Raw genomic sequence first — 57,671 nt, 5'->3', positions numbered from 1 at the left:
TCCCGGCGATCCTCGCCAACAGCGCCCGCGTCTCCCGCTACGCCCGCGACCGCAAACACATGGGCGCCCGCCTTCGCCACTTCGGCATCGAGCTGACCGAGAACCTCGGTCCGGTCCACTTCCTCGACTCCACCACCCTGGCGGCCGAGGACGGCCGTACCTGGACTGCCGACCGGATCATCCTGGCGGTCGGCGGCCACGCGGCAGGCCTTCCCGTCCCCGGCGGAGAGCTGGCCATGACCTACAGCGACCTTCCCACCCTCACGGCCCTGCCCGGCACGGCGGCCGTGATCGGGGGAGCCGACACCGGCTGCCAGATCGCCTCGATCCTGGCCGACCTCGGGTCACGTGTCAGCCTGTTCGAAGCGGGCCCCCACCTGCTGCCCCACGCTGATGCCAGTGTTTCCACGGGTATGCACGACGCCTTCCGCAACCGAGGTATCGAGGTCTTCACCGCCACCCAGGTTCAGTCCCTGGAACGCGCCGACGGCGGCGTACGACTGCGACACGGGGACACTGGGACGACGTTCGACGCGGTGTTCGCCGCCATCGGATGGCCGGCCGACATTCAGAATCTCGGCCTGCCACGAGCCGGTGTCACGGCGGAGCGGCACGCCATTCCCGTCGATGCCCACCTGCGGACCAACGTCGAGCACATCTACGCGGTAGGAGACGCCAACGGCCGCTCCAAACTGGTCCAGACGGCCAGGCTGGAAGGCCGCGTTGCGGCAAAGAACGCGGTCAACGGACCCACCGCCGTCGCCACGTACACGGTGGTACCCACGGGCAGCTTCACGGACCCCGAGTACGGCCAGGTCGGCCTCACCGAAGCACAAGCGGCCGGCCGTCACCGTGCGGTCACAGCGACCGCTCTCTACGAGAACCTGCTGCGGCCCGTCACCGACGGGCGCCCCGAAGGCTTCTGCAAACTCATCGCCGACGCCGACCACCACACCATCCTCGGAGCCCACGTACTCGGTGAGTACTCGGCTGAAATCGTGCAAGTCGTCGCCACCGCCATGGCATCCGGCATGAAAGTCGAACAGCTCGCCGACCTTCAGTTCGCCTTCCCCACCTTTACCGAGGCAGTCGCAATGGCAGCCCAGAAGATCTGCCGCGACATCGGGATCGGCTCCTTCCCAGCCGTATGGAGCGACCTGGAAACCGAGCGGCAGGCGTGAGCCACCCCGCAGGGCACGCCCGTGAACGACTCGGCCCTGTGTCTCCTCGCGGGCTCCACAACCTGCTGCCGCCGGTCGTCGCGTGGCTGATCACGAACCTCGTCAGCTGGCTGGTCGCGAAGGAATCCGTGGCGGGCGACGGATCCGAAGTTGCTTATTGGTCCACAGGTGGCCGCCGTCGCTGGGATTCCGCACATTACCTGTCGATAGCCAAGACAGGCTACGAAATGTTTTGGTGCCGGGATCGCTACCCGAACTTTCGCGATGTCATGTGCGGAAATGTGGCCTGGTTTCCCGGGTACCCCATGTCGGTCCGGGCGGCTTCCGCCACCGGGATTTCCTATGAGGTATCCGCTGTCGTCGTCACCGAAGTGTCCCTGTTCGGCATGTTCGCGATGCTTTGGTGGCTGCTCGGCGCCAGACTCACATGGGCCACAGGCCTGACCCTCGCCATTGGTACGGTATTCCCGGGCGGTATCTATTTCCATGCGATCTTCCCGATCGCCACCGGAACGCTGGCACTGCTCGTCTGTATCGTCGGAGTGAAGCGCAACTCCTGGGCCGTCGCCGCTGCCGGCGGTTTCGTGGCGGCCTCTTGTTATCCTGTCGGCGCTGTCGCCGTCGACATGCTGCTATTGAGCGCGTTCTTCGCATGGCAAAAAGACACATGGCCGATACGGTTCGCGAAGGCCGGGATGTCGGCAGCACTCGCCGGCTGCGGAATCCTCTGGACCAAATGGCTGATGTGGCAGGCGACGGGCCACTGGAACGCGTACGAGATCCTCCAGAAATCCAGCTACACGCAAGGCGACCTCCGGCAGCCCTTCGGCGAGATGAGGAAGGCCTACGCCTTCCCGTTCAGCGATTGGTACCGGCCCGAGGGGCACCTGCCGTGGCTGGTGGAGCACAGTCTCACCGCGCACAGGACCCAGCTCTGGCTGAATACCGCCTTCATTCTTCTCATTCTGGCGACGGCCGCGGTTCTCCTCGTCCGAAACCGTCGGCTCGAAGTCGAGGAGTGGGCCGCCCTGATCTTGACGCTGGCAATCTTCTTCTTGCCTTTCTTCGCCGGGGCGGAAATGTCGTGGTACCGCAATCATGCGCAAATGTTTGTCGGGCTCATCCTGGTCGGACGCATGTCCCGCTGGGTTCAGGTACCCCTGCTGGCCTTTTGCTCGATCCAGTACGCCCTTTTGGGGGCGATGTTCTTCTCCGGAGTGCTGGTGTAGCCGGTCGGACTAGCCGCCGATGCGGGCGACCAGGAGCGCGACGTCGTCGTCGGCCGCCGCCGGAACGAGGTGGGAGATCAGCGAGTCGCACACGTGGTCCAGCTGCCGCTGCGGGTCCGCGAGCAGCTGTGTCAGTTCGGCCAGCCGCTCGTCGAGGTCGCAGCCGCGGGCCTCGATCAGCCCGTCGGTGTAGAGCACGAGCAGGCTCCCGGGAGGCACTGTGATCTCGGTGGGAGTGAAAGCGATGCCCCCGACACCCAGAGGGACTCCGGGCGGCGTGTCCAGGAGCTTGACCGTGCCGTCGGGGAGCGCGAGCGCGGGCGGCGGGTGCCCGGCCCGAGTGACGGTGCAGCGTCCGGTGGCCGGGTCGCAGACGATGTACAGGAAGGTGGCCAGCATCGGTTCGGCGAGGTCGGCGAGGGTGGCTTCCAGCTGGTGCAACAGCCGGACGGGCGAAAGGTCCAGGCGCGCGAGGACCCGTACGGAGGCGGACAGCCGGCCCATGACCGCGGCGGCGGCGATGCCGTGGCCCATGACGTCGCCGATGAGCAGGGCCGCTTTGCCGCCGGCCAGGGGCAGGACGTCGTACCAGTCCCCGCCGACCTCGTTGACGTCGCTCGCGGGGAGGTAGCGGTGACTGACCTCGATGCCGCGCGGCGCGGTGATGTGCTGGGGGAGCATGCTGCGCTGGAGGATGACGGCGGTCTCGTGCTCCCGGTGGTAGAGCCGCGCGTTGTCGATACTGAGCGCGGCCCGGGCCGCGAGTTCTCCGGCGAGGGTCACGTCTTCGGATCCGAAGGGTCCTATCGAGCGGGTGCGGTAGAAGGTGGCCACGCCGAGCACCATGTCCCGGGCCAGCAGGGGCGCCATGACGAACGAGTGCACTCCCACCGCGACCAGTTGCCCGGGCTTGGCCGTGTGCCGGGTGGCGGGGGCGATGGTCTGCTCGTCGAGCCGGGCGATCAGGAAGGGCTGCCGGGCGGCGAGGGCCTGGGTGTAAGGAGCGTTCGCGGGGAAGGTGAGGGTCCTGCCGAGGGGGGCGAGGATGTCGGTCACCTTGGACCCGGACAGCGGAGCCTTGCCCAGCCGCCGCAGGGCGACCCCGCCGGTCAGCCCCATGCCGGGCTCCTCCCCCCGTGCCAGCGCGTCCAGGACGTCGACGGTGACGGCATCGGCGAGGCGCGGCACTGCGAGATCGGCGAGCTCCTGCGCGGTGCGCTCCAGGTCCAGGCTTGAGCCGACGCGCATGCTGGCCTCACTGAGCAGGGCGACCCTGCGCCGTCCCGCTTCGGCTTCCATGTGATCGCGCTGCTGCTCGGTGATGTCGACGAGCGAGGCGATGACACCGATCGGCATGCGGGCGGGATCTTCCACCCGGACGTAGGAGCACGACCACACCCGGTCCTCGTCCGGTTCGGCCGGCGTCCGCCCGACACGGCGACGGTCCAGGACCGGCTGCCCGGTCTCCAAGACCTGCAGCATGGCCTCCTCCATCTCGCGGGCGTTCACCTCCGGGAGTATCTGGGCCAGGCGCCGTCCCACGTGCGCCGACTCCGGCAGGCCGTTCATGGCTTCGAGCGCAGCGTTGACCTGCAGGAACCGCAGCTGCGTGTCGAGGACGGCGATGCCGACGGGAGAGCGGGAGAACAGGCCGTCCCATACGGCCGACGACCCCCGGATGCGCCGTGCCGCGTGGGCATCGGCGGCGAAGACCAGTACCGTCGCGGCGCCGTGCTGGCGGTCGGACACCGGAGAGGCCCAGATCTCCAGCTCCAGCGGGTGGCCTTCCCGGTGCCAGGCGGTCACCGTGCCCATCACACCCCGCCCGGTGGCCGCGGCTTCCCAGAGGGAACGGCCCAGACTGCGGTCGGATCCCGGATGCATGAGGTCGGAAATGTGGTGCCCCAGCATCTGCGGCGGGGTGTAGCCCAGCAGTTCCTGCGCGACCTGGTTCCAGCGCACGATCGTCCCGTCAGCGCTGGTGGCCACCAGTGCGACCGGCAGCGCGCCCAGCCATCCGCCCGCGGCCTGCGCGGCGCTGCTGATCAACTCTTCGACCGGGATGTGCTCGTTCATCTGGCACCGTCACCCAACGCCGCGGCGTCCTCGCACTGCGGTCCGCGGTCCGCGGTCAGGCCCCGAGCCGCTCAGGCGCACGGCCCGGGAACCACGTCTCCACGGATCCATCGTCTGCCGGTCGGCCTGCCGCCGCCTCCCGGCAGGTCTCTCCGACGGCGCTCCTGGGCGTTCCCGGCCGCCCCCGGGCGCCTTCTGGTCACGCGACCGGCACGGCGGCACGCTGACGGGTCCACGGCCCGCACCGGCAGGAATGGGCTGGGGTAGGCGCACGCGGCGTACGGGCTCCGGAGTGGGGGTCAGGGGCAGCTGATGCGGATGTCGCCCGGGTCGGTGGTGCAGGTGTCGGTGCCGTGGCCGCCGTTGGCGGTGTCGTTGCCGAGGACGCCGTCGGTGGTGGTCAGGCGGTCGTTGCCGTAGTAGCCGGTCAGGGTGTCGTTGGCCGGTCCGCCGTTCAGGTCGTCGTCGCCGAAGCCTCCGTCGATGTTGCCGTTGCCGTACCCGCCGTGCACGGTGTCGTTGCCGTAGCTCGCCCGGATGATGTCGTTGCCGCCGAGGCCGCAGATTACGTCGTTGTAGTAGCCGCCGTTCAGGGTGTCCGCGCCGCTGGTGCCGATGATCGTGCAGCCGCGGGCGTTGTTCACCGAAGTGGTCGCGAGCGCCGTGTTGTTGGAGGTCACCGGGTCCTGCTGGGTGGCGGTGACTCCCGCCGTGTTCGTGAGCGTGCCGGTGGTGCGGGGCTCGGCCGTCACCGTCACGGTGACACTCGCGCCCGGGGCCAGGGAGCCGAGGGCGCAGTTGGCCTGCGTCGCGGTGGTGGTGCAGGTTCCCTGGGTGGCGGTGGCCGAGGTGAGGGTCACGCCGGCTCCGGAGAGCGTGTCGGACAGGGTGACGCCCGTGGCAGTGGCCGTGGAGGTCGCGGAGTTGGAGACCGTCACGATGTACGAGGCACGGTCGCCGATGCTGACAGTGGCCGTAGCGGACTTCGTCACCGACAGGTCCGCGGTCGACGGCGGCGGGGGCGGCGGAGTGCCGTCACCGCCCTGGTAACGGGCGACGGCGAAGGCGAAGCCCGCCCCGTAGCCGGCCGCGACGATCTTCCCATCGGGCTGTACGAGCACCCCGCGGGCCTCGTCGAAGTCCCCGCAGCCGGTGACCGCGAAGCCGTCACCGCCGAAGCCGGTGTCCACGGTGCCGTTGGGGTTGAGGCGGGCCAGGCCGAAGTCGTTGGCCTCCGCGCTGTTCGGGTCGTCGGCCCGCCCGGCGAGGACGATCTTGCCGTTCTGCTGGAGCGCCATGCCGTACGCGATTCCGCCGTCGCCGGGGACGTTGACCGAGGTGCGCCCGCCGACGGCGAAGCCGGTGTCGGGGCTGCCGTCGGCGTTGTAGCGCAGGACGGCGAAGCCGGCGCCGCCGGAACCCGCGGCGACGATCTTGCCGTCCGGCTGCACCGCCACGGCGTTGCCGAACTCCGTGCTGCCGAAGTCCGCGGTCACCATGCCGTCACCGCTGAAGGTGGTGTCCAGCGTGCCGTTGGGCAGGTAGCGGGCCACGCCGATATCGAAGGCGGTGTCGCCCACGTATCCGACCGTGAGGACCTTGCCGTCCGGCTGGAGGGCCATGCCGCGGCCGATGCCGCTGCCTTCCTGGGGGAAGATCCCCCTGAAGGCCGTGGCCACCGCGCCGTCGCCGCCGAGGCTCGGGTCCAGGTTTCCGTTGGTGTCGACGCGGACCAGCGCGAAACCGCCGCCACCGGGCTTGCCTGCGGCGATGATCTTGCCGTCGGGCTGTACCGCCACGTCCGCGCCGTCCGCGGACCCGCCGAACTCTTCGACCCGTACCAGGCCGCCGTCGCCGAAGCCTGTGTCCAGACTGCCGTCGGTGTTGTAACGGGCCACGGAGAAGAAGCAGCAGCCGCTGCCCTCCTCCGTGAACCTCTCGGTGGTGCCGGCCACGACGATCTTCCCGTCTGAGGGCTGGATCGCCACCGCGTTGGCCGAGTGGGCGCCGCCGCCGAAGTCGCTGGTCACCGTGCCGTCCCCGCCGAAGCCGGGGTCGAGGCTGCCATGGGTGTCGTAGCGGGCGAGTGCGAAGCCGCCCTCGCCCAGGCCCACCACGACCAGCTTGCCGTCGGCCTGCTGCGCGATGTCGTGGCCTTCCGCGTACCCGCCGAAGGCAGTGGTCACCCGGCCGTCCGGCCCGAAGGTGGGATCCAGATCGCCGGGGGCGGCCAGCGCGGTGCCGGGCAGCGTCAGTACGAGCGCCAGCCCTGCGGCGGCCAGCATCCCGGCCTGGGGAAAACGTCTGCGGAGTCGTTTCGGACGGGGAAGGGGCATGGGCGTACGAACCTCCGGGTCGGGCGGTCAGCGCGCACAGCGCGCACAGCTTCGTACCGCCCAGGACCGCAGGGACCGCGGGAGCCGTGCCGCATTGCGCCCACTGGACCCCCGGGAACCACCCCCGCGAGGGACTGCGTGGGATGGGTGCCCTCACGACTCCAGGTGGCTGAATCCCACCTCGAAGCGTTCGACCGAGACGATCCGCTGGCCTTCCCGTTGTGCGGTTGCCTCACGGATCCGCGTGGCGTGGTTCTCGCTCGCGTGCATCGTCTGCTCGTCATCCCACAAGGTCAGCGACTTGGCCGTCCCCGAAGCCCGGTCGATGAGGTAATAGACGCCCCGGAAGCCGGGAAGCTCTTGAACCTGTTTGACGATCGCTTCCGAATGAGCGATCACGTCTCCCCCAGCGGGAACCGGTGATCCCTGGTAGGTGCTCAGCCTCGCGAACATCGCTGACGATCCTTCCCTCGCCGGGCTGCCGGGCAGGAGACGGGCAGCTCCACGACCAGCGTCCTCCGGCGGCGCGCACGACGCATGCCGACTTGCGAGAGCCGTACACGGGGTTGCGTCGAAGGTAGGTGCGTACAGGGCTTCCGTCTCCCCCGCATGGGGGGTGAGCCACCGTGATGTTCACTGATCGCGTGGACGCCGGACGGCATCTGACCGGCGCGCTCCGTCACCCGCAGGGGGTGGATTCCCGGTGGCCCTCCACAGCTCGCAGCCCCGGACTCGGTACCTACATGACGTACGTGCCGAGATCGTCGGCTTCAACGATTTCTGGGAGCGAGCCGCCCTCCCGCAGAGGCGTGACGTAACGGGTCGCGATCACTTCTGTGAGCATTTCCCCCGGCTATCCGGCCGTTGAGCTGCGCATCCAAGGCATATCCGCTCACCCCTGCAGGCACCATTCGGCGAACCCCGCGATGCTGTCGTCCACGCGGGCGTCCTCGTCCGCCACGGCGGCGGTGCGGAAGAACCGGACCTCCTGGAAGTGCAGCTCCATGGCCTGGACGAGGCTCCGCAGGCCGAGCGCCTCGCAGAGCCAGGTCCTCGCCTCGGCGCCGTCGAAGCCTGCCGGTACCAGGCCGTGCTCGGCGAGCAGGTCCGTCTTGCTGATCGCGACCGCCAGGCGCGAGCGCTCCAGCGGGGCACCCATCGCGGCCACCGCCTGGACCGACCGGGCGAAGACCTCCTCGGGATCGACCGTGGAGCCGAGGGTGCGGTCCAACAGGGGACCCGGCGCCGGGTCCGTCGTGGTCCAGAACTCCTTCACCGCCATCGGGTCGAGGACGAAGACGAAGGTGCGCGCGGCCCGCGCGTAGCGCAGCGCGTCGGTTTCCTCGCGGTCGACGAACCGCTCGCCGGCCGTGTCGAAGAGGTGGACCAGCCGCTGGGAGCGGCCGCCCCCGAGGACGAACGAGTGCGCCCGGGGCAGCGCCTTCTGCGTGGCGCGCGTGTTTCCGCGCATCCGCAGCACCTCGCGCAGCACCTGGTAGTTGGCCTCCGACTCCTCGTCGGCGAGGGTGAGCGCCGGCCCGCCGTTCGCGGCCGCGCGCTCCAGGGACAGCAGCATGGCCGCCATCAGCTGCGTCTTGCCCGCCGCCCGCCCGCCGATCAGCGGTATCACCACCTCGGGCATGTGGCCGGCGTCCGCGTTCATCGGCTTCCCGCAGTGGGGGTGGACGCAGTACGCCTGGAGCCGCGCGTCCCGGCTCATCAGCATCAGCAGGGTCGGCATGCGCTGTCCGCACTGGCAGCGCCGCCGGAAGATGCCGTACGTGCCGGGGCGGATGTCGGCGTGCCGGCGTCGGCAGGTGGGGCGCGGGCAGTCGTACGCGGGATAGGGAACGCGTTCGAAACAGTGCGGGCACAGCATTCCCGTGCGGAGGTGCTTCACCCACAGCACCGCCCGGTCGACGGCCCGCAGCGCGCCGGCGAGGAGCCTGGCCCCGCCCGCCAGCAGGGCCATGACCGACGCGTGCAGGCCCAGCAGCACGGCGAGCGGCGCCAGGGCGACCACCAGGCCCGCGCAGAGTCCCAGGTACAGCGCCAGCCCGTACGGCACGGTGAAGGCCCGGTTGTGTGCCGGAGCGGTGAACTGCCTCGAGGTCACGGCCCGGAAGGAGTCGCCGACCGTGGTGACGTACGACCGGCGCTCCAGCACGAGGATCTGGCGCAGGTCGCGGGAGGCAGGTCCGAAGAAGTAGTTGCGGTACGCCTTCACCTGCTCGTCCTGCGGACGGTAGGGCGCGATGGTCTGGAACTCGGGGGTGCGCCGGTGCACGACGCCGACCACCGTGCGTCCGTACCCGGCGAGCACCTGCATCACCAGGGCGAGGCCCCGCAGGGCGGCGATGACCGGGACGAAGGGCAGGAACGCGCCGAGCCCGATGAGGTACAGGGCGGGAATGAGGACGAAGTAGATGATTTCATACACGGCGGGTCACTGTCCCTTCTTCTTCCGTGACGTGTCGGGACGGGGCGCGCCGGGTGCCGGGGGCTCGGACGCCTTCGCCCCGCGAGGATCCACGGCGGCGGGCGCCGAGCGGCGGCCGAAGGGCGAGTACCAGGGCCGGCGCTGCGGGCTCTGCCGCCGGGCCTCGGCCTCCTCGGCGTATTGGTCGGCGAGTTCGGGATGGTGAGGCCGTACGGCCGCCTCCAGCCGTTCCAGATCCGCCGGGCGCCAGTGTGCGGCGGGATGGGCGCGGATCGCCGTCACGAGCTCCAGTTGGGCCTGGGTGCGCAGAGCCTGCCGCGACAGGGTGGCTGCGGTGGCGACATGGGTGAGCAGTACGTCGCCGATCCCCTCACCGCCCGTGACCTTGCGGTACACGTCCGACAAGTAGCGGTCCAGGTCGCGGTCGCTCAGGTCCGCCAGCCGGCCGCGCAGTCGCGGGGTGTCGGCGGGCAGCCACAGCATGGCGGGCACCAGGCACAGGCCCGTGAGCGCGAGCGTCGCGGTCCATCTGAGCTTCGGCGGGATCGCGAACGCCTCGAGGAGGTCCGTGGCCTCGACGGCCTCACGGAGGGCCCTGTTCAGATCGAGGGCGATCCGTACGCGCTCCCCCACGTCCGAAGGCAGCCAGGCGAAGCGGCCCGGATCGGCGAGCAGCCCGCACAGGCGCAGACAGGCCGCCAGAGACTCCTGGTCCTGGATGTCCTGGCCCAGGGCGCGGCGGAACCATGCGCCGACTGCCTCGTCCACCGGTTCCGAGGCGGGCAGCAGCCTGGCGATCCAGGCCGCTTCCTCGTGGGTCCAGGTCCGCGAGGGCCGCCAGAGGGCGCTCACCAGCTCCTCGTCGGGCGACGTGCGCCCCCGGATCTTCAGGATCTTGAACATGATCGGAACCGTGTCCGAGGGCATGCGTTCGGCCCTCGCCCGCAGGTAGTGCTCCAGGACCAGGGGGCGGTCCGCCAGGTCGGCTTCGCGCAGGAGCTCGGCGGGGAACTGCGACAGCAACTGCTCTTGGCCGGAGCGTCCCTTCAGTACCTCTTCCACCGCCGCGGCCAAGGATTCGCGCATCGCCGGCAGAACGCGCAGGAGTTCGGACACCTCGTGCAGCGGGTGGTCGGTACTCGACGCGAGCAGGGCATGAGCCAGGCCGAGGGTCTCCCGGTCCACGACCTCCGGTGTCAGGGGGAGCCTGGCGCCGACGGCCCAGAGCAGCAGGCGGGTCCGCTCGCGGGGGGTCCGTGCCTCCGCCGCGAGCCGCTGCCACAGCGCGGTGGCCCGCTCGCGTGCCGCCGGGTCGTCGATCGGCACGGGCGGGGCGGCGTCCTCGGCGGCGCGGATGTAGGCCCGCATCCGCGACCCGTGCAGTTTCCCCTCGATCTCCCGGTGCACGCGCATGTCGCCCCCGGCCTTCGCGGCCGCGCTCAGCATGGCCAGCCGGCCGTCGTCGAGGTCCCGGTGCTTGCGGTGGATGTCCTCCGCGACGGTCGCCCGGAGTGCGCCCAGGTGGTCGGCCCCGGCCAGCCAGTGGGTCACCGCGTGGACATCGGCCGTGGTGAGGGGGATGCCGCCCGCGCACGCCGCTGCGGCGACGGGGGCATGCCAGTCGTCCGGCGTCGCCTCGCCGCCCCGTGCGTAGTCGGCCGTCCAGGACCAGACGAGCCGGACGGAATCGACGCCGATCCTGGTGAGGAGGCGGACCAGGTCGCTGACGGGCACCTCGGGAAAGACGCCCCGCGAGAAGTCGAAGACGGTGTAGGCCGCTTCGTCGTCCGTGCCGAAGGCGAGCTGCGCCTCCGGCACGGTGCCGATCAGGTGCAGCCGGCTACGGGCCGGACGGAAGACGTAGGTGGCGAAGGAGAGCCCGCGGGCCAGCGGGGGCGGCAGCAGGTAGGAGACCGCGGCGAACCAGCGCGCGATCCGTTCGGTGTCGCGGTCGACCACCACCACCGAGCCGTGTTCGGTCAGCGCGGCGAACACGGCGGCCAGCAGCTCCGGCAGCCGGGCCGCGTGGGGATGCCCGCGCAGGAACTCGCTCACGGACCGGACACCGAGCGGTCCGGGCGCGGGCGCCGCGAGCACAGGGATCTCCGTGGCCGGGGCCACCGTGCGGGTCCACACGGGCGAGTTCCACAGCTCGATCCCGAGCATCCCGCCCGCGGCCTCCCGGAAGTCCTCGCTGTGCAGGGCGTGGGCGAAGTAATTGCCGAAGCGGCGGGCGGAATCGCGGCCCACGTACCGCACGCACAGCGCGGTGGCGCGGCGCCCGTCCCGGTCGTAGGGCCGGTAGCAGAGGTTGACCGGGCAGCGCTCCAGCAGCTCCGGCGTGTCCGACTCCACCAGGGAGCGGGGCGGCTCGTACCCGGCCAGGGCCTCCACGGCCTGCCGGGTACCCGCGGTGACGCCCGCGCTGACGGCGTTGAACTGGAATCCGGAGAACCCGCTGAGCCCGTGCTCGCAGGAGGTGTAGTAGAGCTGCTGGAAGTGCTTCATCCCCGGCCCGCCCTCGGCACCGAACCGAACTCGCTCAGGAGCCACAGCAGGGGGTCGGCCACCCGGTACGGCTGGATGCCGGTGGCGGCGACCCGGGCGTCCGTGGTGGGGTTGCGACCGAGCGCGGAGACCCCGAAGTACCGGTAGCGGGAGTAGTGGTTGTCCAGCAGGTGGTCGATCGGCACGCCGTCCCAGTCCTTGAGGAGCCGGCGCACCTCCTCGTGGACGTTCAGGCTGTCGCCCACGTCGAAGCGGTCCCGCGCGGGCGCGTGGTCGCGCAGCGGACTGCCGGCATCGAGCAGGTGCCAGAAGGCGTCCATCTTCGAGAAGACGACGGCGATCGGGATGTCTATCTTCTGGGCGGCGGACCGGCCGGAACGGCGGGCGAGTAGCAGGTTGGTCACCCGGGAGAGGACGTTGATGGGAGGGTCGAGCCCCTCGCTGCCCGGCAGCGGGGTGCCGGGCAGGGCGTTGTCGCGGGCGCCCGGCATCTGCAGCGGGTCGAGCAGCAGCACGATGCCGTCGGCGCCGGCCAGATAGCGGGTGTTGAGCTCCACGTTCTCGCGGGAGTTGAAGTCCTCACCGGCCGTGTCGAAGAAGGACAGGACGGTGTGCTGCGGGCGTTCGCCGAGCAGCGTGCGCCGGCGCAGGCCGAAGCGGAAGACCAGCGGGTCCACCCGGTTGAGGTTGGTGGAGGCCGTCTGGGTACCGGGGAACATCTGGTTGTCGCGGTAGAGGCGGTCCTCGTAGTCGGAGCTGAAGCGCCGCATCGTCTCGTCGTCCGAGCCCATCAGGGCCGCTCCGAAGGCCTCTCCGACCCGGTTGCGCATCTCGTGGAGCAGGACCGTCATGTAGACGGTCTTGCCCGACGCCTTCGGTCCGACCATGGCGATCAGACGGTTGTCCATCATGCCGAACTGGACGGGCAGTTCGGAGTGGCAGACCGGGCAGATCCGGTAGGTGGTCTCTCCGTCGCAGTCCGGGCAGACGGCCGTGGGCTTGCGGCCGTCAGCGGCGAAGTCCGGTCCGAGGTCGTGGCTGCGGCGCGGTCCCTTCCGCTGGTCGAGCACTTGGTCGCGGCGTCGCTCGCACTGCTTTCCCGTCCGGCTCAGCCGGCTGTTGCAGCGGAATCGGATCTCGCGCGGGGCGAAGTTCTCGTAGCAGTAGGGGCAGATGAGGCGTTTGGCCATCAGGTGACTCGCAGTCTGTGCAGCGCCGTCGGGCGGATGTCGATACCGAAGTCGGTGCCCGCGTCCGCGTGCGCCGGGAAGCAGACCAGCCACGACGGGCCGCGCGTGGCGGGCAGCGGGAACTCCACGGTCAAGGGGGTGGCTGGGGACAGCCGCTGTGCGGGCACCTCGTGCAGGACGGTGCCCTCGGCCGTACTGGTGGGGCGGAAGCGGCCGAGGCTGTGGACGATGTGGAGACCGGGCAGGTCGCAGCCGTCCTCGGAGGTGAAGGTGACCGAGGCCACCCGGCCCTTGAGGCGGCGGCGCACGCTCGGCTCGTACGAGACGACCGTCGGGGCGGCCGGGACGAGCAACGAGGAGGCTCCTTCGCAGTCATCGCCGAGCTCCGCCACCAGGGCCTCCACGGTGAGCGTGACGGCCCCGTTGCCGACGGCCAGGTCGAAGCCGCCGTCGTGCTCGTACACCCGGCGGCGGCACACGGTGTCCCCCGCGCCCGCGGCGGCCCCGGCGGTGTTCCCCTCCCGGCGCCAGCGCACCCGCGCGCTCAGGGCCCCGTCGGGCCACGCCCACAGCACGAGGAGGTGGTCCCCGCGCCGGACGGCCTGGAGCTGGGGCACCGGGACCGCGAACAGGGTCCGCGGATCGACGGGGGACCTCGGCGGGGTCTCGGCCGTGATGTCGTACGGATCGCTGCCGCCGGGCCGGGCCGCGGAGCTGTACTCGGGCTCGGGGTGGGGCTCGGGCTCGGCCTCGCGGTGGTGAGCGCTCGGCGGGGGCGGTGGCGATGGCTCCGGAGGGCCGGGGGCATCGGTGGACGCGGGTCCGGCCGTCGGGGACTCGGCGTACGAGGCGTGCGGGGGCTCGGTGTACGGCGCGTGCGGGGGCTCGGCGTGCGGCGCGTGCGGGGGCTCGGCGTACGGCGGTGGCGGGGCATCGGTGTGCGGCTGCCCGGCCGCCGCGGGATCGGGGGGTGCGAAGGCGCCCTCCTGCCCGGCCGGCCCGGCGCCCTGCCGCGGGGCGGGTTCGGGGTCCTCCAGCGGGGGACGCCCGGTGCGGGGCTCCGGGTCCGTCAGCGCCCCGGCGGGTTCGGGGTCCAGGAGGGTGTCCACGGACTCGGGACCGCCCGGGTACCGGGTGTCCCCGCCGGGGCGACCGGTCTCCGTACGCGGGTAACCGGAGTCCCGGTCGGTGTAACCGGAGTCCCGGCCGGCGTACCCGGCCTCCGCCCGTCCCGGCCTCCCGGCGGATCCGGTGACGACGCGCAGCAGTCCGAAGTCCCGCAGCTCCAGCAACCCGAGCACGACGGCGAGTTCGGGGCGGTCGCAGCGCACCGTCAGGCCCTGCGCGGCCGGGAGGGCCTCGATCCCGGTCCGCAGGCCGGGCTCGGCGCACATCCCGCCGGCCAGCAGCACCGTGTCCACGGCCGGTTCCGCGGTGCCGAGCTGCTCCGCGACGGCGGCGAGCAGGCGCTCCCGCAGGGGCGTCACCGCCCGCTCGAAGTCGCTCCGCTCCAGGGTCAGCGGATGCCGGCCGCCCGTGGCGTCCTCCACGGCCTCGGTGACCGCGTCCGCGTCGCCGAGCGCCCGTCGCAGAACCTCCGCCGCGCCGAGCGGGTCCACGCCGTCCGGCAGGCGGCCGGCGAGTTCGGCGGCGACCGCCGCGTCCCAGTCGTCGCCGCCGAGCCGGAGGCTGAGACAGCGGACCACGTGGACGGTGAGGTCGGGGGCGACGGCCAGGACGCTCAGGTCCAGCGTGGTCGCCCCCTGGTCGCAGACCAGGACCGTGTGGTCCACGCCCTGAGCGACGGCCCCGTAGTGCAGGGCCACGGCCACGGGCTCCGGGACCGCGCGTCCGACCTCGAGCCCGGAGCGCTCCACCGCGTACCGCAGCTCGTCCTCCCGCCCGCCCGACACGGGGAGTCCGAGAGCGACCGTGCGGTCCGGTTCCGCCCCGTGGACACCCTCTCCCGCCGGGGCGGATCCGATCAGCAAGGGCAGGGCCCCGACCGGGTCGAGGACGCCGTCCACACCGGCGAGCCCCGTCGTGGTCACCTCCGGCAGGCCGTCGGGGCCAACCCGCGCGACCCGCCCGAAGCGGTGCCCCAGGTCGATGGCGATCATGACCGTACGCTCCCTTCGCCCGTGAACGGCCCCGCGAACGGCCCCGCGCCGTCGGCGCTGACCCACGGCCGGCCGTCGGCCCCGAGGCCGACCCGGATCCGGCTGCCCGGCTCCGGACGGTTCACCAGCAGATGGCCGACGACGGCCGAGCGCACCAGTTCCAGTTCGTTGCGGATCTGCCGCCCGCCGTAGGCCTGGTGTCCGGGGTCCGACATCCGCTCCGTGATCCACGGGTGCAGGGTGTCCGTGTCGGGAACCAGCTCCACGCGGTGGCGTTCCCGGACCGACTCGGCGAGCTCTCCGAGCAGCCGGTCGGCGATCCTGGCGACGTGTTCGGGGCGCAGCATGTCGAAGACGACCACACCCGGCTTGAGCCGGCCGTAGATCTCCGGCCGGCCGATCTGCCGGAACTTCTCCTCCACCGCGCGGGTGAAGTGCGCCTCCAGCTGCGGGTACGAGAGCTGGTCACGCTCCTCCAGCAGGCTCCGGACCTGGTCCGCACCCGTGTTGGAGGTGAAGATGATCAGACACTGGGAGAAGTACGCCGTCTGGCCGCGCCCGTCGGTGAGCCGGCCGTCCTCCAGGATCTGCAGGAACTTGTCCAGCACCTTGGGGTGGGCCTTCTCGATCTCGTCGAAGAGCAGCACGCTGAACGGACGTTCCTGGACGCGACGGGTCAGCTCGCCACCCTGTTCGTGGCCGATGTAGCCGGGCGGCGCGCCGGCCAAGCGCTCGGCGGCGTGCTCCTGCTGGTACTCGCTCATGTCGAAGCGCGCGTAGGCGCTCTGGTCGCCGAACATCAACTCGGCCACTGCCTTGGCGAGTTCGGTCTTGCCCACGCCGGTCGGTCCAACGAAGAAGAAGGCGCCCCGGGGACGAGCGGTCCCCGAACTGCCGAAGTCGACGCCCACGAAGGCGGATTGGAGGGCGGATGCCACGGCGTTCACGGCCACGGTCTGGCCGACCACCCGGGAGCCGAGGACCCCGGCAGCGCCCGCCACGGTCTCCCGGTCGAGCTGGGTCCACGGGTCGACGCTCACGTTGAGCCGGTGCATTTCCAGCAGCTTGTCCGGTTTCCGCAAGGGTGCGTTGCGCAGCCACGAGGTCCTGGCGAGGGACTCGATGTCCCAGCCCAGCATGCCGTCGGTGGCTCCGACGAGGGCTTCGAGATCGGCGCGCGAGGACTCGTGCGCCCCGTTGAAGTGGCGGAGCAGCCAGGTGAGCCACAGGCGCCGTTCGCTGGGGTCGGGCGGGCCGATGTGCAGTGCGGCGACCCTCGGATCCTCCAGGTGGAACCAGCCGGGCAGCCGCCCCACGTCACCCACCGCGCACAGGACCGCGTTGCGCGCGTGCGGGGCCGGGCCCGCGGCGGAGCGCGGGGTCACGGCGTCCGTCATCGCGGCGCGCAGCCTCAGATAGCCCAGGTGCGATTCGGGCCGGCCGGGCGGCAGGTGGTGATCGACGTCTTCGAAGACGAAGGCGACGGCCGCGTCGGGCAGGGCCACCAGGCGGTGCACGGTGGCGACGACGTCCTCGAAGGAGCGGGGCCGGCCCGACTGCCGCGGCGCCAGCAGGCGTTCGCGTCCTCGGTCCCGCTCGTCTCCGCGTCGGGCGCGGGCGGTCGCGTCCGGCGCGCCGTCGAGCGGTCCTTCCGCGTCCCCGCGCCCCTGCGGGGGCCGCGCTCCCGCGCCGTCCGGGGGCGTTCCGGTCGCGGCAGCCCCTCCCGGAGTCCGCGTACGCTCGGAGGACCGCCCCTCGCGCAGCTCGTCGAAGCGCTCGGCGTGACCGGGCAGCGGAAAGGCGAGCCCGCCCACCGGATCCCACCAGCCGACGACCTCGGCGCCGCGCGTTTCGAGCAGACCGGCGACCACCTCGCGGAAGGAGGCCGGCCGGTCCGCGAACCACCAGCGGTCCCTGATCTGACCGTTGAGGATCACTTGGCGCCCGCGCCTCAGCTCCCAGCCGAGGGACACCGCCCACAACGGCATCATGCCGTCCGCGACCACCGGTTGCCCGTCACCGGCGGGCCCGCCCGGGTGCTCCGTACGCGAGGGGCGTCCCGCGCCGTCGGCGCCGTTGTCCTGCTTCGTCCAGCCGACCGTGCTCACCCCGTCCAACTCCACTCCTCCGTGTCCGGCCGCTGCTCCGCCTCCGTCAGCGGCTTGCCCCGCGGACCCGGCGGCTTCCCCAGCCAGGTGAGTTCCCCGGGGACGAAGCCGTCCCCTTCGACGATCGCCTCGTGCACCCGCACCAGGAGGTCCTCGGTGCGGTCGCACACCGCGACCTCCGGATCCGGGCGGAGGGTGACATCGGGCTCGCCGTCGACCTGGTAGACGAGGACGGGGGTGCCACCGCCGTCCGTGGTGATCGTGGTCTGGTACGTCGCCCCGGTCGGGCGCTCGAAGCTGAGCAGCAGCTCTCCGGCCTGCTCCGCTCCCCCGGTGAAGGCGAAGCCCTCGCCGATCATGGCGTCCTGCAGCGCCTGCGCGAGATCCATCCGGCGTGCGTACGCCAACTGCAGTTCGTCCAGCTGGGCTTCTGCACCGACGAGCAGTTCCTCCAGCGCCTCGACCGCCGTCAGCGCCTCCGTCGGCGCGCCCGCCGCGAGGGGGCTCGTGACGGCGGTCAGCGCCGCCTCGATGCGCTCGGCGAGTTCGGGGTCGGCGAGCTCCCGGGCCTCGGCCGCCGCCTCACCCACGGACTGCCGTACGACGGCGAGCCGGTCCGTGGCCTCGGCGAGCACCGCCGTCACGCGCTCCTGTTCGGCCTCCAACGCGGCCTGCCGGGCCGCCTCTTGCTCGGACGCGCGCTCCTCCGCCTGCAGCTGTGCCTCGCGCGCCTGCTCCGCCCGGCGGCGTTCTTCGGCGACCCGCTCCCCTACGGTCGCGGAATGCCGGGCGAGTGCGTGCTCCGCGGTGCCGAGCATCGCCTGGAACCGCGTCTGCGCACCGGATCCGGCCGTGGTGCGCAACTCGGCGAGCAGGTCGAGGCAGCGCCGGTGTCCCTCGGGGTCGCTTTCACGGGCCCCCGGCCCGATCCCGGCGAGCCGCTCCTCCAGCCCGGCCATGACGGCACCGTGGTCGGCGTTCCGGCCGGAAGCCTCCGCCTCCTCGGCGAGCACGACGACCCGGCCGCGCAGTTCCTCGATGTCCCGGCCGGGATCCTCGCCCCGCTCCACGCTGCTCTGGAGCAGGTCCAGCCGCTCCCGCAGCACGCGCACACCGGAGTCTTCGGCACGGGCCCGGCCCAGCAGCTGACGCACCTCGGCCAGCCGGCGCACGTCGGCGTCGGCCTGCTCCTGATGCACCCGGGCGGCGTGGGACTGCTGTTGCGCGGACCGGCGCCGGGCGATCTCGACCTCCCGGCGCCCGGCCTCCGCCCTGGCCCGCTCCCGGCGGGCGGCGACTTCCCGGGCCCGCTGGGCGGCACGCTCTGCCCGTTCCCTGGCACGCTGTGCCTCCAGCCGCCGACGTGCGGCCTCCCGGGCGCGGCGCCTTTCCGCCTCGATCCGCGCGTAGGCCGGCGCGACCGTCACGGTGCTGTACTTCGGTGATCCGCTCATGCTTCCCTCCGTTCCTCGGCGCGCAGGACGAAGCCCCGTGCCGCGAGTCGTTCCTCGAGCCCCTCACGGAAGCCGGGAGTCGGCGGCACTCCGGCCCAGGACAGTGATCCGTCGGCTTCCAGGGACAGTTCGACGCCCGCGCTGTGGTCGGGCTCGGTTCCCACGTCCGCGTAGCGGCCGGTGAGCGCGATGATGCGCTGGTTGGAGGAGCCGCGCCAGCGCAGACCGTGCTGCCGCGACGCCACGTAGGGGCCGTCGACGAGCAGGTCGAGGCGGCGCAGCAGTGCCTGCCGGTCGGGGCCGCCCCGGCGCAGGGCCTCGTACCGGAATCCGGAGTAGGCCATCGCGCCGAGTTCGGGGCGCCGCGCCCGGACGGCGTCGAGCAGCAGGGCCAGCTCCGCCGCCTGACTGAAGGGTTCGCCGCCGGAGAGGGTGACGCCTTCGATGTCGGGCAACCCGCAGAGCCAGTCCGTGAGTTCCTCCACGGTGTGGGCGGTGCCCCCTTCGAAGGGCAGCGTCTCCGCCGCCACGCAGCCCCGGCAGCGCAGCGGGCAGCCCTGCACCCAGATCACGGCTCTGACCCCCGGTCCGAGGACGGTGCAGCGGTCGAGCCGCCGCGCCACGGAGAGCTTGGTCACCTCTGCCATACCGTGCCCTCCGTCCCCTTCCCGTCCTTCGCGTCCTTCCCGCCCTTTCCGCCCGTCCCGTCCTCCGCGTTCCCGGCGTCCCCCGCCACTCCGTCCGTACGCGGTCGCGGGTCCGGCACCGGATAGCCGTCGGCCCCGCGTTCGGCCAGGTCGCACCAGGGGCACCAGGGCCGCTCCGCCGTGTGCACGTGCAGGGCGTTCCTCCGGCAGGTCCTCAGCCGCGCCGGATCCGACTCCGCCGCCAACGCCTCGCCCCAGACCGACGCGGAAGGCCGGATCCCGCCGAACGCGGCCCGGAAGAGCGCGGTGAGCCGGCGCGGGAGCAGGTCTACGGGCGGCGCGGAGCGGGGCAGGTACACCGAGGTCCGGTCGAGCAGGCGGCACCGGCCGTGCAGGACGTTGTCGTCGTACGACAGGTAGTCGCCGCCCGCCGAGGGATGCCCGGCGAAGGGATGGAGTCCGCACATCAGCAACTGGTGGATCAGGACGGCGAGGACGAACTCGTCGGACGCCCGGTCCGGCGCGGTGCCGGCCGGAGCACCGATCCGTTCGGGCGCGGTGTGGCCCGGACTGCCCATCCGCCCGGGGAACGCCTCGCCCCCGTCCGTGAACTGCCAGGAGTCCACGTCCGCCATGCCGACCCGGCCCTGCTCGTCCACCCAGAGGTTGTCCGGCTTCAGGTCGCCCACCACGTAGCCCTCGGCGTGCAGGTCCGCGAGGAGGCGGGCGAGCGAGAGGGCGGCCGCGAGTGCGGTGGCCCACGTCGCGCGGGGCAGCAGCACCTGGCGGGCCTGCGGGGTCAGCAGGTACGCGAACGGCTGATGGGCGTGGCGCATGTCGGTCATCACGTAGCCGTCCACGCCGTCCCCGCCCGGGCCGCCGGCCCGAACCCCGGCCATCGGCCAGGCGACCCGCGCGGGCGTCCCCGAGAGCAGCCGGACGGAACGCGGCTGACGGCGCTGCCGTACCAGCCGGGCGATGCGGCGCCGGTAGGCGGCGGGATCGGGCGGGTCGAGGACGAGTTTGGCGACCAGGGGGCGCGCGTCGTCCACGGCGAAGACGACCCCTTCGGAACCGCTGCCGATCTGCTGCGTGAGGTGCCATGTGCGTCCGCTGTCGGACACCACCGTGAGGGCCATCGTCACCTGCCGTCCGTGAGAGCGCAGAGCACCGTCAGGTCGTCACCGGTCCGCGCCGCCCCCGGCCCGGAGAGCAGGGCGCGCAGGGGTGTGGCGTCACCGCCGTTGGCGCGGAGCGTGGCCGCGAGGCCACAGAAGAACCGCTCGGAGGGCAACGGTCCTACTTCGGGTGGGAGTTCGCGTACGGAGGGGTGGTCGAGCGTCAGGGCCGCACAGCCGTCGGTGGCGAGCACGACCCCGCTCAGCTGCGGCTCCCAGACCACGAAGGACCGTAATCGCAGCGCGGCTCCGGGCGACGAGAGGAAGACCGTCTCCGGCGCGCCCGGAGCGGGCGGCGGGAGGACCAGGTGGCACCGCTCGCGCACCTCGCGGGCCGGCCCGGACCCGTCGGGGTCGCGGGTCAGTACCGTCCCGAAGCAGTCGCCGACCGAGAGGAACGCCACCCAGGGCGGCCGCACGACGGCCGCCGCCAGCGTGGCGGCGAGCGCGCCGGCGTCCACCGGCTCCGACGGTTCGACCACCGACTCCGACGGTTCGGCCACCGCCGACAACACGCCCTCCACCGCCCGCCGGTAGTCCGCGACGATCCTGGCGCCGGCCTCGGCGATCCACCCGGTCCACACCTCCGGAGCGTCCCCCGCCCCGGGGATGTCCTCGGCCAGGATCCGGCAGGCGGCGTCCACGGCGATGTGCGCGCCGAGCGCGCTGCGCTCCCTGCCTCCGGCGCCGTCCGCGACGGCCAGCACCGCCGTCCCGCCCAACTCGACCGCTTTGAAGGCGTCCTGGCAGCCCTGTCCGCGGGCCAGGTGCGCGGTTCCCTGGACCGCGGCCCCCGCGACGATCACTGGTACCGCTCCTCGAGCAGGCGCAAGCGCCGCTGCCGGTCCACCAAGTCGGCCACCTGTCCGTGGATCTCGTCGGCGGCCTGGACCGCCCCGATCCGGTCCGAGCTCTGGAACAGCAGATCGAGGATCTGCCCGAAGTCCAGGCCCTCCAGCATCAGCGCCCCCTTGGGGGCGAGGACCCGCAGCAGCTCCAGGTCGGCGCCGCTCACACCGATCGCCTGGAGCACGCATTCGCCCCGCTCCTCGCCGCGCCGCACCTTCTCCGCCGTACCGGCCAGGGCGGCGGGGTCCATCGGCTCCCCGTCGGCGTCGCTCGGGGCCCCGTCCGTCAGAACCCACAGGAACGGCCTGCGCACCTGGACCCGCTGTTCCTGCAGCGTCCGGTGGCGCGCCCGGCTCAGGTCGAGGGCGATCTCGACGGCCTCCGTCATCCGGGTGAGTCCGGATGCTTCCAGCCGGGGCGGGCGCATCCGGTCCACCGGTACGAAGAGCCGCTCCGGCGCAGCTTCTTCGACCGGAACCAGCTGTTCCCGGTCCGGGTCGAAGACCCGGACCCGCGAGTCGAAGGTGATCAGGCACACCTCGACCCGCGCACGCAGCCTCGGCTCCGCCCGCACCCCGTCGAACCAGCCGGCCAGCGCCCGGCTGAGCTCGTCGATCCGGGGACTCCCGGCCGGGCGCCCCATGGAGGCCGAGGTGTCGAGGAGCAGGACGACGGGCTGCCGCTCGTCATTGCCCTGCGCCAGTCCGAAGCCGTACTCACTCATCCCCCCACACCCCACCCTGGTCCGTCGGGGCCGCCTCGCGGGCGACGCGCAGATCCCGCGAGGCCTCGTACCTCACGACCACCTCCGTGCCCGGCGCCGCTCCCGGGGGCTCCGGGAGCATGCGCAGCAGCACTCCTTCGACCAGGACGTACGCGTCGGGATCGGGCCAGGTGATCACCCGGCCCGGCGCCCCGTGCCCCCACTCTTCCATCCCACCGCTCATGCGCCCACGCTAGGTGACAGCTCATCAACTATGGCCGTGACAGCGAAGATTACCCAGACCATGATCCCCCCGCACCCCCCTTGCGCGGCCCCGGTGCGCCCCTCGTGCGCACCGGAGCGCCCCTCCATTGCACCGGGTCAGCCGGTTGGCCCCTGGTCGTGCGCCGGGCGGATTCCGGCGGCGATGCGCTCCACCACCGCCGCGGCCTGCGGGGTGCGCACCACGAAGTGCACGTCCCAGCGCGCCCCGCGCGCCAGCTCCGCCTCCACCGCCGCCCACACGGCACCCAGACTGACCTCGTAGGACAGTCCGCCACGGCCGGAGCCGAGCAGCGGGAAGCACACCGAGGTCAGCGGCGGCACATGGCGGTCGCACTCCTCGGCCAGCAGCGCCAGGGCCCGGGACACCGCCCGGGTGACATCGGCCGGCAGCACGTCGTAATCGTTGGTCCCGGCCCGGGGCACGGCGATCGCCGCGTGGTAGATGCGCCGTACGCCCTGCGCCGCCAGGGCCCCCGCCCCGGTGGCCGCCACCGTGCCGGGCCGCACCGCACGTCCCGAAGTACCGTGCTGCTCAGCCCACTCGAGCAGCTCCGCGGGCAGTGGGTCGGCCAGGAGCTCACCGGTCATCCCGTGCACCGCGGCGGCCCGCCGCAGCGACGCGGCGATGGACGACTTGTAGGCCTCGGGCAGCGCGAAATGGACGTTGGACGGGGAGACGACCACGTCCACGTCACGCAGCAGGTCCACGGGGTGCACGTGCACCGTGAGGCCGACGGTCCGGCCGGCCGCCCGGACCTCCACGGACCGATGGGTGCCTGCCCCGCCCCCGTCCACCGGCCCCGCCGGTCCACCCGATCCGCCCGGCGCGGCCGCGTCCGCCGTCAGCCGCACGATGTGCTCGGCGACCTGGCCGAGGACCATCACCTCCTGGTCCTTGCGGAAGCGCTCAACGCTCACTCCGTAGACCGACGCCGCCCTGGCCCGGCGGGAGGACGCCGGCCAGTCCCGGGTTCCCTGGGCCAGGCCCAGGGTGTACTCGGCGGCGGTGCGCAGGGTCCCCGCGTCCAGGCGGGCCACCGCACTGCGCAACAACACCTCTATGGGCGCCCCCGGCGGCCGGGCGCCGCCGGAAGCGACCGTCGTCGCCGCCGCCTCGAGCCCGGGAAGCGCGCGCCCCCGCAGCCGGATCAGTCCCGCGCGCCTGACCTCCTTCAGTTCGGCGAGAAGTGACGTGTAATCAGAAAGAGGCAATGCCATGGGCTCACGATGACATCACCCTTCACAGGCGGACAAGCCGCGTACGGACGCCCGGGAGCGCCCGTACGGGGCGTCACCACCCCATGGGCTCCGACACCTCCGCCCACAACGGGTCGAGGAGCCGGTTCACTTCCTTGAGGCCCGCCGGGGATCCGAGGTCTTCGACACCCCGTTCCGGCAGCGCCTCCAGGGCCCGGCCGTGGCGGTCGTCGAAGCGATCGTGGAAGAGCACCACGGCGTGCTCGGGCCGGTTCCGCCGGGACTGCCATACGAGCCCCATGGCGTCGGGCGCCTGGGCCCGGATCTCGCTCGCCCAGCGCCGCGCCTTCGCATAGCTCCGCTCGTCGTCCAGGAGCTCGGCGTTCCGGCGTACGGCCGCGAGGTCGGCCTCACCGACCAGGGAAACCACGGTCAGTTCACACGTGGTGCGCAGCACGCTCAACGACCTGCCCTGGACGAGGGCGTAGGGAATCGTCCGCTTCTCGCCCGTCCAGGGCACGGAGCGCAGCACGCTCTCCGCGACGGCCGTCAGTGCGCTGTCGGCCAGGTACAGGCTGTGGTACGGGTCCAGCACGGTGCCTTCGAAGCGGCCGCCCTCGAAGTGGATGTCCGCAAGGGTGGGGTTGAACTGGGTCGCCCTGTACTTGGACTTGTGCACCCGCCACAGCTCCGTGCCGGCCGGGATCACCCTGAAGTTGGGGTGCAGTTCCTCCTTGATCATGGGGAAGAGCCTGATCATCGGCATGGAGTTGACCCTCATCACTCTCCCTCCACGAGTGCGATGGCCGCACCGACGAGTTCGTCGTCGCGCATCCGACCCAGCAACGACACCGGGGGCCCGCTCAGCCAGCTGTTGCCGCCGTACCACCACGAGGCGGCGCCCCGGGGATCGACCTCCGCCATGAGCAGCCGGTTGACCTCGAGCACCACCTCGTACGGGGTGCCGCCGCCGGCGGGGAACTGGAACTCCGGGTAGCGGTCGCCGTTCGGCGGGTCCGGCAGTCTGATCAGCTCGGGCGGTGGCGCCCCACCGCAGCGGGCCGTCACCTCGGCCGCCGAGAGGGCCGGCTCCCGGAGCAGCGGGTCGGTCGCGTGGTCGCCGCGCACCGCCGGGTCAGGCGTCGAGCCGGACTCTGGGGCAGGGGCAGGGGCAGGGGCAGGGTCCGGGGACGTCGAGCCCGTCTCCGCGGACGGGGCCTGGGCCTGGGCCGCCAGCAAGTTGACCAGCTTCAGCGCCTCCGTCACGGTCTGCGGCCCGGGAGGCGCGGCAACCAGCCGCACCCCGTCCACCATGGTGCGCACCGGATGGCCGAACGGCAGTTGCCGCAAGGCCAGCCTGACCCCCTGCAGCGCCCTGGGCACCGCCATGCCGTCGTCCGGTGACGCCTCGGCGAGCGCCTTCAGCCGGGTGAGGAGCAGCGCGTGCTGCCCGTCGTCGAGCGCGGTACGGATGGACTCCCTGTGCTCGCCGATCAGGGCGAGCAACGGCTCCGCGGACGGCCCGCGGCCCTCCTCGTTCATGCTGTCCCTTCTGCTGTGTTCGCCGAGCTCGGGCCCGGATGTCCCTGATGGATGAAGGCGGCCCAGAGCGCGGTCCGTTCCAGTCCCGGCTGTCCCATCTCCCGGAGCAGGTCGCCGCTGAGGGAACCAGGGTTCTCGCGGTGGGGGTCGAGCATCCACAACTGCGCGGCCCTCAGGGCGTCCACGGGGGCGAGCCCGTCGACGACCAGGTGGTGGTGGAACACCGCCATCAGCAGCGCGGAGGCACTGTCCTGGGCCAGCCACCGTGATCCCACGACGTCCCGCGCTCCGGCGGCGACGAACGCGGTGGTGAGGGTGAGCGCCTCGTCGTGGTCCCGCATGCTCAGGTCGGTCTGGCACGCACTCAGCACGACCAACGGCCCGTCGGACGGCTCCTGTCGGCCCCCGTGGTCGAGCAGCCGGGTCACCGTCAGCGGGGCCGGTGTGCAGGCGTCGTCGGCCACGAGGTTCAGGGCCGAGACCGTGGGACGGGTGCCCGCCGATCCGTGCGAGACCACGTGCAGCAAGGAGGTGCCGTCGGCGAGGAAGCCCAGGACGGCGTCGGGCGTGCCGGGCGGCAGTTCCTCGTCGTAGAGCGCGCCGCACAGCCGGGCGTGCGGATAGAAGACGTCCCGCAGGGTGGTGACCTCGGTATCGGCGTACGCCAGGCTCATCATCGGGTCGGCCACCAGAACGGGGAAGGTGGCCGGGTCCCTCGGCGCGCGCCGTGCCGTGCGCAGGAGTTGCCCGCCGGACGCCGCGTAGCTGATGACCGCCGTCTGGCAGAGCCGGTCGTGGGCGGCCTCGGCCGGGAGCCTCGCCGCGTGCCACGGCACGATGCCCAGGCGCCCGCAGGGCACGAGGACGATGCGCGGCAGCCGGTCGCGACGCCCTTCACCGGCTGCCGCCAGGCGCTCCTCGACCTCGCCGAGGAGCGGACCCAGGGCCTGGAACGCCCAGTCGCACAGGTCCTCCAGGGCCCCTTCCCACGTCCGGACGACGGCCGGGTCGTGGGGGCTGCCGTCCCGCGCCGCCGCTGCCTCCACGTACCGCGCGAGGGGCCCGCCCTCGACATCGCGAAGTTCCGTCAGCGCACCTGCACCGGCTCCGAGCTCCGGCCCCACCACGATCGCCAGGCCCGGGCCCGAGGTGTCTCCGGCCACCAGGTAGAGGAGTGCGTCCGCGCCGGCGTCGGCGAGCCCGTCAGCCAGGTCGCTCAGGGTGGGAGTGCCCAGGAGGCCCCCTTCCCCGCGGTAGCCGAGGGCATCGAGGGCTTCGCGGCGCAGCGTGCTCGGGAGCAGTCCGGGAACCTCCCCCGCGTCGCCGGGGGCCTCGCCGCCGCCGGCGGCCCGCCAGGCCGCCGCGAGGTCGTGGCGTCCGGCGGCCTCCAGCAGTTCGGGCACGGCCGAGGCGGTGGAGGCCGCCTGCAGGACCAGGGCCCGCCCCAGTTCGAGGGCCGTCACGGCCTCGTGCAGCCTGCCGTACGAGGCCGCCATGCGGGCCGCCCGTACGCCTCGGCTCGCCCCGGTACGGGCAGCCAGCAGCCCGTGCTCGACGCCCGACTGGAGGAGGACGTCGGCGGCGAGCGCCGTCAGGGCCTCCCCGGCGGCGTCCACGACCTCCGTGTCCTCCGGGTCCGGCTCGCCCTTCGTGCGGAGCCGGCGCAGGTGGTACGACTCGGCCAGCTGCCACAGCGCGTCGGCGGCGATCCGGGGCGCCCGGCCCTCCCGTACGCCGATCCGGAGCCGTTCGAGTTCCTCGATCAGGGCATCGAGCACGGCCGGGTCGCCGTCGAGGCCGAAGCGCATGCCCAGGGAGAGGGTGGAGGTGTAGAGGTCCTCCATCGAGGCGTCCGGGGGCGGGGGAACGTAGTCGGGGACCAGGCCCGCTCGCTCGCCGGTGAGGGCGGCGCGGATCAGGTCGAGCTCCCTCGCCCACGGCGTGGCCAGGTCACCGGCGAACGGCAGCCCGCTCGCGTCGGCACGTGTCATCCCCCGCTCGATGTGGGGCAGGGCCTTCAGCAGGGCGTCTTTGTCCCGGGTCAGCATGCCGAGCGAAGCATGGACCGTACCGATGGCCCAGTCGACGGCGAACCGGAGCGGGACGCTCTCGTCGACGACCGCCCCCAGGGCTTCGGCCTCCTCGACGAGTTCCCGGAGCCTGGGGACGTCCTCCGTCTCCCTCGCCTCCATCGATCGGAAGGTGATCTCCATCGCACGGGTGAAGGCGGCAGGGTCCCCCAATCCCGGAGGCAGCTTTCCGGCGGACCTTTGCAAGTGCTCGGCGACCGCACTGATGTGGGCACGTCCGGCCGACAGGTCCTGGTAGCTGCCGCCCACGGTCGAACTGATGCTCAGCAGGAGTGCCCTCAGACTTTCCAGGGTCTCCGACGCCGATTCCAAGCCCGGCATGGGCAGGTCCTGTACCGAACGGAGCCTTTGGAGCAGCTCGTTGAGTGCTTGCGGGTCACCGCTGCCCAGGACGGAGTCGAGCCCTTGGGTGGTCGCGTTCACGGCGTCCAGGGCGGCGATCATGTTCCGGAGGGCATCGGGGTCGAGCGGGGGGCGCGGCTCGGGAGCCGGGGCCGTCTTCGGCTCGGGAGCCGGCTGCGGCTCCGGCTCCGGCTCCGGCTCCGGTACGGGGTCCGGGTCCGGCTGCGGTACGGGGTCGGGGTCCGGGTCGTCCGGATAGAGATCCCGCTCCCACACCGGCCCAGGGGACGCGGCGGAAGGCTGCCCCGCCGACGCCATCGCCCCGAACATCCCGTCGATCATCTGGTTCAGCTGACCCGCGAACGGCGAACCGGGCGGCACCATGCTCGTCATCAGATCGGAGAGTCCCCGAGCGGAAGGGGCCGAGAAGAGCGCCTGCGCCTGGCGCAGCGGACCGAGCAGCTCCGGTGACAGCGGCAGCTCCGCCGCTTCGTCCATCAGCGTGCCCAGCTCGTTCGCCTTGGCCACCATCCCGGCGGTTCCCGCCTGCCGGAGCCAGTCGACATAGCCGGAGAGGTCGGGCGCCGCCGCGAAGTGTCCCTGCTGCGGCTGGATCGGAGTCACGTGGCTCATGAGGAACAGCGCCGCCCACCGCCGCTCTTCCCCGGTCACCACCGCCCCCAGCGGCGCCGTACGGTCCCGGGCTTCCCGCAGCATCCGTTCGGCCCGCTCCCGGTCACCGGCCGAGCCGGCCCCCGCCGCGTCCCTCAGGGTCAGCGCACCGGCCAGCCACACGTTCACCGAGCCGCGCAGGACCTCGTCGTGGTCCAGCAGCCCGGCGAGCTGGTCGAGTTCGGCGACCGAGGCCTTGGAGGCATGCGGCGACAGCTGACCGCCGCCCATGCCCGGGAGCTGCCGCTTCACCCGCTCGATGGCGTCCGACACCCAGGTGCGCAGGCCCTCGACGCCACCGCTCTCCTCACTCACCCGCATCCCGCCTCTCCGGGCCCCCGCCCACAGCCCTCAACAGCCTTCACCCGCCTGTGGATCACCCCCACTATGCCGATCCGAGGCGCGGACCGCCTCGACTTCCCCCGCTTCGCCCCGCCGACGACCCGACTCCGCCCGGGAAGCTCGCCGCCGGCTCCGGTCGGCCGCCCGCCGGGTCGGCAGCGCGGACATCAGTGTGCCGACGACGCCCGCGACCGGCACCGGTGCAGCGCTCACCACACCGATGTCCGCGCTGCCCCTCCCCCTTGCTCCCCCCACACGAGCAGCGAAGCATCGGACGGCGTGGCGGTGAAGGCCGCACCCGGATCTCGCCCGTTGTTCGCCCCGTTCCCGCCCCGCCGGGGCCGGGGAACGGAATCCGGCTGGGCACCCCGGGGTGCTCTCCGGGCGAATTCAGGTCGGCTCGTGGGAAGTTGGCGGCGATCAGGTACCTACGGAAGCCGCCCTGTGACCATCATGGGCCGTAGGGAACGACCTGATGGATTCACCGGGGCGGACGGGGGCGTGGAGGCATGGCGGACGAGGAGGAAGCCGGCGGGGTCCGGGCGGTGCATGCCTGGGCCACCGGGGCGGCGGAACGCGCGGCCCGGCTGATCGGGCGGGGGGACGAGAACCACCCGGTGTCCGCGGAGGAGTTCGAGGAGTCGATTGCCGAGCTCTCGAGGCTGCGACACCTCCTGCACCACGACCGCTTCTTCGGCAGGGTCACCCTGGTGCTCGGCGCCCTGCACGCCACGCGCCACCTCTCCGAGCACGGAACACCGGCCGACTCGGAGCAGGCCCGGCGTCTGCTGGACGAGGTGCGGGATCCGGCGACGGCCGCCGGGGAGCTGATGACGGACGAGGACAGGCACTGGGCGGCGATGTTCCTCATGATGGTGTCGAGCCACACCCAGCCGGGCCACGCGGCCGGGCCGCCCCCGGACATCTGGTCCGTCCTCGACCGCGCCCTGGTGACGGATCCCGCACAGAACGCCGCCGAGGCTGCGCGGCTCTCGGCGCTGGCCGCCGAGATCGGCAAGCTGCCGACGCTGCCACCGGAACTGCAGGGCCAGTTGCAGCAGATGCAGGACATCCTGTCGTACGTGGACCAGAGCGACCTGTCGGACCCCGACACGCTCTTGGCCATGCTGCCCCCCGACTTTCCGCTCAGGGATCAGCTGCAGACGCTGCTGGGCCTGATCCCGCCGGGCACCGACCCCTCAGCCCCACGGGCACCGGGCACCACCGTTCCGACTCCTACTCCGACTCCTACTCCGACTCCGAAGCCTGAGCCCGAGCCGGAGGACCAGGCCGACATCGCCGTCACAGGCGCGTGGTTCACCGCCGTGCTCGGCCTGTCGGAGGCGATGAAGACCGGCGAACCCGAGTCCGTCAACCGGCTTCTCCAGCGGCTCGGCGGGCAGCTGGACAGCCTTCCGGCGGGGCACGGCCAGGCCTCCGAGATCCAGAACCTGATGCGCATGGTGCTGCAGACGGCCGCGCCACTCGGGGGCAGCCGGGTCGACGGCGTCGATGCCCTCCGGCACATGGAGTCCGTCGTCGACCACTACACGCAGCGGGGAGCCGTTCATCCCGGAGAGGCCCACCTCGCTGTCGCGGCCCGGGCAGCCCGTCTGTTGGTCGGCATGCTGGCCGCGGAGAAGGCGGAGGACGAGGGCGAGTTCCTGCGACTGATGGACGAAGCGGACGCACTCGAAGCCTCCGTGCCCGCCGATCATCCGTTCCGCTGGATGGTGATGCTCGCCCACGGTTCCGGACTCGTATTGCTCGGCGAACTCACTCACGACGACGAGACCGTCGTGCGCGGCCTGGAGCGGCAGGAGGCCGCCCTGACGGCCAGGCCCAAGGATGAGGCCGCGTTCCCCATGGCACAGCTCGAGGCGGTCATCGAAGGGATGCGGGCCTCGCGGGCCGTGGTGAGCCGTACACCGGACCTCATGCCCAGCCCCGCTCCGCCGGACCCGGGTGCCTCGACCAGTACCCGGTACCTCGCCGCCATGACGGCGGGCCTGCGGTACTCCACCACGCAGGACCCCGCCGATCTGGACGCCGCCATCAGCGGACTGGAACACGTCCGTGACGAGGTCCGGCAGGGCCGGTCGCAGCTCATTGCCTTCCCCGCGCTGTGGCAGCTCGCGGAGTGCTACCGGATCCGTCTGGGCCGTACCAGGGACCCGGCGGACCAGGACGCCGCCACGGACGCGGCAATGGAATCCCTGCAGGCGCTCGCCGGTGACGTCGTCCTGCAATCGGGCCCCGAACACGGGCTGTTGACCGCCCGTACCGGGGCCGAGCGCGGGGTGCAGGCCGCCATCTGGGCCGCTTCCCAGGGCCGGGTCGAGGAGGCGGTGGCCGCGCTGGAACTGGGCCGGGCCCTGGTGCTGCAAGCCGCTTCCGCCTCTCGGGCCGTACCGGAACTGCTGGAGGCCCGCGGCCACCACGGCCTCGCACAGGAGTGGCGCGCAGCGGCACCGGCCCCGGCCCCGGCCCCGGACCGATCCGCGCCCGGAGCCGGAGCGGTGCCCGACGCGCTCCCCCGCGAGCTGCCCAGTTCCCTGCGGCGCCGGGCCCTGGAGGCCCTGGGCCACCGCGAGCGGGACGGCGCCCTCTTCCGTACCCCCACGGTCGACGAGCTCAAGGCCGGGTTGGCCGAGGGTGACGCGGACGCGCTGGTGTACCTGCTCGCCGGCGAGGGCAGCACGCCGGGCATGGCGGTCGTGCTGGGCCCGGACATGGGCACCGGCGTACGGGCCCTGCCGCTCCTGTCCGGCGAGCAGAGCGGCCCCCTGGAGCGGTTCCTCGACGCCTCGGCCGCGTATCAGGTCCGGCCCCCCGCGCCGGGGGCCGCGCAGACCTGGGAGGACGCACTGTCCGAACTCTGCGACTGGGCAACGGACGCGGTGATCCTCCCGGTGATCTCGGGCGTCGCGGAGCGGCTCGCCGCGAACGAGAACCGGCGCAGGGACCGCCCCGGGGGCCCCAGGATCGTGCTGGTGCCCTGCGGCCGCCTGGGTGTCGTGCCCTGGCACGCGGCACGGCTGCCGGCCGCGGCACCCAGCGACTACGTGTGCCAGATCATGGTCATCAGCTACGCGGCGTCCGGCCGCCAGTTCCTCAACACGGTCCGGCGCGGCAGGCGCGCCCCGGCAGACGCCCCCGTCCTGGTGGCGGACCCCACCATGAGCCTCCCGTACGCGGAGCTCGAGGTGGTGGCGCTCCAGCAGAGCCTGTACCCGCGGGCGCGCCTGTACGGGGAGTTCTACGAGCCCCCCGTCGAACCCGCGGCGGCCGGCACTCCGAACGACCTCCTCGACGCCCTGGCCGGGGCCCCGTCCCTGCTCCACGTGGCCTGTCACGGTTCGGCCGGCACCAACCCGACCGCATCGGCGCTGCGCCTGGCCCCCGACGCGGACGGGCCCGAGGGCGACCGGACCACCGACCTGCTCACCGTCTCGCGGCTGCTCGATCACCCCACGGGGGAACAGGACGCCCCCGACGGACCCCTGGTCGTGCTCAGTGCCTGCGAGACGGACCTGAGCAAGCGCGACCACGACGAGGCACTCACCCTGACGAGCGCCTTCGTGGCGAACGGAGCGCGGGACGTGGTGGGATCCCGGTGGGCGACCAGGGACTCGGCGGCGGCCCTGATGATGGCCGTGTTCCACCACTACCTGACCGTCGAGGGACTGAGCCCCGTGGACGCGCTCCACTCGGCCCAGAGTTGGATGCTCGACCCGGAGCGCGAGAATCCGGGCTCCCTCAGCGACAGCCTGCTCGAGGAACTGGCCGGCGGTCCGGAGCTGCAACACCCGGCGGTCTGGGCCGCCTTCGTCCACCAGGGCCATCCGGGCCCGTCCCGGGTCAGGAATCCAGCCAGATCGGATTGGTGAACGCGGCGGGTGCGCCGGGCAGCGGTGGCGCCTGCGCCGGGTGGCGGACCTCCGCGCGGACGTACGCGGCCCGCGCGGGCGTCGTGCGCCACTCCAGGGAGGTCGCCGCCGGCGCCGTGAAGGCGAGCCCCTGGTCCGTGACCAGCCGCAGGTCGCAGGCCTCCGCCCCGGTCACCGACAGTCGTACGAGGACCTCCGCGGCGGGGTCGCCGACCCGCAGCCGCTCCCCCATGCCCGCGTGGGTGCCGCGCGGGCCGACGGCGGTGAAGTCGAGGGAGACGGCGGAGGATTCGGCGGCGTAGGCGCGGCCGGCGCGCAGGCCCGCCAGGATCGCCGTGCGCGACAGGTCGTCGGCCAGGACCACCGTCTGGGGTCCGCCGATGCGGTCCGGGTCGCGGTGGTAGTCGCTGTGCGCCAGGGCCGGGAGCCAACGATCGCCGTGGGCGCCGCGCAGGGTGGCGTCCCAGGAGGCCAGGGAGACCTCGTCGTCGGGGGTCCAGGCGCCGTTCCACACTTCCACGGCGTCGGCTTCGCCGAAGCCGAACTTCCAGGCGCATCCGATGCAGGTGGCGTGCGGGTGGGCGGGGACGACGAGTCCGCCGGCCTGTCGGACGGCGCGGGCGAACCGCTCGAAGCGGCCGTCGCGGGAGCGGTAGCGCCAGTCGACGAACGTGCCCGGGTCGGTGCCGACGGCCAGGACGTGGCCGGTGCGGGTGGTTATCTCCTCCCCCGCGAGGACGAGCAGGCCCTGGTCGGCGGCGCCCGCCCAGGCGGTGTGGGAGCTGTGGGTGTTGTGTTCGGAGGTGTTGACGAAGTCCAGGCCCGCGGTGCGGGCGAGGCCGACGATCTCGGCCGGGGTGCGGCGGCCGTCGGATTGCACGGAGTGCACGTGGCAGTCCCCGCGGTACCAGGCGCGGCCGCGGCCGGGAAGCCGTTCGGGCGGGTAGGTCACGGGGGCGGGGGGCGCCGGTTCGCCGTACGCGAGGACCACGGTGATCTCGTACGGCAGGCCCTGGGGGGCCACGGTGTAGGGGCCGAGGGCGATGTGCCAGCGGCCGGGCTCCAGCGGGCCGGGCACGTAGCCGGGGGTGGCCCCGTCGGTCCGCAGGAAGAACTCGCTGCGGGCGCCGCCGGACCACCCGCGGAAGCCGCGGCCGCCGAGGGCGGTGCCGCGCTGGTCGAACAGGCCGATGTCGAGGGCGTTGCCCGGAGTACCGGGCGGGGTGGGCGGCTTGTCGTAGCGGTAGGAGACGCGCAACTCGCGTACACCCGGGGGGATGTCCACGGGGACGTACACAAAGCCGGGGCTCCGGGCGGGATCGTGCCGCGCAGCGTCGTGGTGGTGGTCGGCTCCGTGTCCGCGGCCGCGGCCGCGACGGAGGGGCTCGCGGCGATCGTGGCCGCCGCCGTTGCCTGTGCCAGCAGTGCTCGTCTACTGAGGGCCATGGTGCCGAGCATCACCGGGCGAGATGAATCCGGCGTGAACCGACGTACACCGCGCTGACGGATCGCGCTGACGGATCGCGCCCAGGGTCTTGCGCGACACCCTGTTCCGTTTCTACTCTCTCGGCCAATGGTTAGGAACCATTCCTAACCATTGGCCGAGACCGAACCGGCCGCTCCCCCCACTCGTGCAGCACCCACCCGAGGACGCCCGATGTCACGAGCACATCAGCAACGCTCCGCGCACAGAGACCGTCGCCGCCCCCACTGGCACCGCCCGCTGGCGGGCGTCGCCGCCCTCGCCGCCGCCATGGCGGGCCTCACCGGCCTCAGCGCCGCGGCCGCGACGGCCGCCGGAACCGGAGTCTCGGCCACTTCCACCGCCACTTCCACCGCCGCCGAGTCCGCCGCGGTGCTGGTCTCGACCGGAAAGCCCACGACCGCGTCCTCGGTCGAGGCGAGCGGCTTCGAGGCGGGCAAGGCCGTGGACGCCAACGCCGCGACCCGCTGGGCCAGCGCGGAGGGCGTGGACCCGCAGTGGATCCGCATCGACCTCGGAGCGGCGCACACCATCAGCCGGGTGAAGCTCAACTGGGAGGCCGCGTACGGGAAGACGTACAAGATCCAGACCTCGAACGACGGGACGACCTGGACCGACGTCTACTCCACCAGCACCGGGAACGGCGCGACCGACGACCTGACGGTCACCGGGACCGGGCGCTACGTCCGCATGCACGGCACCGCCCGGGGCACCGCGTACGGCTACTCCCTCTGGGAGTTCGAGGTCTACGGCTCCCCGGTCTCCGGCGGCTCCGACACCACGCCGCCGAGCACTCCGGGCAGTCTGCGCTCGACGGCCACCACCGCGAACAGCGTCTCGCTGGCCTGGAACGCCGCCACCGACAACGTGGGCGTCACCGGCTACGACATCTACCGCGGCGCCACGCACGTGGGAGCGGCCACCGGGACCTCGTACACGGACACCGGTCTCACGGCCTCCACCAGCTACGGCTACACGGTCAAGGCGCGGGACGCGGCGGGCAACACCTCCGCGGCGAGCACGGCGCTCAACGTCACCACCCAGCCCGCGAGCGGCTCCGGTCCGGCGGTGCCGTTCGGCAGCCACACCCGCCCCTACGCCGCCGGGACGTTGAAGCCCACCGGCGCCCAGGGCACGCTCGACCAGAAGACCATCGACTACTACACCCACTGGAAGTCCGCGTTCGTCCGGCAGAACTGCGGCAACGGCTGGTACCAGGTCATCTCCCCCGACGCCGACCACCCCTATGTGGCCGAGGCCCAGGGGTACGGCATGGTGATCGCGGCGACGATGGCCGGCGCCGACCCGGACGCGAAGAAGATCTTCGACGGTCTGACCAAGTGGACGATCGACCACCCCTCGTCGGTCAACCCGGACCTGCTCGCCGCGGAGCAGGACACCGCCTGCCGGAGCGTCAACGGCGGTGACGGCGCGACCGACGGCGACATGGACGTCGCGTACGGGCTGCTCCTCGCCGACAAGCAGTGGGGCAGCGCGGGCACGTACAACTACAAGGCCCTCGCGATCAAGCACATCAACGCGATCAAGAAGGACGAGCTCAATCCGTCCACCAACCTGCTCAAGCTGGGCGACTGGAGCAGCTCCGGCGACCAGTACTACTACATCACCCGCACCTCGGACTGGATGGTCGACCACTTCCGGGCCTTCCGGACGGCGACCGGCGACTCGGCCTGGGACACCGTCCGCACCGCGCACCAGAACCAGATCACCAACCTGCAGGCCTCCTACGCCCCGAACACCGGGCTCCTCCCCGACTTCGTCGTCAACACGAACACCACCCCCAAGCCCGCCCCCGGTCAGGTCCTCGAGGACCCGAACGACGGCGCCTACTGGTGGAACGCCTGCCGGACCCCGTGGCGCATCGCGGACGACGCGGTGACCAGCGGGGACGCCAAGTCCCTCGCGTCGGCGCGGAAGGTCAACGCCTGGATCAAGGCCAAGACGGGCGGCGACCCGAACAAGATAGCCATCGGCTACAAGCTCGACGGCACGCAGATCTCCGCCGGGAGCGAGGCGGCGTACTTCGCCCCGTTCGCGCTGGCGGCCATGACCGACCCGGGCAGCCAGGCCTGGCTGGACGCGCTCTGGAACAAGATGCTGGCCGCCCCGATCGACACCAGCAGCTACTTCTCGGCGAGCATCCAGCTCCAGGTCATGATCACCGCCTCCGGCAACCACTGGGTCCCTTAGCCGGCGAGGGAGTTCCGGGTACGGCCGCGCCCGGCAGGCGCGGCCGTACCCGTGGCTCAACCGGCCGCCGATGGCTCCGGTCGGCCCGCGTCGTTGACCAGGGCCACGATCAGCGCGGCCGTCGCGAACACCAGCGCCCCGCCGGTGAAGGCCCGGGTGTAGCCGTACGTCATGGCCTCCTGGGCCCGGGCCACGAGCTCCGTGTCGTACGTGCGCAGCCCCGAGAAGTAGGCCTCGTCGGCGCGCGGCAGGCGATCGTCCGCGAACGCCGTCGACAGGGCGGCCAGGCCGGCCACCCCGAGCGCCCCGCCGATCTGCTGCGCGGTGTTGAGCAGTCCCGAGGCGCTGCCCGAGTCGTTCTCCGCGACTCCGCGCACCGCGCCGAGCGTCAGCGGTACGAAGGCGCAACCGAGCCCGGCACCGGTGACGAACATGGCGGGCATCAGCACACCGGCGTACGAGGAGTGCGGCGTCAGGGTGCCCAGCCAGAGCATGCCGGCCGCGGCGACCACGAGTCCGGGTGCGGCCACCAGCCGGGGCGCCAGCCTGAGCACGAGCTTCGATCCGATCGCGGCCGTCATGCCGATGCCGGCGCTGAAGGGCAGGTAGGCGAGCCCCGTCCGCACCGCACCGAAGCCGAGCACGTGTTGCATGAAGAGGGTGAGGAAGTAGAACGTGGAGAACATGCCGAGGCCCGCGAGGAACAGGGCGGCGTAGGTACCGGCGCGGTTGCGGTCCTGGAGGACGCGCAGCGGGAGCATGGGGTGCTCGATGCGGGACTGGCGCAGCAGGAAGAGGACGAGCAAAACGGCGGCGGCGGCGAAGCAGCCGAGGGTGACGGCGTCGGCCCAGCCCTGCTGTCCGCCGCGGGTGACGGCGTACACCAGGCTGAGCAGACCGGCGGTGCCGGCCGCCGCTCCGGAGACGTCGAGCTTCCCGTGGGACCGGTCGGCTTCGTCGAGCACGGTGGTTCCGGCCAGGACGCCGATCCCGATGGGGATGTTCACCAGCAGCACCCAGCGCCAGTCGAGGTACTCGGTGAGGACGCCGCCCAGGATCAGGCCGACGGTCGAGCCGGCCCCCGCCATGGCGGCGTAGGTGCCCATGGCGCGGTTGCGTTCCTTGCCCTCGGGGAAGTTCGTGGCGATCAGCGCGAGCGCGGTGGGCGCCGCGATGGCGGCGCCCACGCCCTGGAGCACCCGTGCGCCGATGAGGAGTCCGGCGCTGGGGGCCAGTCCGCCGAGGACCGAGGCCAGTACGAACAGGACGATGCCGAACCGGAACACCCGGCGGCGGCCGAAGAGGTCTCCGGCCCTGCCGCCGAGCAGCATCAGTCCGCCGAAGGTGACGGCGTAGGCGTTCACCACCCAGGCGAGGTTGCCGGCGGAGATCTCCAGGCCGCTCTGGATGCTCGGCAGGGCGATGTTCACGATGGTCGCGTCGAGCACCACCATCAGCTCGGCCGCGGCGATGACGAGCAGGGCCAGGACCGGCCGGCGGCCGGTTCCCGCTCGCGCCGGTGGGGTCGCCCCGGGAACGGGAGCCGGGGCGGCCTGCGCTTCGAATGACATGGGACCTCCGGGTGGTGGGCGCAACTCCTGGGCCCGGCGCCTCACATGGAGGGGCGGCGGGTTCGGTTACGGTGGGTGTCCTCGTCCTCGTGACGACTCCACGGCAAGGGCCGACGGCCGACGGATTCAACTGAAGGAAATTTCATGCGTGTTCGCGTGATGAAGGGCATAGCCGTCGCCGCCACCGGCCTGCTCGCCGGTGCCTTCGGCTACGGAGCGGTCAATCTCGGACCGACCTTCTGGGAGGTGCCGCTGGACATGCGGCTGACCTTCCACGCCGAACTGATGAAGATGAACTCGCCGGTGATGCTTTCCGCGATGGCGGTCGCCGGGGTCAGCTCACTGGCCCTGACCCTGCAGACGCGCGGCCGGGAGCGGGCGCTCGCGGCGGCGGCGACCCTGCTGGTGGGGACTTCCTTCCTGGTCACCCGCTTCGGGAACGTGCCGATCAACGGGCAGATCAAGGTGTGGGCCACGACCTCCGCGCCGGCCGACTACGCCGAGATCCTGCACCGTTGGGATCTCTTCAACCGCACGCGCACCTCGACGGCCCTGATCGCCTTCATCCTGCTCGTCATCACCGCGGTGGCGCCCCTCCAGGGGCGGCGGGAGTCCGGGTCGGCTTCTTCCTAGAGGCCCTTCAGCTGACGGTCGAGCGCCCGCTCCGCAGCGGTCAACGGCTGTTCCCGGGGCATGCGTTCGGGGTGGCCGGGCGGGAGTCCCCGCAGGGCCCCCTGGCCGTCGGGAGCGGCCGGGACGTGCGGGGCGGGGATGCAGAACTGCGTCTCGCCGTAGACGATCAACGCGTCCACGCAGAAGCGCAGGAGCCGCTTCAGTAACGCGGGTACGAGGAGGGACACGGGCTCGGACACCGGCACGGCCGCTCAGGCCGAGAGTCGGTCGGACAGGTGGAACACCGTGTCGTCGGCGAGCACGGTCTGGTGGGCCATGCGCAGTTCCAGGCCGGGTTCGATGCCGAGTTCCTCGATGAGCAGCTCGCGGGTGCGGCGGTAGGAGGCCAGGGCGTCGCCGCTGCGGCCGCTGCGGTGGAGGACCACCATGAGCCGGGCGCAGAGCCCTTCGCTGAGGGGGTTCTCCGCCACCAGCCGGCTGAGCTCGCCGACCAGTTCCAAGTGCCGTCCGAGCCGCAGGTCCAGGTCGATGCGGCGCTTGAGCGCGGTCATGCAGGCCTCGTCGTACTGCAGGGCGGTGCCCGAGAGGGCCGAGCTGTCCCGCAGGCCCTCCAGTGTCGGGCCCCGGCGGAGCGCCAGGGCTTCGCGGTACTGCTTCAGCGCCAGTTCGTGGTGGCCGGCCCGTTCCGAATCCGCGGCCAGCGCGCACAGCCGGTCGAAGCAGACCGTGTCGAGGATGCCGTCGTTCACCTGGAGCTGGTAGCCCGGCGCCCGGGTGCGCAGGGTGCACCAGCGGCCGTCGAGGTCGTGGCGGATCAGGAACTTGCGCAGCTGCGAGACGTACACCCGCAGGGCGGCGAGCGCGGTGGCCGGCGGCCGGTCGCCCCACAGCTCGCGGATGAGCGCCTCGTTGGACACGGTCCCGTTGGGGCGGACCAGGAGCGTGGCCAGGAGCTGGCGCAATTTGCGCTGGGGCAGCAGTACTTCGACCGAGTCCACCATGATCTCCAGTGGCCCCAGCAGCCGCAGGGCGACCCTGCGCGGGGTGAGGTCCTGCACGCCGCACGGCGCCTGCCGTTCCATGGTGACGGTCATGCCAGAACCTCCAGTCGCGGATGGGCGCTGCGGAAGAAGGTCAGCGGCTGCTCCTCGCGCAAGAGGCCCAGGTCGACGACCTCGCCGATGACGATCACGTGGTCGCCGCCCGGGAACGTGGTGTGCAGCCGGCAGTCGAGGAAGGCCAGTGCGTCTCCGAGGACCGGGGAACCGGTCGCGCCGGGGGCGTGGGCCAGTTCACCGAAGCCGGCGGTGTCGCGGCGGGCGAAGGCGCGGCACAGGGCCGCCTGGTCCGAGGCCAGGATGTTGACGGCGAAGGAGCCCGAGTCCCGGATGGCCGCCAGCGCCCGCGATTCCCGGTGGACGCACACGAGCACCAGCGCGGGGTCGAGCGAGACCGAGGTGAACGAGTTCACCGTGACCCCCACCGGCTCCTCCCCCTCCCCCCGGCAGGTGATGACCGCGACACCGGTCGGATAACGTCCGCACACTTCCCGGAGCACTCGCGCCTCCACGACCTCGGTATCCCTTTCCTCGGTTTCCGAAACGGTCAAGCTCTCCACGTAATCCCCCTATGAAAGACTGCGCGCTCCCTTCGCCGGAGAGAATTCGGACTCCGGAAGCAGGGCATTGCAGGTACCCGACCTTAACGATGCGAGGTTGACGCCGCCTACGGCCCAAAGGACGAGGCGGGGCGTACTTTCGTCCGAAGCACCCGTACCGGAGCACGGCTCCCCGCCGTTCGACCGCTGGTCACAGATGTGCGGCCGGCGCTGCTCCAGGCCCTGCGGGAACGGCGACTGGGCAATCTGGGAGTGCCGGGAGCACGTACCGGCGGCTGGACTCCACCCCGGGGGTCCACGGATGCACACGCTCCGCAATCCGTCGGACGCCTTTATCGCGACGGCTTTTCTCCGCCCTCATCAGCGCTTTAGCCCGCCGGGTGATTCTGATGTGGCCGCTCACCGGGCGGCCGAACCTGGACCGGAAGGAAAGTGAATGCGCAGCACTCTTATCGTGGCTCGCATGAATCCGACCGCCGCAGCTGACGTGAAGCGCATCTTCGCCGAATCCGATGCCGGCGAGCTTCCTCATCTGATCGGCGTGAAGGAACGCAGGCTGTTCCGCTTCCACGATCTCTACCTGCACTACATGGCCTCCGAGGAGGACGTGCGCGGTCCGATCGGCGAGCTGACGGGCCACGAGCTGTTCACCGATGTCAGCGACCGGCTGAGCCCGCACATCGCCGCCTACGACCCCGTGACCTGGCGCGGTCCCCGGGACGCGATGGCCCACGAGTTCTACACCTGGCGCGCGGAGGGCTGAGACGGCTCGCCGCCCGCGCGTCCGGGCAATGACGGCGGCGTCGCCGTTGGGGGGAACCGCACCGCCGGTGCGGAACAACGAGAGGAGACTGGCATGGCCAGCGAACGAATGACGAAGATCGTGGCGAAGGACGTCGAGTCCAACCGGCGTCGGGGCGGGGACCTGCGCACGCTCCTCGGCCCGGCCAACACCGGTGCCACCGCGGGCTTCATGGGGGTGCTGACCCTGGAGCCCGGTGAAGTCGTCACCGAGCACTACCACCCGTACTCCGAGGAGTTCCTCTACCTCGTCAGCGGGGAACTGCTGGCCCGGGTCGACGGGGAGCCCGTCCTGCTCTCCGCGGGCGAGGCGCTCCACCTGGAGACCAACGTGCGGCACCGGCTGGAGAACCACGGGGCGGAGCCCGCCTTCCTGGTCTTCCAGCTGGGCCCGCTCGCGCCCCGCCCCGAGCTCGGACACGTGGACACCGAGCCCCTTCCGGGCCAGGAGGGGGTGTGAGTCCCCGCAGGGCCGTCGTCACCGGGATCGGCGTGGTGGCGCCGGGGGGCATCGGCACCAAGGCCTTCTGGAAGCTGCTGACCGACGGGCGTACGGCCACCCGCGCCATCTCGCACTTCGACGCCTCGGCCTACCGCTCCAGGATCGCGGCGGAGTGCGATTTCGACCCCGCCGCGGCCGGCCTGAGCCCTCAGGAGGTCCTGCGCATGGACCGCAGCGCGCAGTTCGCCGTGGTCGCCGCGCGGGAGGCCCTCGCGGACAGCGGAGTCGACACCGACGAGGTGGCCCCGCACCGCATCGGCGTCTCCATCGGCAGCGCGGTGGGCTCCACCGTCACGCTGGAGCAGCAGTACGTCCGGGTCAGCAACGGCGGCAACCGCTGGGTGGTGGACGCCACCGACCCCTATCCGCACCTGTACGGGGCCCTGGTGCCCGGGGCGCTCGCCGCCGAGGTGGCGTGGACGGCCGGGGCCCAGGGACCGGTCCGGGTGGTGTCGACGGGCTGCACCTCGGGGCTCGACTCCGTGGCGCAGGGCGCCCAGTACATCGAGGACGGAACCGCCGACATCGTGCTGGCCGGCGCGACCGACGCGCCCATCTCGCCGATCACCGTGGCCTGTTTCGACGCGATCAAGGCCACCTCGCCCAACAACGGCGACGCCGCGCACGCCTCGCGCCCCTTCGACCGGGACCGTGACGGCTTCGTGCTCGGCGAGGGCGCAGCCGTGCTGATCCTGGAGGAGGAGGGGTTCGCCCGCCGCCGTGGCGCCAGGATCTACTGCGAGGTCGCGGGGTACGCGCAGCGCAGCAACGCCTTCCACATGACGGGGCTGCGCCCGGACGGCAAGGAACTCGCCGAGGCGGTACGGGTGGCGCTCGGGCGGGCCCGGTTGCCCGCGGAGGCCGTGGACTACGTCAACGCCCACGGGTCGGGTACCCGGCAGAACGACCGGCACGAGACCTCCGCGCTGAAGGTGTCGCTCGGCGAGCACGCCTACGGGGTGCCGGTGAGCTCCATCAAGTCGATGGTGGGCCATTCCCTGGGCGCGATCGGCGCCCTGGAGCTCGCCGCCTGCGCCCTGGCGATCGAGGAGAACACGATCCCGCCGACCGCAAACCTCGAACACCCGGATCCCGAGCTGGGGTTGGACTACGTGCCGAAGACGGCCCGGGAACAGCGGACCGACACGGTCCTCAGCGTGGGCAGCGGCTTCGGCGGCTTCCAGACGGCGATGGTCCTGACCGCGCCCGGACGGGCGGTGCGCGATGCCTGACACCACGACAGCCGCCCGCCGGGCGGTCGTCACCGGCATCTCCGCGGTGGCGCCGGGCGGTCTGGGGGCGAAGGCCTTCTGGGACGCGGCGCTGGAAGGACGCAGCGAGCTCGGCCCCGTCACGCACTTCGAGGCCGACGGTTTCCCGGTCCGGGTGGTCGGCGAGGTGTTCGGCGATGTCACCCTGCCCGGGGTCGACCCGCGGCTGGCCGTACAGACCGACCGCTGGAGCCAGTTCGCGCTGCTGGCGGCCGAGGAGGCGCTGGCCGACGCGGGGGTGCGGCCGGAGGCCTTCTCCCCGTACGACCTCGGGGTCATCACGGCCTCCTCCTCCGGCGGGAACGCCTTCGGGCAGCGGGAGATCGCGGCCCTGTGGTCGAAGGGGCCCCGGCACGTGGGCCCGTACCAGTCGATCGCCTGGTTCTACGCCGCCACGACCGGTCAGCTCTCCATCCGGCACGGCATGAAGGGGCCCTGCGGGGTCACCGTCGCCGAGCAGGCCGGCGGTCTGGACGCGATCGGGCAGGCCCGCCGGGCCCTGCTGCACGGCGATGCCAAGGTCATCCTGACCGGCGGCACCGAGGCGCCGCTGAGCCCGTACGCCCTGACCTGCCAGACCACCTCCGGCCGGCTGAGCGCCAGCGACGACCCCGAGCGCGCCTACCTGCCGTTCGACGCGGCCGCGTGCGGACACGTACCGGGCGAGGGCGGCGCGATCCTCGTGATGGAGGACGAGGACAGCGCCCGCGAGCGCGGCGCCGACGCCCCCTACGGCGAGATCGCCGGATACGCGGCCACCTTCGACCCGGCGCCCGGCACGTCGGCGGGCGGCGGCCCCACCGCGCTGCGCCGGGCCGTCCGGACGGCCCTCGCGGACGCCCGCGTCCGGCCGGAGGACGTCGACGTGGTCTTCGCCGACGCGGCGGGCACCCCCGAGCTGGACCGCGCGGAAGCACGCTGCCTCGCCGAGGTGTTCGGGCCGCACGGAGTGCCGGTCACGGCCCCCAAGGCGCGCTACGGGCGGCTGTACGCGGGCGGCGCACCGCTCGACGTGGTCACCGCCCTGCTCGCCCTGCGCGAGCAGGTGATCCCGCCCGGCGGACCGGGCGGCGCCGCGGACCCCGCCCACCGGATCGACCTCGTCGTGGAACCCCGGGAGGCGCGCCTGCGCACCGCGCTGGTGCTCGCCCGCGGCTACGGCGGCTTCAACTCCGCACTCGTCGTGCGGACGGTCACCCCGTGACCGCCCCGCCCGATCTCGATCACGTTCCCTCGGAAGGATCCCTCGCCATGACCGTGTCACCCGCCTCCCACGAGGCCACCTCCCCCGGGGCTCGCTCCCCCGAAGCCCTCTCCTACGAGGACTTCCTCGCCGTCGTCGAGCGGTGCACCGGGGTCGCGGCGCAGACGCTGCGCTCCGCCGACCCGGCCGCCACCATCGACGACCTGGGCGTGGACTCGCTGGGTCTGATCAACGTCCTCACCGAGGTGGAGAACCGCTACGACATCCGGCTGGACGCCGACGGCATCGACCGGCTGCCGGCGATCCACGCGCTGATCAACGAGGCGCTGCGGCCGGCGGGGGCCCGTACCGAGAACCACATCGTCATCGACGCCCCGTTCGACCTCGTGTGGGACGTGACCAACGACGTGGCCGGCTGGCCGGACCTGTTCAGCGAGTACGCCTCCGCCGAGATCCTGGAGCAGCACGGCGACACCGTGCGCTTCCGTCTGGCCCTCCACCCGGAGCCCGACGGAAAGGTCTGGAGCTGGGTCTCCGAGCGCGTCATGGACCGTGCGAACGGGACCGTCACGGCGCACCGCGTCGAGACCGGCCCCTTCGAGTTCATGAACATCCACTGGTCGTACCGGGAGACCGGCGCCGGTGTGGAGATGCGCTGGGTGCAGGAGTTCCACATGAAGCCGCAGGCGCCCCTCGACGACGCCGGCATGACCGAACGCATCAACACGAACTCGAAGATCCAGCTCGCGCTCATCAAGGAGCGGCTGGAGGCGGCCGACCGCACGTCCGCCGGCTCGGCGGTGGCCCGATGAGCGGCGACGGCTCCGACTTCAAGGGCAAGCACGTCCTGGTCACCGGCGGCGCCCGGGGCATCGGACGGGCCACGGTCCTGGCGCTGGCCGCGCAGGGCGCCGCGGTGACGGCCTGCTACGTCAACGAGAGCGAGCGGGTCGAGTCCCTGCGGGCCGAACTGGACGAGCTGGGGGCCCGGGGCGCGCTCGTGCGCGCCGACATCGCCGACCACGAGCAGGCCGCGCGGCTGGCCGCCGGGGCGCACGCCCGGTTCGGGGCCGTCGACGCCGTGGTGAACAACGCCGGCGTCATCAGCCACCACCCCCTGCGGGACCTGCCGCCCGCCGAGTGGCAGCGGGTCCTCGACACCAATCTGACCGGTATGTACAACGTGATCCGCGGAGTGCTGCCGTACGTCGCCGAGACCGCCTCGATCGTCAACATCAGCTCCGCCGTGGCCCACCACGGCATGCCCGGCGCCGCCCACTACGTGGCCTCCAAGGCCGGGGTGATGGGCCTGACCCGGGCGCTGGCCAAGGAGTTGGGTCCGCAGGGCATCCGCGTCAACTGCATCGCCTCCGGGCTGATCGAGACGGACCAGATGAAGGCCGTCACGGCCGAAGGGAAGGCCCGCTACGAGCAGATGATCGCGCTGGGCCGGCTCGGCCGCCCGGAGGAGATCGCCGACGTGGTGCTCTTCCTCGCCTCGCACGCGGCCCGCTACGTCACCGGGGCCACGCTCGATGTCGACGGCGGCATCTGACCCGGAGGGAGACCGCGCTCCGTGCTGCGCACCGTGCTGGAAATGACCGTACGGGAGGGCTGCGAGGAGGAGTTCCGCGCGGCCTGGCTGGAGACGGCGCAAGAGGCCGCGCGCCTGCCGGGCTCCGTCACCCAAGCCCTCCTGCGGGACCCGCGCCAACCCCGTACCCATCTGATCATGGCCGACTGGGCCGACCGGGCCGCCCTGGAGGCCTTCCAGAACAGCTCCGAGAGGGAGCGGCTCAGCGCCCGGCTGGAGCCGTTCCGCGAGAACGCCCGCAAACGCGTGCTGGAGGTCATCCAGCGCGTTCCCACCGCCCCGCCGTTGAAAGGTGATCCGTCGTGACCGTACGCGTCATGGTTTCCGCCCGTGTCGAGGAGAAGGACCAGGAGGCCTTCGAGGAGGCCTACCGCCAGGTCACCTCCGTGGTCCGGGGCACCCCCGGACACCTCCGCGACGAGCTGCTGCGCGACGCGGAGCAGCCCGGCCGCTACATCCTGCTCGCCGAGTGGGAGAGCGAGGAGGCGTTCCGCACCTGGGAGGACGCACCGTCCCACCGCGAGATGGCGGCCCCCATGTTCCCCTACTGGAGCGGTGGCGACATCGAGCGGCGGATCTTCGATCTGCGCGCCCGGCTCGACAGCGTGCCGTCCCACACCTGAGCGGACGGCGACCATGGCGACCATCCGCAAGGCCCTGGTGATCGGCGCCGGCATCGGCGGGCTCACCACCGCGGCAGGCCTGCTGCGGCAGGGCATCGAAGCAGAGGTGTTCGAAGCCCGTCCCACTCCGGGACGGCTGCTGACCGGCGGCGGCTTCATGCTCTGGCACAACGCCGTCCTGTCCCTGCGCAGGCTCGGGCTCGACGAGGACGTCGTGTCCGGTTCGGTCCGCATGCGCTTCCACGAGTTCCGTTCCGACTCCGGCCGCCGGCTGGCCCGCTGGCACCTGGACGGCCCGACCGAGCGGGCGGGTGCTCCCGCGCTGGCCCTGCGCCGCTCCCGGCTGCACACGGTGCTCACCGAGGCGGTGGGCGAGCACCGCATCCGGCTGGGCAGCCGGTTCACCGGGTACGTCCAGGACACCGACGGGGTCACCGCCCGTTTCGAGGACGGGTCCTCGGCCCGTGGCGACGTACTGATCGGCGCGGACGGACTGCGCTCCACGGTGCGCGCCGCGATGCGCGGCGGGTTCGAGCCGCCGCCGCGGTACGCGGGCTACACGGCCTGGCAGGCCATCACCCGGCTGCCGGGCGAGTCCGTGGTGCCCACGGGCACCTTCTTCAACCTGTGGGGCAAGGGCGGACTGCGCTTCCTGTACTGCCGGCTGAACGAGAACGAGATCTACTGGGACGCCATCACCAGTGACCGGGCGGCCGCCGGGATCGACACGGTCCGCCAGTCGCGGGGCGCAGCGCTGGCGGCCGCGTACCGCGACTGGCCGGAGCCCGTCCGCGGGATCATCGCCTCGACCGACGAGGAGGCGATCCTGCCGGTGAGCATCCACGACCGTCCCCCGGGCGGCGGCTGGAGCGACGGCCGGGTCGTGGTCATCGGTGACGCCGCCCATCCGATGACGCTCAACCTCAGCCAGGGCGCCGGCCAGGCCATCGAGAGCGGCGTGGTGCTCGCCGACCTGCTGGGCCGGGCGGAGCCGGATGCGGTACCGGAGGCCCTGCGGGCGTTCGAGGAAGCGCGCCGGGCGCGGGCCGCCGACATGGTGACGGCCTCGTGGCGCATCGGCACGCTCGGGCTGGCCCACAACGGGCTGCTGTGCCGGGTCCGTGACGCCGCGATGTACACGTTCTTCGACTCGGTCGCCAAGGGCCAGAGCTACGCGCTCATGCTGGACGGCCGCCTCCAGCGGGCCCCCCTGCGCACGGCCGGGGCGCTCGGCCGCGGGACGGGGTGAGGCGCCGGTGCTGGCCGCCGCCCTGGCCACCGCCTTCGTCCTGTGCACCGGGGTGCTGGCGGGTGCGCTGATCGCCGTGGAACGCGCCATCGTTCCGATGCTGTCGGGCCTGCCGCGGCAGACCTGGTCGGAGGTCCACCGGGCCCTGGACCCCGGCTTCGACCCGCTGATGCCGACCGTCAACAAGGTGGCCCTGGCCGCCGGGCTCGGGCTGTCGTTCCTGGCTCCGGGAGCCGGCGCGAAGGCCGCCTTCGCCCTGGCCCTGGCCGCGGTGGCGGGCGTCGCCCTGGTGTCGGAACTGCGCAACGTACGGATGAACCGGCGGATCGACGCCTGGGCCGAGGCCCGGGAGATTCCCGGGGGCTGGGACGTCCTGCGCGCCCGCTGGGCGCGCGCCAACCGGCTGCGCACGGCCTTCGCCGTCCTGGCGTTCTGCGCGGCGCTCGGCGGCTGCTGGCTGGCGTGGGCCTGAGTGCCGTACCCCCGCCCCCGCCCCCGGTACCCCCTACGACCAACCCCTACGACTTCGAGGAGCAGAACGGGTGAATCCCGCAGACGAGCAGAGCCAAGACCAATCCTCCGGACCGGAGTTCGCGGGCCGCGTCGCGCTGGTGACCGGCGCCGGCCGGGGCATCGGCGCGGCCACCGCGCGGATCCTGGCCGCCCGCGGCGCCCGCGTGGCGGTGAACTACCACAAGAGCGCGGACCGGGCCCAGGACCTCGTGGACGCGATCCGGCGCCGCGGCGGAGAGGCGGTGGCGCTCCAGGGCGACGTCACCGATCCCGGCCAGGTGACCGCGCTGGTCGCCGGCGTACGGGCCGAACTGGGCCCCATCGACGTCCTGGTGCTCAACGCAGCCGGTCTCGACGCCCACGAGGCGCGCATCGCCCCCGCGACCGAGCTGGCCTGGGAGGACCTGGAGCACGTGGTCACCCGACAGCTCAAGGCGCTCTTCCTGACCGCGCACGCGGTCCTTCCCGACATGATCGCCCGGGGCGCAGGCTCCGTGGTGGCGGTGGGGGCGGCGCTCGCCCGCCGGCCCGCGCCGCGTTTCCTGCCGCTGTCCGTGGCCAAGGCCGGGGTGGAGGCCGCCGTACGCACGCTGGCGCTGGAGGTGGGCCCGCACGGGGTGCGGGTCAATGCGGTGGAGCCCAACCTCACCCTCACCGAACTCGCCCGGCACATCCCGGAGGAAGCCCGCCGGGCCGCCGCCGAGCGCTCCGCGCTGCGGCGCAACGGAACCCCCGAGGACATCGCCGAGGTCATCGCGTTCCTCGCCTCCGAGCGCGCCTCGTACCTCACGGGCAGCTGCCTGGTCGCGGACGGCGGCACGGCCCTGGCCTGACCGACCGGTCCCGCAGGCCCGCTTTTCCCCTCCTTTATCGGCCCCTTTGCCGCTGCTGATTGCCTGTCCGAGAACTGCCGTCCGTCATCGGACCACCCGAACGAAAGGCACGAAACCATGTCGAAGACCGAAACGAAGACCGAAGCGAAGAGCGGGACGACGACCGAACGGAAGGTCGTCAACCGTGACGAGGTCGAGCCCGTCTGCTGGTTCGGCGAGGAGGGGCGGTTCCTGCTGCGCAAGGAGGACACCGGCGGGCTCTACAGCTTCTACCAGATCACCACCCAGCCGGGCAGCGGTCCGCCGCTGCACGTCCACGAGACCGCCGACGAGGCGTTCTTCGTCAACAAGGGCACCTACGAGTTCGAGGTCGGCGGGGTCACCGAGACCATCACCGCGGGCACCGTGATCTACGGGCCGCGCGGGGTTCCGCACCGTTTCCTCAACGTCGGTGACGAGCCCGGCCAGTTGCTGGTCATCGCGACCCCCGGGGGCGTCGAGAACTTCTTCATCGGCCTGTCCGAGCTCGTCTCGGGCGGGGCCCCGGACTGGAGCAAGATGCAGGAGCTCGCCAACGCGAACCAGATGCGCGGATTCACGCCGCCGCCCGGTGCCCGCGGTGACGTGGGCGGCCCGCCGGCCGGAATCCGCCGCGGCGCCGGCGGTCCGCCCGCCGCGCACGGCGTACGGGGCTGATCCAGCCCGATCGAGGAGCCGGCGTCCACCCGGCTCGCAGGACCCCGGCCGGGGTGGCGCGCCGTTCCGCCACCCCGGCCGTCCCCCGTCCGGCTCCGCCGCACCCGAAAGCCGCCCACCCGCTCCAGTCCCACAGGAGGACAGCATGCACGGACAACACCCCGGCAGCCGCGCGAGCCTGCGGTCGGCCGCACCGCCCCGCCGCCATGACGTGATCATCCTGGGTTCCGGCATCGCCGGGTCGACCCTGGGCGCCATCCTGGCGAAGCAAGGCGTTTCCGTCCTGCTCCTCGACGGCGGAACGCACCCGCGGTTCGCCGTCGGGGAGTCGACGACCCTGTACACCCTGAAGGTGTTCCGGTTGCTGGCCCGGCGCTACGGCGTCCCCGAGCTGGAGTCGCTCACCTCGTACGAGGGCATCCACGACGACATCGCCCCGACCTCGGGGACCAAGCGCCACTTCGGCTTCATCCGGCACGAGGAGGGCAAGGAGCCCGACCCGGCCGAGTTCCTCCAGTTCAGCCCGCCCTCCAAGGCGCTGCAGACCGGGCACCTGTTCCGCCAGGACACCGACGCGTACCTCTTCCACGCGGCCGTCCGCTACGGCTGCGACGTCCGCCAGGCCTTCCACGTCGAGGACGTGGAACTGGCCGAGGACCACGTGGCCGTGATCGGAAAGGGCGGCGAGCGCCACGAGGGCCGCTACCTGGTGGATGCCAGCGGGTTCCGCTCCCCGCTCGCCGAGCAGCTCGGACTGCGCAAGCCTCCCGGGGCGCTCAAGCACCACTCCCGGTCCATGTTCACCCACATGCTGGGCGTCCGTCCGACCGACGAATGCCTGCGGGTGGGCCCCGAGGACGCGCCGCCGATCCCCTGGGTGGAAGGGACCATGCACCACCTCTTCGACCGCGGGTGGTTCTGGTCCATCCCGTTCAACAACGCGCCGGGATCGAGGAACCCGCTGGTCAGCGTCGGCCTCACGCTGGACGAGCGGATGTACCCCAAGGACCACTCGGTGACCCCGGAGGAGGAGTTCCGCAGCTTCGCGGCCCGGTTCCCGGCGGTGGAGCGGCTGTTCGCGGACGCGAGGACCGTACGGCCGTGGGTGTCGGCCGGCCGGATCCAGTACGCCTCGGACCGGACCGTGGGGCACCGCTGGTGCCTGATGTCGCACGCCGCCGGCTTCATCGACCCGCTGTACTCGCGCGGCCTCACCAACACCGGCGAAGTGGTCAACTCCCTTGCCTGGAGGCTGCTCGACGCCCTGGCGGAGGACGACTTCGACGAGGAGCGGTTCCGGTACGTCGACGAGCTCCAGCAGGGACTGATCCGCTACAACGACGAGCTCGTCAACTGCTCGTTCATCTCCTTCCAGGACCACTCCCTGTGGAACGCCGTCTACCGGATCTGGTGCGCGGCCGAGGTTCCGATCAACCTGCGCTTCGACCGGTTCACCGAGCGGTTCGCGGCCTCCGGCGACGACGGGGTGCTCCGCGCGATGGAGAACGCGGCCCACCCGGGACTTCCCGTACCCGGATCCGAGGGCTACAAGGCACTGTTCGACGAGATGGTGCGGCTCTGCGAGGCGGTCGACCGCGGGGAGCGCACCGCGGCCGACGCGGGCGGGGAGCTGCTGGGCACGGTGGTGAAGACCCCCGTGGTGCTGGACCACCTCGGGCTGCGCGACCCGGGCCGCCGGTTCGTCTACCCCATGCCGGACGACTTGCGACGGATGGCGAACTGGCTGCGCCTCGAGGGCCCGGAAGAGCTGAGCTACCTCATCAACGGCGTGGACGTGCACGGCGCACCCCTGACGGGGCGGACCGACGACGAGATGGCCCTGCCGCACTGACGCCGGTCGCGCGGCACGGCACACGGGCACGACACGGCACCACACAGAGCGGGCGGGGCCCCCGGGGGGGGGGGGGCCGCCCCCGGGCGGGGGGGGCCCCCCCCCGCTCGCTGCTCGCATGGGCCGGGTCAGGTCCGCGGCTTCTCGTGGACCCGTCGGGTGATGGCCCGGACCACGGAACGCGGCGCCGCCCGCATCAGGGGCAGCCTGATGCGGTACGCCAGGCCCGGCACCGTGGACGGCCGTCCTGCCGCCACCGCGTCCAGGCCGGCGCGGGCGACCTGCTCGGACGTCAGCCACTTGATGTCGGGCAGGGCCGAGGTCGGCACGCCGGCCGCCTCGTGGAACCCGGAGCGGGTCAGTCCCGTGTGCACGGTGGTGATGTTGACCCCGTGGCGGGCGACCTCCATGGACAGGCTCTCGCTCAGCGAGGACAGGAAGGCCTTGGAGGCGGCGTAGGTCGCGGACCGGGGCTTGGGCAGGACCGCGACGAGGGAGGAGACGTTCACGATGCCGCCGGCGCCACGGGCGATCATGCCGGGCAGGCACGCGTGGGACAGCCGCAGGGGCACGACGGCGTTGAGTACCGCGGTGTGCAGCTCACGCTCCACCGGCAGCTCCGCGAAGTAACCGGAGCCGCTCGAACCGGCGTTGTTCACCAGGAGCTCCACGGGCCGGTCGGTCTCGGCGAGCCGTTGCTCGGCCTCCGCGACCTGGCTCTCGTCGGTGAGGTCGAGCTGCATCACCTCCACGTTCACCCCGTGCGCGGACTCCAGCTCGGCGGCGAGCTGTTTGAGCCGGTCGCCCCGCCTCGCGACCAGCACGAGGTCCACTCCCTCCCGGGCGAGCAGGCGGGCGAACCCCTCACCGATCCCGCTCGATGCCCCGGTCACCATCGCCGAGCCGTACGGAAATCGCCGCATGGCATTCCTCGAATCTCTTCGACAATTTACTTTCATACGCCCGCACAGGTTATCCACGATAACCGAGAACAGGCCAGCGCATAATCGGAAAGAAAGTCCGAGCAGGACCGATTTATTTTGCCTTAAGCGGGGATTCATCGGCCGGTGATGAAATGCAGCCGCGTGACGGGCCCGATTCCCCGGGCCCGCCACCCCACTCCGTCCCCGTCTCCATGGAAATGGCTGGTGTCAGTGCCATGACGTCCTCCGCTCACAGACGCGATTCCGCGCCCGTCACGCGCCGAGCGCCCGTCGCGCGCCAAGCGCCCGGGGAGGGACCGGCCGCCCGGCTGGACTCCCTCACCGGGCTGCGCTGGATCGCGGCCTTCGCCGTCTTCCTCTCGCACGTCAGCACCCTGCTGCCGCTCCCCGGCGCCAAAGCCGTGTTCGGCCTGGGCTCCTCCGGAGTGACGTTCTTCTTCGTGCTCTCGGGCTTCGTCCTCACCTGGACGTACATGGCCGGCGACCGGGTCGGCCCCTTCTACGGACGCAGGTTCGCCCGCATCTGGCCGCTGCTGGCCGTCGGGGTGGCGGTCCCGCTCTTCCTCCAGCTTCCCGACGCACGGCCGGGCCAGTCCGGCACCCTGGTCCTGATGGCGCTCTCCGCCGTCCTGCTCTACCAGGCCTGGATGCCCAGCTACATCCTGAGCAGCACGAACCCGGTCACCTGGTCGTTGGCCTGCGAGGCCTTCTTCTACGCGATCTTCCCCTTCGTGGCGAAGTACACGGTCCGCCGCTCATTGCGCTGGCTCGGCTGGGCGGCCGTCGCCCTCGTGGCGGTGGGCTGGGGGATCAAGCTGTACCTCTGGGACGCCTATCCGCCCCAGGCGCGCCCCGCGTTCACCGGCATGGACGGCCTGATCTTCGGCACCTACTCCCCCATCGCCCGGGTCTGGGAGTTCCTCCTCGGCATGGTCGCGGCGGCCGCGGTCCGCAAGGGCTGGCGCTCGCCCGTCGGGGTCCGGTCGGCCACGGCGCTGCTCGCCGCCGGCTTCTTCGGGTTGTGGCTGCTGCGCCACGAGACCTGGCGGCTGTACGTCCTCTTCGACGCCCTCGGCCAGGTGTCCGCCCCGCTGTTCGCACTCGTGGTCGTCGCGGTGGCCCAGCGGGACCTCGCGGGAGGTGCGTCCTGGCTGCGGGCGAGGCCGATGGTGGCCCTCGGCGAATGGTCGTACGCCTTCTACCTTCTGCACTTCACCGTGCTCTTCGAGATCTCGTCCGCGGTATTCGACAAGAAGAGCATCATCGAATTCTATATGCGGCCGGTCCAGCCGAGCTGGTCGAATGCGGGCTGGGCACTTCTCGCCCTATTCGTCACCCTGGCCGTCTGCGCCCTTCTGTACCAGTTCTACGAGCGTCCGGTGGAACGCCTGCTGCGCCACCGGATAGGGCGGCGCACCGCACCCGTGCCGGCGCCGCGAACCGAGCCGGCGGCCGCGCGGAGCCCGCGCGCCGAAAGCAGTTCCACCACCGGGGAATGAGGTCACCGCACATGACGACGCCAGGACCCGTCACGGACCCCTTCGACGTCATGTTCGTCGGGTGGTCCTTCTTCCGGGGCAAACTCCTGACCGCGGCCATGGATCTGGACGTCTTCTCGGTGCTGGGCGACGGACCGCTCGACGCCGAGGAGCTGTGCGCCCGTACGGGCCTGCACCCCCGCGGCGGCCGGGACTTCCTGGACGCCCTGGCGGCCATCGGCCTCCTGGTGCGGGCCGACGGCCGCTACGGCAACAGCCCCGGCGCACAAGAGCACCTGCTGCCGGACGGGCCGGGGTTCGTGGGCGGGTTCCTGCGGATGACCAGCGAACTCATGGGCAGCGATCCGGATTCGCTCCCCGCGCTGCTGCGGGGCGGCGCCGCCCGCAACCAGACCACGGGCGGTGAGGTCCCGTTCACCCGGATCTTCCACGACCCGGCCCGGCTGCGGCAGTTCCTGTCGGCGATGGACGGTTTCAGCGGGGCCGTGGCCGGCGAACTGGCGCACGCCTTCGACTGGTCCCGGTACGCGACCTTCAGCGATGTGGGCGGGGCGCGCGGCAATCTCGCGGCGCGCCTCGCCGCCGCGCACCCCGGGCTCACCGGCACGGTGCTGGACCGGCCGTCGATGGAGGAGCACTTCGACCGGCTCGTGGCCGAACGCGGGGTCGAGAAGCAACTGCGGTTCGTGGGCGCCGACTTCTTCAGCTCGGATCTACCGCGCGCCGATGTGGTGATCCTCGGCAGCGTGCTGCACGACTGGCCCGTGGAGCAGCGCGCCACGCTGCTGCGCAAGGCCTACGAAGCCGTGAACGACGGCGGGGCGGTCATCGTCTACGACACCATGCTCGACGACGAGCGGCGGGAGGCGGAGCCGCTGATGCTCAGCCTCATCATGATGCTGCAGTCCGCACAGGCCGCCGGCTTCGCGCCGGCCGAGTGCGGCGCGTGGATGACGGAGGCGGGCTTCACCGTCGAACGGGTGCTCCGGCTGCCCGCGCTGACCACCGCGGTGATCGGCCGCAAGAACTGACACGAAAGCACACCCGCTCCCGGACCAGAAGCCCGGGAGCGGGTGTTCCTCACGTTGAATTCCTCACCATAAACACGTGTTTCGACGCGCCTGAGCGGGGCAGCCCTGCCCGAACTCGCCAATCTGGGATAAGAACCAGCTGGATCCGACCGACATCGGCCAGGCTATTCTGGCCGACGACTGCACTGTCCATGAACTTCGGGGGAATACATGTCAGGCTCGCCTCGCATCAGTGTCCTGCTCGTCGATTCGCACCCCATCTCGCTGACCGGGCTGCAGGCCATTCTCGACGGCTGCCCCGACCTGCGGGTGGCCAGTGTCGCCCAGGACGACGCCACCGCGGCCACCAGGTACCGGGAGCTGCGGCCCGATGTCGTCATCATCAACGCCCACAAGAACGCCACACAGGCTCTGAAGAGCATAGACGCGCTCTCGCCGCCCCGTTCGACGCTCCCGCCCCCGAATGTCCTCGTCCTGATCGACGATGTGGGCGCGGCGGCGGACCAAGTGCTCCAGGCCGGCGTGAACGGCCTGTTGTCCAGTGGGAGCAGCGCACAGGAGCTCGCCGCCGCGGTCCGCATCATGGCCGCCGGCCGGTCCCTGCTCATCCCCAGGGCCCAGCAGGATTCAGCCGACTCTCCGCTCGATCCGCTGACCGAGCGGGAAATCGAGGTATTTCGCCTCATGACGCGAGGATTCAGCAATGCCGAGATTTCTGAGGAATTGACGCTGAGTCAGAGCACCGTGAAATCTCATATCCAGAAAGTAATGGAGAAGTTGAGCCTTCGCAACAGGGTGCACGCGGTCATCTTCGCCTACGAGAAGAACATCATTCACGCCGGGCCACTGCGCGCGGGCCCGGACCGGGAATCGGTCCGTCCGGCGCGAGCAGCTGCGCGATGACCCGCCTGGTATCGAACACGTTCCGGTCCTCGACGACCAGACCGTTCTCCACCCGCCACAGTTGGATGCCTTCGGAGGAGATGTCGCGCCCGGTGGGTGCCAGCCCGGCGAACTCCCCCACGTGCGTGCCGCGTGCGGTGTACCAGCTCGCCACCCAGGGCCCCTCCGCCACCTGAAGTCCGACGTCGACCCTGAGCCCGGCGAATGCGGCGCGCCGCGACCACACGCTCCGCTTGGGGCCGGCGGGGCCGACCGGTTCGCCGTTCAGCAGGAACTCGGGGGCGAAGATCCGGTCGGCGGCCTGCAGGTTCCCGCGGCTCCAGCCCTCGTCGAACCACAGCCGCGCGAGGGCCTTGTTGGCTTCCTGGACACCCGGTTCCCCGTGCGGGGTCACGGCGCTCAACGGCCCGGCTCCGGGGAAGCGGAGAGCGGCGGCGCACCCGCCGCGCGCAGCGCCGCGAGGCTTTCGCGGCCGACGCTGTTCAGTTCCGGCACCGGGGACGCCGCCGCCCATTTCAGAAAATCTGCAATCTGGCCCTGATCCGGGTGGATGAACCGCTGCTTCACGTCCTTCCAGCCGAATCCGTCGTGCACCGCACCGGATTCCCGGATCTGTTCGAGAATGAGGTCCGCCGCCGTGTCGCCGTCGATCAGCTTCGCCTCGTACCGCGCGCAGGCCTCGGCCGTCACGGCGAGCAGCGCCTTGAATTCGTCGTTGTCCGGCCACCAGAGGCCGGTGTGGGGCGCCTTCTCCAGTGCGTCGAAGACGCTCGTGTCGCCGTCTCCGCGGAACTTCCGCAGCGCATTGTTGATCCGGAGGGTGCCGGGGGTGCTGCCGCTCCCCCAGACCCGGAACACCGCGTCCCAGAGGCGGAAGTGGGAGAAGGCGATGAAGGAGCAGTTGACGAGCGTGTCGTTGTAGTCGAGCAGTCCCTGTTCGAGCTCCTCGACGTGACGGAAGCGCTCTTCCGCGAAGTCGTCGTCGGCGAGGGCCCCGAGGAGACGCGGGGCGAGGGCGTGGATGATCTCGAAGGTGTTGGACATGCCTCGGGAGTACAAGGGGTCCAGGAAACCCGCGGCGTGCGACATCAGGCACCACCGGTGTCCCACCGTCTTGTTGGACGAGTATTGGAGCCGCCCGGTGGAGACCCACTCCCGGACCTTCCTGGCTCCCTCGAACTGCCGCTCCACCGCCGGGAACCGGCTGAGCAGCCGGGCGAACTCCTCCTCGGCCCCGATCCCTTCCGGCTTGGGGTACGTGCGCGGGTCGAGGGTGACTCCCACACTGCACAGCGGGTTGCGGGAGAGCTCGTGGTTGTCGAAGGGGATGATCCAGAACCAGCCCCGGTCGAAGAGGTGGTGCATGGTGCCGTTGTGCCACGGGACGGGCGGCCGGCTCTGCTCCGGGACCTCGAGCACGTCGTCGAAGGGGCGTACCCCGATCATGTGCGTGAACAGGGACCGCGAGTGGTGGCGGAAGCGCGCCGGCTGCTCGCGCAGCCCGAGGTGGTCCGCCAGCGGGGAGCGGAAGCCGCTCGCGTCCACCAGGTAGCGGGCCCTGACGACCTGTCCGTCGGTGCCGGTGACCGTGACGCCGGCGTCGTCGAAGTCGATGTTCTCCGCCCGCCACTGCTGACGCGTGTCGCAGCCGTATCCGACGGCCACGCGGAGCAGGTAGGCGTCACTGTCCTGCCGGAAGAGGTGGCTCGCGGAGGTCAGCGCGTCGGGGATGACGAACTGGTGCGCTTCGTCCGGGTCGGGCTCCTGGCCCGGGCGGTGCAGCATGAATCCGAAGTGCTGCTTGCGGCCGAAGGTGTTGCTCACCTTCTGGTTGATCGTGGTCGCGTCGGTCAGGGCCTGGAACTCCGGTACGTCGAAGCGCTCGGCGAGCACCTGGAGCCAGGCGATGAGCTGGGGGATCATCGACTCCCCCACCGCGAACCGCGGATGGGTGCCCGCGTCGGCTATCAGCACCTTGGCCCCGTTGCGGGCCAGTACCGCGCCGAGCGTGGATCCGGCGATTCCGGACCCCAGGATCACCACGTCGTGGCTGGGCTTCTGTGCGGACGCCGTCGGTCGTCCGGACTCGGTCGGTCGTACGGACTCGGTCGATCGTGCGGACTCGGTCGATCGTGCGGTCACGGTCGGTTCCCTTCGCAGTCGTCTGGTCGCGGGGGGGGGGGGGGGGCCGGGGGGCGCCCGGGCACCCACATACACAACCGATAATTGGGGGAGAATCAATATTAATTGGGGGGCACCCC

The 57,671-nt window shown here is 72.0% G+C and carries 46 protein-coding genes and 2 pseudogenes (1 of these 48 running past the window's edge); 22 read left to right on the top strand and 26 right to left on the bottom strand.

The features are described from left to right. Both ACFVX6_RS20170 and ACFVX6_RS20165 read left to right on the top strand, forming a co-directional pair. A protein-coding gene (locus tag ACFVX6_RS20170) for a dihydrolipoyl dehydrogenase family protein (protein WP_389693224.1) crosses the window boundary here: on the top strand, positions 1–1,181 show its 3' portion. The gene continues 283 nt to the left of window position 1, outside the view; the window shows 1,181 of its 1,464 coding nt (coding positions 284–1,464); the start codon falls outside the window, past its left edge; its stop codon occupies positions 1,179–1,181. After that, positions 1,178–2,410, top strand: coding sequence for a hypothetical protein (locus ACFVX6_RS20165; RefSeq protein WP_389693222.1), 1,233 nt, complete (start codon positions 1,178–1,180; stop codon positions 2,408–2,410). Before ACFVX6_RS20170 ends, ACFVX6_RS20165 begins: the two co-directional genes overlap by 4 nt. Before the next feature lie 9 nt (positions 2,411–2,419). Here the strand turns inward: ACFVX6_RS20165 and ACFVX6_RS20160 are convergent, their stop codons facing one another. From ACFVX6_RS20160 to ACFVX6_RS20075, 18 genes are all read right to left on the bottom strand, one after another. Continuing rightward, positions 2,420–4,486: a SpoIIE family protein phosphatase gene (locus ACFVX6_RS20160; protein WP_389693220.1), complete on the bottom strand. Its 2,067-nt coding sequence runs from the start codon at positions 4,484–4,486 to the stop codon at positions 2,420–2,422. A 299-nt stretch (positions 4,487–4,785) separates the two neighbouring features. Continuing rightward, positions 4,786–6,771, bottom strand: coding sequence for a calcium-binding protein (locus tag ACFVX6_RS20155; RefSeq protein WP_389693218.1), 1,986 nt, complete (start codon positions 6,769–6,771; stop codon positions 4,786–4,788). Between the two features lie 204 nt (positions 6,772–6,975). Further along, complete coding sequence (locus tag ACFVX6_RS20150; RefSeq protein ID WP_389693216.1) at positions 6,976–7,275, bottom strand: hypothetical protein; 300 nt, start codon at positions 7,273–7,275, stop codon at positions 6,976–6,978. 439 nt (positions 7,276–7,714) lie between these two features. Beyond that, positions 7,715–9,262 carry a hypothetical protein gene (locus ACFVX6_RS20145; RefSeq protein WP_389693214.1) on the bottom strand — a complete coding sequence of 516 codons (1,548 nt, stop codon included), beginning with the start codon at positions 9,260–9,262 and terminating at the stop codon, positions 7,715–7,717. A 6-nt stretch (positions 9,263–9,268) separates the two neighbouring features. Then, complete coding sequence (locus ACFVX6_RS20140) at positions 9,269–11,770, bottom strand: GTPase-associated protein 1-related protein (RefSeq protein WP_389693212.1); 2,502 nt, start codon at positions 11,768–11,770, stop codon at positions 9,269–9,271. Then, positions 11,767–12,960, bottom strand: a complete 1,194-nt coding sequence (locus ACFVX6_RS20135; protein WP_389693210.1) for a hypothetical protein — start codon at positions 12,958–12,960, stop codon at positions 11,767–11,769. Before ACFVX6_RS20135 ends, ACFVX6_RS20140 begins: the two co-directional genes overlap by 4 nt. Next, positions 12,960–15,080: an Hsp70 family protein gene (locus tag ACFVX6_RS20130; protein ID WP_389693208.1), complete on the bottom strand. Its 2,121-nt coding sequence runs from the start codon at positions 15,078–15,080 to the stop codon at positions 12,960–12,962. The genes ACFVX6_RS20135 and ACFVX6_RS20130 overlap by 1 nt, the downstream gene beginning before the upstream one ends. Continuing rightward, complete coding sequence (locus ACFVX6_RS20125; RefSeq protein ID WP_389693269.1) at positions 15,077–17,188, bottom strand: AAA family ATPase; 2,112 nt, start codon at positions 17,186–17,188, stop codon at positions 15,077–15,079. Before ACFVX6_RS20125 ends, ACFVX6_RS20130 begins: the two co-directional genes overlap by 4 nt. Beyond that, on the bottom strand, positions 17,185–18,642 hold the full coding sequence (locus ACFVX6_RS20120; RefSeq protein ID WP_389693206.1) for a hypothetical protein: 1,458 nt from the start codon (positions 18,640–18,642) through the stop codon (positions 17,185–17,187). Before ACFVX6_RS20120 ends, ACFVX6_RS20125 begins: the two co-directional genes overlap by 4 nt. Then, positions 18,639–19,289: a 4Fe-4S single cluster domain-containing protein gene (locus tag ACFVX6_RS20115; protein ID WP_389693204.1), complete on the bottom strand. Its 651-nt coding sequence runs from the start codon at positions 19,287–19,289 to the stop codon at positions 18,639–18,641. Before ACFVX6_RS20115 ends, ACFVX6_RS20120 begins: the two co-directional genes overlap by 4 nt. After that, complete coding sequence (locus tag ACFVX6_RS20110) at positions 19,277–20,428, bottom strand: hypothetical protein (RefSeq protein ID WP_389693267.1); 1,152 nt, start codon at positions 20,426–20,428, stop codon at positions 19,277–19,279. The genes ACFVX6_RS20115 and ACFVX6_RS20110 overlap by 13 nt, the downstream gene beginning before the upstream one ends. A 2-nt stretch (positions 20,429–20,430) precedes the next feature. After that, positions 20,431–21,273, bottom strand: coding sequence for a protein phosphatase 2C domain-containing protein (locus ACFVX6_RS20105; RefSeq protein ID WP_389693202.1), 843 nt, complete (start codon positions 21,271–21,273; stop codon positions 20,431–20,433). Next, on the bottom strand, positions 21,270–22,040 hold the full coding sequence (locus ACFVX6_RS20100; protein WP_389693200.1) for a hypothetical protein: 771 nt from the start codon (positions 22,038–22,040) through the stop codon (positions 21,270–21,272). Before ACFVX6_RS20100 ends, ACFVX6_RS20105 begins: the two co-directional genes overlap by 4 nt. Then, the gene (locus ACFVX6_RS20095) at positions 22,033–22,263 is read right to left on the bottom strand and encodes a hypothetical protein (RefSeq protein ID WP_389693198.1); all 231 of its coding nucleotides are present in this window, start codon (positions 22,261–22,263) and stop codon (positions 22,033–22,035) included. The genes ACFVX6_RS20100 and ACFVX6_RS20095 overlap by 8 nt, the downstream gene beginning before the upstream one ends. Positions 22,264–22,400: 137 nt before the next feature. Next, a complete protein-coding gene (locus ACFVX6_RS20090; protein ID WP_389693196.1) occupies positions 22,401–23,522 on the bottom strand; it encodes a hypothetical protein in 1,122 nt (373 codons plus the stop codon). A 73-nt stretch (positions 23,523–23,595) separates the two neighbouring features. Beyond that, positions 23,596–24,267: an RES family NAD+ phosphorylase gene (locus tag ACFVX6_RS20085; RefSeq protein WP_389693194.1), complete on the bottom strand. Its 672-nt coding sequence runs from the start codon at positions 24,265–24,267 to the stop codon at positions 23,596–23,598. Between the two features lie 14 nt (positions 24,268–24,281). Beyond that, positions 24,282–25,043, bottom strand: a complete 762-nt coding sequence (locus ACFVX6_RS20080) for a hypothetical protein (protein WP_389693192.1) — start codon at positions 25,041–25,043, stop codon at positions 24,282–24,284. Next, positions 25,040–28,462: a CHAT domain-containing protein gene (locus ACFVX6_RS20075; RefSeq protein WP_389693190.1), complete on the bottom strand. Its 3,423-nt coding sequence runs from the start codon at positions 28,460–28,462 to the stop codon at positions 25,040–25,042. Before ACFVX6_RS20075 ends, ACFVX6_RS20080 begins: the two co-directional genes overlap by 4 nt. A gap of 536 nt (positions 28,463–28,998) precedes the next feature. On the opposite strand from ACFVX6_RS20075, the gene ACFVX6_RS20070 reads away from it, so the two are divergent. Further along, entirely contained in the window at positions 28,999–32,379 is a 3,381-nt protein-coding gene (locus ACFVX6_RS20070; protein ID WP_389693188.1) for a CHAT domain-containing protein, read from the top strand. Here ACFVX6_RS20070 and ACFVX6_RS20065 read toward each other — a convergent pair. Beyond that, a pseudogene (locus ACFVX6_RS20065) lies at positions 32,351–33,837 on the bottom strand (CehA/McbA family metallohydrolase). The gene ACFVX6_RS20070 and the pseudogene ACFVX6_RS20065 overlap by 29 nt on opposite strands. A gap of 199 nt (positions 33,838–34,036) precedes the next feature. Between ACFVX6_RS20065 and ACFVX6_RS20060 the strand changes: the two are divergent. Beyond that, positions 34,037–36,073: a glycosyl hydrolase family 8 gene (locus tag ACFVX6_RS20060; RefSeq protein WP_389693186.1), complete on the top strand. Its 2,037-nt coding sequence runs from the start codon at positions 34,037–34,039 to the stop codon at positions 36,071–36,073. Positions 36,074–36,129: 56 nt separating this feature from the next. Here ACFVX6_RS20060 and ACFVX6_RS20055 read toward each other — a convergent pair whose 3' ends face one another. Beyond that, positions 36,130–37,644, bottom strand: a complete 1,515-nt coding sequence (locus ACFVX6_RS20055) for an MFS transporter (protein ID WP_389693184.1) — start codon at positions 37,642–37,644, stop codon at positions 36,130–36,132. Positions 37,645–37,788: 144 nt separating this feature from the next. Here ACFVX6_RS20055 and ACFVX6_RS20050 point away from each other — a divergent pair, with 144 nt between their 5' ends. After that, positions 37,789–38,277: an anthrone oxygenase family protein gene (locus tag ACFVX6_RS20050; RefSeq protein WP_389693182.1), complete on the top strand. Its 489-nt coding sequence runs from the start codon at positions 37,789–37,791 to the stop codon at positions 38,275–38,277. Here the strand turns inward: ACFVX6_RS20050 and ACFVX6_RS20045 are convergent. Genes ACFVX6_RS20045 through ACFVX6_RS20035 form a run of 3 tightly spaced genes read right to left on the bottom strand, consistent with a single transcriptional unit; the run spans position 38,274 to position 39,823 of the window. Then, entirely contained in the window at positions 38,274–38,516 is a 243-nt protein-coding gene (locus tag ACFVX6_RS20045) for a DUF6059 family protein (RefSeq protein WP_389693180.1), read from the bottom strand. The genes ACFVX6_RS20050 and ACFVX6_RS20045 overlap by 4 nt on opposite strands. Positions 38,517–38,528: 12 nt before the next feature. Beyond that, positions 38,529–39,371 carry a BTAD domain-containing putative transcriptional regulator gene (locus ACFVX6_RS20040; protein ID WP_389693178.1) on the bottom strand — a complete coding sequence of 281 codons (843 nt, stop codon included), beginning with the start codon at positions 39,369–39,371 and terminating at the stop codon, positions 38,529–38,531. Next, positions 39,368–39,823, bottom strand: a complete 456-nt coding sequence (locus ACFVX6_RS20035; protein ID WP_389693265.1) for a flavin reductase family protein — start codon at positions 39,821–39,823, stop codon at positions 39,368–39,370. Before ACFVX6_RS20035 ends, ACFVX6_RS20040 begins: the two co-directional genes overlap by 4 nt. A gap of 508 nt (positions 39,824–40,331) precedes the next feature. Between ACFVX6_RS20035 and ACFVX6_RS20030 the strand changes: the two genes are divergently transcribed. The 14 genes and pseudogenes from ACFVX6_RS20030 to ACFVX6_RS19965 all read left to right on the top strand — a co-directional run bounded on the left by ACFVX6_RS20030 (position 40,332) and on the right by ACFVX6_RS19965 (position 51,033). Further along, positions 40,332–40,658, top strand: coding sequence for a TcmI family type II polyketide cyclase (locus ACFVX6_RS20030; protein ID WP_389693176.1), 327 nt, complete (start codon positions 40,332–40,334; stop codon positions 40,656–40,658). A 93-nt stretch (positions 40,659–40,751) separates the two neighbouring features. Continuing rightward, complete coding sequence (locus ACFVX6_RS20025; RefSeq protein WP_389693174.1) at positions 40,752–41,156, top strand: cupin domain-containing protein; 405 nt, start codon at positions 40,752–40,754, stop codon at positions 41,154–41,156. Then, on the top strand, positions 41,153–42,430 hold the full coding sequence (locus ACFVX6_RS20020; protein WP_389693172.1) for a beta-ketoacyl-[acyl-carrier-protein] synthase family protein: 1,278 nt from the start codon (positions 41,153–41,155) through the stop codon (positions 42,428–42,430). Before ACFVX6_RS20025 ends, ACFVX6_RS20020 begins: the two co-directional genes overlap by 4 nt. Next, a complete protein-coding gene (locus tag ACFVX6_RS20015) occupies positions 42,423–43,673 on the top strand; it encodes a ketosynthase chain-length factor (protein WP_389693170.1) in 1,251 nt (416 codons plus the stop codon). Before ACFVX6_RS20020 ends, ACFVX6_RS20015 begins: the two co-directional genes overlap by 8 nt. A gap of 47 nt (positions 43,674–43,720) precedes the next feature. Next, positions 43,721–43,975: pseudogene (locus ACFVX6_RS20010) on the top strand (acyl carrier protein); the annotation flags it as partial. A gap of 24 nt (positions 43,976–43,999) precedes the next feature. Continuing rightward, positions 44,000–44,485, top strand: coding sequence for an SRPBCC family protein (locus ACFVX6_RS20005; protein ID WP_389693263.1), 486 nt, complete (start codon positions 44,000–44,002; stop codon positions 44,483–44,485). Further along, positions 44,482–45,228: an SDR family oxidoreductase gene (locus ACFVX6_RS20000; protein ID WP_389693168.1), complete on the top strand. Its 747-nt coding sequence runs from the start codon at positions 44,482–44,484 to the stop codon at positions 45,226–45,228. The genes ACFVX6_RS20005 and ACFVX6_RS20000 overlap by 4 nt, the downstream gene beginning before the upstream one ends. Positions 45,229–45,249: 21 nt before the next feature. After that, positions 45,250–45,573, top strand: coding sequence for an antibiotic biosynthesis monooxygenase family protein (locus tag ACFVX6_RS19995; protein ID WP_389693166.1), 324 nt, complete (start codon positions 45,250–45,252; stop codon positions 45,571–45,573). Continuing rightward, on the top strand, positions 45,570–45,890 hold the full coding sequence (locus ACFVX6_RS19990) for an antibiotic biosynthesis monooxygenase (protein ID WP_250745227.1): 321 nt from the start codon (positions 45,570–45,572) through the stop codon (positions 45,888–45,890). The genes ACFVX6_RS19995 and ACFVX6_RS19990 overlap by 4 nt, the downstream gene beginning before the upstream one ends. Before the next feature lie 13 nt (positions 45,891–45,903). Further along, entirely contained in the window at positions 45,904–47,139 is a 1,236-nt protein-coding gene (locus tag ACFVX6_RS19985) for an FAD-dependent monooxygenase (protein ID WP_389693164.1), read from the top strand. Between the two features lie 7 nt (positions 47,140–47,146). After that, entirely contained in the window at positions 47,147–47,611 is a 465-nt protein-coding gene (locus ACFVX6_RS19980) for an anthrone oxygenase family protein (protein WP_389693162.1), read from the top strand. A 70-nt stretch (positions 47,612–47,681) separates the two neighbouring features. Further along, positions 47,682–48,485 carry an SDR family NAD(P)-dependent oxidoreductase gene (locus ACFVX6_RS19975; RefSeq protein ID WP_389693160.1) on the top strand — a complete coding sequence of 268 codons (804 nt, stop codon included), beginning with the start codon at positions 47,682–47,684 and terminating at the stop codon, positions 48,483–48,485. Between the two features lie 117 nt (positions 48,486–48,602). After that, positions 48,603–49,181, top strand: coding sequence for a cupin domain-containing protein (locus ACFVX6_RS19970; RefSeq protein WP_389693158.1), 579 nt, complete (start codon positions 48,603–48,605; stop codon positions 49,179–49,181). Between the two features lie 145 nt (positions 49,182–49,326). After that, a complete protein-coding gene (locus ACFVX6_RS19965) occupies positions 49,327–51,033 on the top strand; it encodes an NAD(P)/FAD-dependent oxidoreductase (protein ID WP_389693156.1) in 1,707 nt (568 codons plus the stop codon). Positions 51,034–51,161: 128 nt separating this feature from the next. Here the strand turns inward: ACFVX6_RS19965 and ACFVX6_RS19960 are convergent, their stop codons facing one another. Next, entirely contained in the window at positions 51,162–51,956 is a 795-nt protein-coding gene (locus ACFVX6_RS19960) for an SDR family NAD(P)-dependent oxidoreductase (protein ID WP_389693154.1), read from the bottom strand. A 236-nt stretch (positions 51,957–52,192) separates the two neighbouring features. Here ACFVX6_RS19960 and ACFVX6_RS19955 point away from each other — a divergent pair, with 236 nt between their 5' ends. The 3 genes from ACFVX6_RS19955 (at position 52,193) to ACFVX6_RS19945 (ending at position 55,410) form a co-directional block, all read left to right on the top strand. Next, entirely contained in the window at positions 52,193–53,476 is a 1,284-nt protein-coding gene (locus ACFVX6_RS19955; RefSeq protein ID WP_389693152.1) for an acyltransferase family protein, read from the top strand. 11 nt (positions 53,477–53,487) lie between these two features. Then, complete coding sequence (locus tag ACFVX6_RS19950; RefSeq protein WP_389693150.1) at positions 53,488–54,507, top strand: methyltransferase; 1,020 nt, start codon at positions 53,488–53,490, stop codon at positions 54,505–54,507. 210 nt (positions 54,508–54,717) lie between these two features. Then, positions 54,718–55,410 carry a response regulator transcription factor gene (locus ACFVX6_RS19945; protein ID WP_389693148.1) on the top strand — a complete coding sequence of 231 codons (693 nt, stop codon included), beginning with the start codon at positions 54,718–54,720 and terminating at the stop codon, positions 55,408–55,410. Here the strand turns inward: ACFVX6_RS19945 and ACFVX6_RS19940 are convergent. Both ACFVX6_RS19940 and ACFVX6_RS19935 read right to left on the bottom strand, forming a co-directional pair. After that, positions 55,337–55,804, bottom strand: coding sequence for an ester cyclase (locus ACFVX6_RS19940; protein WP_389693261.1), 468 nt, complete (start codon positions 55,802–55,804; stop codon positions 55,337–55,339). The two genes, ACFVX6_RS19945 and ACFVX6_RS19940, sit on opposite strands and share 74 nt — an antisense overlap. 5 nt (positions 55,805–55,809) lie before the next feature. Continuing rightward, a complete protein-coding gene (locus ACFVX6_RS19935; RefSeq protein ID WP_389693146.1) occupies positions 55,810–57,552 on the bottom strand; it encodes an NAD(P)/FAD-dependent oxidoreductase in 1,743 nt (580 codons plus the stop codon). Positions 57,553–57,671 lie beyond the last annotated feature (119 nt).

The organism is Streptomyces sp. NPDC058289 (assembly GCF_042880975.1).
GTDB lineage: Bacteria > Actinomycetota > Actinomycetes > Streptomycetales > Streptomycetaceae > Streptomyces > Streptomyces stoeckheimensis.
Note: the sequence above shows the minus strand (reverse complement) of the source record. Positions and strands in the feature narration are given on the sequence as shown.

Bases quoted from the DNA above. Each gene is read 5' to 3' on its own strand.
- ACFVX6_RS20160 (WP_389693220.1), bottom strand. From the start codon at position 4,486: ATGAACGAGCACATCCCGGTCGAAGAGTTGATCAGCAGCGCCGCGCAG.
- ACFVX6_RS20155 (WP_389693218.1), bottom strand. From the start codon at position 6,771: ATGCTGGCCGCCGCAGGGCTGGCGCTCGTACTGACGCTGCCCGGCACC.
- ACFVX6_RS20150 (WP_389693216.1), bottom strand. From the start codon at position 7,275: ATGTTCGCGAGGCTGAGCACCTACCAGGGATCACCGGTTCCCGCTGGG.
- ACFVX6_RS20140 (WP_389693212.1), bottom strand. From the start codon at position 11,770: ATGAAGCACTTCCAGCAGCTCTACTACACCTCCTGCGAGCACGGGCTC.
- ACFVX6_RS20135 (WP_389693210.1), bottom strand. From the start codon at position 12,960: ATGGCCAAACGCCTCATCTGCCCCTACTGCTACGAGAACTTCGCCCCG.
- ACFVX6_RS20130 (WP_389693208.1), bottom strand. From the start codon at position 15,080: ATGATCGCCATCGACCTGGGGCACCGCTTCGGGCGGGTCGCGCGGGTT.
- ACFVX6_RS20120 (WP_389693206.1), bottom strand. From the start codon at position 18,642: ATGAGCGGATCACCGAAGTACAGCACCGTGACGGTCGCGCCGGCCTAC.
- ACFVX6_RS20115 (WP_389693204.1), bottom strand. From the start codon at position 19,289: ATGGCAGAGGTGACCAAGCTCTCCGTGGCGCGGCGGCTCGACCGCTGC.
- ACFVX6_RS20110 (WP_389693267.1), bottom strand. From the start codon at position 20,428: ATGGCCCTCACGGTGGTGTCCGACAGCGGACGCACATGGCACCTCACG.
- ACFVX6_RS20100 (WP_389693200.1), bottom strand. From the start codon at position 22,040: ATGAGTGAGTACGGCTTCGGACTGGCGCAGGGCAATGACGAGCGGCAG.
- ACFVX6_RS20095 (WP_389693198.1), bottom strand. From the start codon at position 22,263: ATGAGCGGTGGGATGGAAGAGTGGGGGCACGGGGCGCCGGGCCGGGTG.
- ACFVX6_RS20090 (WP_389693196.1), bottom strand. From the start codon at position 23,522: ATGGCATTGCCTCTTTCTGATTACACGTCACTTCTCGCCGAACTGAAG.
- ACFVX6_RS20085 (WP_389693194.1), bottom strand. From the start codon at position 24,267: ATGCCGATGATCAGGCTCTTCCCCATGATCAAGGAGGAACTGCACCCC.
- ACFVX6_RS20080 (WP_389693192.1), bottom strand. From the start codon at position 25,043: ATGAACGAGGAGGGCCGCGGGCCGTCCGCGGAGCCGTTGCTCGCCCTG.
- ACFVX6_RS20070 (WP_389693188.1), top strand. From the start codon at position 28,999: ATGGCGGACGAGGAGGAAGCCGGCGGGGTCCGGGCGGTGCATGCCTGG.
- ACFVX6_RS20060 (WP_389693186.1), top strand. From the start codon at position 34,037: ATGTCACGAGCACATCAGCAACGCTCCGCGCACAGAGACCGTCGCCGC.
- ACFVX6_RS20055 (WP_389693184.1), bottom strand. From the start codon at position 37,644: ATGTCATTCGAAGCGCAGGCCGCCCCGGCTCCCGTTCCCGGGGCGACC.
- ACFVX6_RS20050 (WP_389693182.1), top strand. From the start codon at position 37,789: ATGCGTGTTCGCGTGATGAAGGGCATAGCCGTCGCCGCCACCGGCCTG.
- ACFVX6_RS20040 (WP_389693178.1), bottom strand. From the start codon at position 39,371: ATGACCGTCACCATGGAACGGCAGGCGCCGTGCGGCGTGCAGGACCTC.
- ACFVX6_RS20030 (WP_389693176.1), top strand. From the start codon at position 40,332: ATGCGCAGCACTCTTATCGTGGCTCGCATGAATCCGACCGCCGCAGCT.
- ACFVX6_RS20025 (WP_389693174.1), top strand. From the start codon at position 40,752: ATGGCCAGCGAACGAATGACGAAGATCGTGGCGAAGGACGTCGAGTCC.
- ACFVX6_RS20015 (WP_389693170.1), top strand. From the start codon at position 42,423: ATGCCTGACACCACGACAGCCGCCCGCCGGGCGGTCGTCACCGGCATC.
- ACFVX6_RS20000 (WP_389693168.1), top strand. From the start codon at position 44,482: ATGAGCGGCGACGGCTCCGACTTCAAGGGCAAGCACGTCCTGGTCACC.
- ACFVX6_RS19985 (WP_389693164.1), top strand. From the start codon at position 45,904: ATGGCGACCATCCGCAAGGCCCTGGTGATCGGCGCCGGCATCGGCGGG.
- ACFVX6_RS19970 (WP_389693158.1), top strand. From the start codon at position 48,603: ATGTCGAAGACCGAAACGAAGACCGAAGCGAAGAGCGGGACGACGACC.
- ACFVX6_RS19965 (WP_389693156.1), top strand. From the start codon at position 49,327: ATGCACGGACAACACCCCGGCAGCCGCGCGAGCCTGCGGTCGGCCGCA.
- ACFVX6_RS19960 (WP_389693154.1), bottom strand. From the start codon at position 51,956: ATGCGGCGATTTCCGTACGGCTCGGCGATGGTGACCGGGGCATCGAGC.
- ACFVX6_RS19955 (WP_389693152.1), top strand. From the start codon at position 52,193: ATGACGTCCTCCGCTCACAGACGCGATTCCGCGCCCGTCACGCGCCGA.
- ACFVX6_RS19950 (WP_389693150.1), top strand. From the start codon at position 53,488: ATGACGACGCCAGGACCCGTCACGGACCCCTTCGACGTCATGTTCGTC.
- ACFVX6_RS19945 (WP_389693148.1), top strand. From the start codon at position 54,718: ATGTCAGGCTCGCCTCGCATCAGTGTCCTGCTCGTCGATTCGCACCCC.